The 57671-nt window shown below is 52.4% G+C and carries 57 protein-coding genes and 2 tRNA genes (2 of these 59 only partly in view); 33 read left to right on the forward strand and 26 right to left on the reverse strand.

Going from position 1 to position 57671, the window contains the following annotated elements:
• The 14 genes from rfbG to rfaH all read right to left on the reverse strand — a co-directional run.
• Positions 1-755, reverse strand: partial view of a CDP-glucose 4,6-dehydratase gene (rfbG, locus tag H7U06_RS07640; RefSeq protein ID WP_368492561.1) — the 5' portion only. The gene continues 334 nt to the left of window position 1, outside the view; the window shows 755 of its 1089 coding nt (coding positions 1-755); it begins with the start codon at positions 753-755; its stop codon lies beyond the left edge, outside the window.
• Positions 746-1522: a glucose-1-phosphate cytidylyltransferase gene (rfbF, locus tag H7U06_RS07645; RefSeq protein WP_175625567.1), complete on the reverse strand. Its 777-nt coding sequence runs from the start codon at positions 1520-1522 to the stop codon at positions 746-748. Before rfbF ends, rfbG begins: the two co-directional genes overlap by 10 nt.
• Positions 1519-2850: an ABC transporter ATP-binding protein gene (locus H7U06_RS07650; RefSeq protein WP_175625568.1), complete on the reverse strand. Its 1332-nt coding sequence runs from the start codon at positions 2848-2850 to the stop codon at positions 1519-1521. The genes rfbF and H7U06_RS07650 overlap by 4 nt, the downstream gene beginning before the upstream one ends.
• Before the next feature lies 1 nt (position 2851).
• The gene (locus H7U06_RS07655; RefSeq protein WP_175625569.1) at positions 2852-3679 is read right to left on the reverse strand and encodes an ABC transporter permease; all 828 of its coding nucleotides are present in this window, start codon (positions 3677-3679) and stop codon (positions 2852-2854) included.
• Entirely contained in the window at positions 3669-4706 is a 1038-nt protein-coding gene (locus H7U06_RS07660; RefSeq protein ID WP_175625570.1) for an NAD-dependent epimerase/dehydratase family protein, read from the reverse strand. The genes H7U06_RS07655 and H7U06_RS07660 overlap by 11 nt, the downstream gene beginning before the upstream one ends.
• 10 nt (positions 4707-4716) lie before the next feature.
• Positions 4717-5775, reverse strand: a complete 1059-nt coding sequence (locus H7U06_RS07665) for an NAD-dependent epimerase/dehydratase family protein (protein WP_175625571.1) — start codon at positions 5773-5775, stop codon at positions 4717-4719.
• A 19-nt stretch (positions 5776-5794) separates the two neighbouring features.
• Complete coding sequence (locus H7U06_RS07670) at positions 5795-6730, reverse strand: NAD-dependent epimerase/dehydratase family protein (protein ID WP_175625572.1); 936 nt, start codon at positions 6728-6730, stop codon at positions 5795-5797.
• 3 nt (positions 6731-6733) lie between these two features.
• Positions 6734-7675, reverse strand: coding sequence for an NAD-dependent epimerase/dehydratase family protein (locus H7U06_RS07675; RefSeq protein WP_175625573.1), 942 nt, complete (start codon positions 7673-7675; stop codon positions 6734-6736).
• Between the two features lie 34 nt (positions 7676-7709).
• The gene (wecB, locus tag H7U06_RS07680; protein WP_183082352.1) at positions 7710-8807 is read right to left on the reverse strand and encodes a non-hydrolyzing UDP-N-acetylglucosamine 2-epimerase; all 1098 of its coding nucleotides are present in this window, start codon (positions 8805-8807) and stop codon (positions 7710-7712) included.
• Positions 8804-9901: a DegT/DnrJ/EryC1/StrS aminotransferase family protein gene (locus H7U06_RS07685; protein ID WP_183082353.1), complete on the reverse strand. Its 1098-nt coding sequence runs from the start codon at positions 9899-9901 to the stop codon at positions 8804-8806. The genes wecB and H7U06_RS07685 overlap by 4 nt, the downstream gene beginning before the upstream one ends.
• Before the next feature lie 2 nt (positions 9902-9903).
• Positions 9904-10485 carry an acyltransferase gene (locus H7U06_RS07690; protein WP_175625575.1) on the reverse strand — a complete coding sequence of 194 codons (582 nt, stop codon included), beginning with the start codon at positions 10483-10485 and terminating at the stop codon, positions 9904-9906.
• Positions 10486-10487: 2 nt separating this feature from the next.
• Positions 10488-11543 (reverse strand): Gfo/Idh/MocA family protein, encoded by a 1056-nt coding sequence (locus tag H7U06_RS07695; protein ID WP_175625576.1) that lies wholly within the window; start codon positions 11541-11543, stop codon positions 10488-10490.
• 10 nt (positions 11544-11553) lie between these two features.
• The gene (locus tag H7U06_RS07700; protein WP_175625577.1) at positions 11554-12849 is read right to left on the reverse strand and encodes a nucleotide sugar dehydrogenase; all 1296 of its coding nucleotides are present in this window, start codon (positions 12847-12849) and stop codon (positions 11554-11556) included.
• 548 nt (positions 12850-13397) lie between these two features.
• On the reverse strand, positions 13398-13901 hold the full coding sequence (gene rfaH, locus H7U06_RS07705) for a transcription/translation regulatory transformer protein RfaH (RefSeq protein ID WP_254873170.1): 504 nt from the start codon (positions 13899-13901) through the stop codon (positions 13398-13400).
• Positions 13902-14316: 415 nt separating this feature from the next.
• Between rfaH and rfbB the strand changes: the two genes are divergently transcribed.
• The 4 genes from rfbB to rfbD are packed head-to-tail and all read left to right on the forward strand — an operon-like array spanning position 14317 to position 17643.
• On the forward strand, positions 14317-15315 hold the full coding sequence (gene rfbB / locus H7U06_RS07710) for a dTDP-glucose 4,6-dehydratase (protein ID WP_175625578.1): 999 nt from the start codon (positions 14317-14319) through the stop codon (positions 15313-15315).
• Positions 15312-16202, forward strand: a complete 891-nt coding sequence (gene rfbA, locus H7U06_RS07715; RefSeq protein ID WP_175625579.1) for a glucose-1-phosphate thymidylyltransferase RfbA — start codon at positions 15312-15314, stop codon at positions 16200-16202. The genes rfbB and rfbA overlap by 4 nt, the downstream gene beginning before the upstream one ends.
• Before the next feature lie 2 nt (positions 16203-16204).
• Entirely contained in the window at positions 16205-16750 is a 546-nt protein-coding gene (rfbC, locus tag H7U06_RS07720) for a dTDP-4-dehydrorhamnose 3,5-epimerase (RefSeq protein WP_175625580.1), read from the forward strand.
• Positions 16747-17643 carry a dTDP-4-dehydrorhamnose reductase gene (rfbD, locus tag H7U06_RS07725; protein WP_175625581.1) on the forward strand — a complete coding sequence of 299 codons (897 nt, stop codon included), beginning with the start codon at positions 16747-16749 and terminating at the stop codon, positions 17641-17643. Before rfbC ends, rfbD begins: the two co-directional genes overlap by 4 nt.
• Positions 17644-17725: 82 nt before the next feature.
• On the opposite strand, the gene H7U06_RS07730 is transcribed toward rfbD, so the two are convergent.
• Positions 17726-18763 carry an extracellular solute-binding protein gene (locus tag H7U06_RS07730; protein WP_175625582.1) on the reverse strand — a complete coding sequence of 346 codons (1038 nt, stop codon included), beginning with the start codon at positions 18761-18763 and terminating at the stop codon, positions 17726-17728.
• A 173-nt stretch (positions 18764-18936) separates the two neighbouring features.
• Here H7U06_RS07730 and H7U06_RS07735 point away from each other — a divergent pair, with 173 nt between their 5' ends.
• On the forward strand, positions 18937-19851 hold the full coding sequence (locus H7U06_RS07735) for a patatin-like phospholipase family protein (protein WP_175625583.1): 915 nt from the start codon (positions 18937-18939) through the stop codon (positions 19849-19851).
• A 37-nt stretch (positions 19852-19888) separates the two neighbouring features.
• Here H7U06_RS07735 and H7U06_RS07740 read toward each other — a convergent pair whose 3' ends face one another.
• A complete protein-coding gene (locus H7U06_RS07740) occupies positions 19889-20440 on the reverse strand; it encodes a C40 family peptidase (RefSeq protein ID WP_175625584.1) in 552 nt (183 codons plus the stop codon).
• A gap of 112 nt (positions 20441-20552) precedes the next feature.
• On the opposite strand from H7U06_RS07740, the gene H7U06_RS07745 reads away from it, so the two are divergent.
• On the forward strand, positions 20553-21725 hold the full coding sequence (locus H7U06_RS07745) for a response regulator (protein ID WP_175625585.1): 1173 nt from the start codon (positions 20553-20555) through the stop codon (positions 21723-21725).
• 37 nt (positions 21726-21762) lie between these two features.
• Here H7U06_RS07745 and H7U06_RS07750 read toward each other — a convergent pair whose 3' ends face one another.
• On the reverse strand, positions 21763-22113 hold the full coding sequence (locus H7U06_RS07750; protein ID WP_175625586.1) for a hypothetical protein: 351 nt from the start codon (positions 22111-22113) through the stop codon (positions 21763-21765).
• Between the two features lie 200 nt (positions 22114-22313).
• Between H7U06_RS07750 and H7U06_RS07755 the strand changes: the two genes are divergently transcribed.
• The 5 genes from H7U06_RS07755 (at position 22314) to H7U06_RS07775 (ending at position 28418) form a co-directional block, all read left to right on the forward strand.
• Positions 22314-22721: a heme-binding protein gene (locus H7U06_RS07755; protein ID WP_012080097.1), complete on the forward strand. Its 408-nt coding sequence runs from the start codon at positions 22314-22316 to the stop codon at positions 22719-22721.
• Between the two features lie 284 nt (positions 22722-23005).
• Positions 23006-24160: a glutamine-hydrolyzing carbamoyl-phosphate synthase small subunit gene (gene carA / locus H7U06_RS07760; protein WP_175625587.1), complete on the forward strand. Its 1155-nt coding sequence runs from the start codon at positions 23006-23008 to the stop codon at positions 24158-24160.
• Complete coding sequence (gene carB / locus H7U06_RS07765; protein WP_175625588.1) at positions 24153-27383, forward strand: carbamoyl-phosphate synthase large subunit; 3231 nt, start codon at positions 24153-24155, stop codon at positions 27381-27383. The genes carA and carB overlap by 8 nt, the downstream gene beginning before the upstream one ends.
• A gap of 100 nt (positions 27384-27483) precedes the next feature.
• Positions 27484-27957 carry a transcription elongation factor GreA gene (gene greA / locus H7U06_RS07770; RefSeq protein ID WP_175625589.1) on the forward strand — a complete coding sequence of 158 codons (474 nt, stop codon included), beginning with the start codon at positions 27484-27486 and terminating at the stop codon, positions 27955-27957.
• The gene (locus H7U06_RS07775) at positions 27957-28418 is read left to right on the forward strand and encodes a DUF4149 domain-containing protein (protein ID WP_175625590.1); all 462 of its coding nucleotides are present in this window, start codon (positions 27957-27959) and stop codon (positions 28416-28418) included. The genes greA and H7U06_RS07775 overlap by 1 nt, the downstream gene beginning before the upstream one ends.
• An 8-nt stretch (positions 28419-28426) precedes the next feature.
• Here the strand turns inward: H7U06_RS07775 and yhbY are convergent, their stop codons facing one another.
• Entirely contained in the window at positions 28427-28897 is a 471-nt protein-coding gene (gene yhbY, locus H7U06_RS07780; protein WP_124573783.1) for a ribosome assembly RNA-binding protein YhbY, read from the reverse strand.
• Positions 28898-28993: 96 nt separating this feature from the next.
• On the opposite strand from yhbY, the gene H7U06_RS07785 reads away from it, so the two are divergent.
• The 5 genes from H7U06_RS07785 to H7U06_RS07805 all read left to right on the forward strand — a co-directional run bounded on the left by H7U06_RS07785 (position 28994) and on the right by H7U06_RS07805 (position 34101).
• Entirely contained in the window at positions 28994-29638 is a 645-nt protein-coding gene (locus H7U06_RS07785) for an RlmE family RNA methyltransferase (RefSeq protein WP_175625591.1), read from the forward strand.
• Between the two features lie 138 nt (positions 29639-29776).
• Entirely contained in the window at positions 29777-31660 is a 1884-nt protein-coding gene (ftsH, locus tag H7U06_RS07790) for an ATP-dependent zinc metalloprotease FtsH (protein ID WP_124573785.1), read from the forward strand.
• 86 nt (positions 31661-31746) lie between these two features.
• Positions 31747-32583, forward strand: a complete 837-nt coding sequence (folP, locus tag H7U06_RS07795; protein WP_175625592.1) for a dihydropteroate synthase — start codon at positions 31747-31749, stop codon at positions 32581-32583.
• Between the two features lie 28 nt (positions 32584-32611).
• A complete protein-coding gene (gene glmM / locus H7U06_RS07800; protein ID WP_175625593.1) occupies positions 32612-33949 on the forward strand; it encodes a phosphoglucosamine mutase in 1338 nt (445 codons plus the stop codon).
• Positions 33950-34024: 75 nt separating this feature from the next.
• Positions 34025-34101 (forward strand) — tRNA-Pro (locus tag H7U06_RS07805).
• A 257-nt stretch (positions 34102-34358) separates the two neighbouring features.
• Here H7U06_RS07805 and H7U06_RS07810 read toward each other — a convergent pair.
• A complete protein-coding gene (locus H7U06_RS07810) occupies positions 34359-34766 on the reverse strand; it encodes a hypothetical protein (protein ID WP_175625594.1) in 408 nt (135 codons plus the stop codon).
• Positions 34767-34870: 104 nt separating this feature from the next.
• Between H7U06_RS07810 and H7U06_RS07815 the strand changes: the two genes are divergently transcribed.
• From H7U06_RS07815 to H7U06_RS07840, 6 genes are all read left to right on the forward strand, one after another.
• Positions 34871-35581 carry a hypothetical protein gene (locus H7U06_RS07815; RefSeq protein ID WP_175625595.1) on the forward strand — a complete coding sequence of 237 codons (711 nt, stop codon included), beginning with the start codon at positions 34871-34873 and terminating at the stop codon, positions 35579-35581.
• Between the two features lie 385 nt (positions 35582-35966).
• Complete coding sequence (locus H7U06_RS07820; RefSeq protein WP_175625596.1) at positions 35967-36176, forward strand: hypothetical protein; 210 nt, start codon at positions 35967-35969, stop codon at positions 36174-36176.
• A gap of 32 nt (positions 36177-36208) precedes the next feature.
• A complete protein-coding gene (locus tag H7U06_RS07825; protein ID WP_175625597.1) occupies positions 36209-36466 on the forward strand; it encodes a hypothetical protein in 258 nt (85 codons plus the stop codon).
• Between the two features lie 146 nt (positions 36467-36612).
• Positions 36613-36689 (forward strand) — tRNA-Arg (locus H7U06_RS07830).
• 157 nt (positions 36690-36846) lie between these two features.
• Positions 36847-37119 carry a hypothetical protein gene (locus H7U06_RS07835; protein ID WP_175625598.1) on the forward strand — a complete coding sequence of 91 codons (273 nt, stop codon included), beginning with the start codon at positions 36847-36849 and terminating at the stop codon, positions 37117-37119.
• A gap of 302 nt (positions 37120-37421) precedes the next feature.
• The gene (locus tag H7U06_RS07840) at positions 37422-38219 is read left to right on the forward strand and encodes a fumarylacetoacetate hydrolase family protein (RefSeq protein WP_175625599.1); all 798 of its coding nucleotides are present in this window, start codon (positions 37422-37424) and stop codon (positions 38217-38219) included.
• Positions 38220-38273: 54 nt separating this feature from the next.
• On the opposite strand, the gene H7U06_RS07845 is transcribed toward H7U06_RS07840, so the two are convergent.
• The 5 genes from H7U06_RS07845 to wrbA form a co-directional block, all read right to left on the reverse strand.
• Positions 38274-38492: a hypothetical protein gene (locus H7U06_RS07845; RefSeq protein ID WP_175625600.1), complete on the reverse strand. Its 219-nt coding sequence runs from the start codon at positions 38490-38492 to the stop codon at positions 38274-38276.
• A 364-nt stretch (positions 38493-38856) separates the two neighbouring features.
• Positions 38857-39294, reverse strand: coding sequence for a hypothetical protein (locus H7U06_RS07850; RefSeq protein WP_175625601.1), 438 nt, complete (start codon positions 39292-39294; stop codon positions 38857-38859).
• A gap of 34 nt (positions 39295-39328) precedes the next feature.
• Positions 39329-40735 (reverse strand): FAD-binding oxidoreductase, encoded by a 1407-nt coding sequence (locus tag H7U06_RS07855; RefSeq protein WP_175625602.1) that lies wholly within the window; start codon positions 40733-40735, stop codon positions 39329-39331.
• Positions 40735-41127: a DUF2069 domain-containing protein gene (locus tag H7U06_RS07860; protein WP_175625603.1), complete on the reverse strand. Its 393-nt coding sequence runs from the start codon at positions 41125-41127 to the stop codon at positions 40735-40737. Before H7U06_RS07860 ends, H7U06_RS07855 begins: the two co-directional genes overlap by 1 nt.
• A complete protein-coding gene (wrbA, locus tag H7U06_RS07865) occupies positions 41127-41735 on the reverse strand; it encodes an NAD(P)H:quinone oxidoreductase (RefSeq protein ID WP_175625604.1) in 609 nt (202 codons plus the stop codon). Before wrbA ends, H7U06_RS07860 begins: the two co-directional genes overlap by 1 nt.
• Before the next feature lie 108 nt (positions 41736-41843).
• Between wrbA and H7U06_RS07870 the strand changes: the two genes are divergently transcribed.
• The gene (locus H7U06_RS07870) at positions 41844-43151 is read left to right on the forward strand and encodes a YihY family inner membrane protein (RefSeq protein WP_175625605.1); all 1308 of its coding nucleotides are present in this window, start codon (positions 41844-41846) and stop codon (positions 43149-43151) included.
• On the opposite strand, the gene H7U06_RS07875 is transcribed toward H7U06_RS07870, so the two are convergent.
• Positions 43104-43421, reverse strand: coding sequence for a DUF962 domain-containing protein (locus tag H7U06_RS07875; protein WP_175625606.1), 318 nt, complete (start codon positions 43419-43421; stop codon positions 43104-43106). The two genes, H7U06_RS07870 and H7U06_RS07875, sit on opposite strands and share 48 nt — an antisense overlap.
• 206 nt (positions 43422-43627) lie before the next feature.
• On the opposite strand from H7U06_RS07875, the gene H7U06_RS07880 reads away from it, so the two are divergent.
• Both H7U06_RS07880 and H7U06_RS07885 read left to right on the forward strand, forming a co-directional pair.
• Positions 43628-44083, forward strand: coding sequence for a CBS domain-containing protein (locus H7U06_RS07880; protein ID WP_124573799.1), 456 nt, complete (start codon positions 43628-43630; stop codon positions 44081-44083).
• Positions 44084-44228: 145 nt separating this feature from the next.
• A complete protein-coding gene (locus tag H7U06_RS07885; RefSeq protein WP_175625607.1) occupies positions 44229-46115 on the forward strand; it encodes an MFS transporter in 1887 nt (628 codons plus the stop codon).
• Positions 46116-46166: 51 nt separating this feature from the next.
• Here H7U06_RS07885 and H7U06_RS07890 read toward each other — a convergent pair whose 3' ends face one another.
• Positions 46167-48401, reverse strand: coding sequence for a bifunctional diguanylate cyclase/phosphodiesterase (locus H7U06_RS07890; RefSeq protein WP_175625608.1), 2235 nt, complete (start codon positions 48399-48401; stop codon positions 46167-46169).
• A 156-nt stretch (positions 48402-48557) separates the two neighbouring features.
• Between H7U06_RS07890 and aroC the strand changes: the two genes are divergently transcribed.
• The 8 genes from aroC to H7U06_RS07930 form a co-directional block, all read left to right on the forward strand.
• Positions 48558-49655 carry a chorismate synthase gene (gene aroC, locus H7U06_RS07895; protein WP_175625609.1) on the forward strand — a complete coding sequence of 366 codons (1098 nt, stop codon included), beginning with the start codon at positions 48558-48560 and terminating at the stop codon, positions 49653-49655.
• A gap of 42 nt (positions 49656-49697) precedes the next feature.
• Positions 49698-50525 carry a M48 family metallopeptidase gene (locus H7U06_RS07900; protein ID WP_175625610.1) on the forward strand — a complete coding sequence of 276 codons (828 nt, stop codon included), beginning with the start codon at positions 49698-49700 and terminating at the stop codon, positions 50523-50525.
• Between the two features lie 171 nt (positions 50526-50696).
• On the forward strand, positions 50697-52103 hold the full coding sequence (leuC, locus tag H7U06_RS07905; protein WP_175625611.1) for a 3-isopropylmalate dehydratase large subunit: 1407 nt from the start codon (positions 50697-50699) through the stop codon (positions 52101-52103).
• A 16-nt stretch (positions 52104-52119) separates the two neighbouring features.
• Positions 52120-52242, forward strand: coding sequence for an entericidin A/B family lipoprotein (locus H7U06_RS07910; protein ID WP_124573805.1), 123 nt, complete (start codon positions 52120-52122; stop codon positions 52240-52242).
• A 105-nt stretch (positions 52243-52347) separates the two neighbouring features.
• A complete protein-coding gene (leuD, locus tag H7U06_RS07915; protein WP_175625612.1) occupies positions 52348-52995 on the forward strand; it encodes a 3-isopropylmalate dehydratase small subunit in 648 nt (215 codons plus the stop codon).
• Between the two features lie 30 nt (positions 52996-53025).
• The gene (gene leuB / locus H7U06_RS07920) at positions 53026-54096 is read left to right on the forward strand and encodes a 3-isopropylmalate dehydrogenase (RefSeq protein ID WP_012080022.1); all 1071 of its coding nucleotides are present in this window, start codon (positions 53026-53028) and stop codon (positions 54094-54096) included.
• An 86-nt stretch (positions 54097-54182) separates the two neighbouring features.
• The gene (gene asd / locus H7U06_RS07925) at positions 54183-55289 is read left to right on the forward strand and encodes an aspartate-semialdehyde dehydrogenase (RefSeq protein WP_175626081.1); all 1107 of its coding nucleotides are present in this window, start codon (positions 54183-54185) and stop codon (positions 55287-55289) included.
• Positions 55290-55487: 198 nt separating this feature from the next.
• A protein-coding gene (locus H7U06_RS07930) for a FimV/HubP family polar landmark protein (protein ID WP_175625613.1) crosses the window boundary here: on the forward strand, positions 55488-57671 show its 5' portion. The gene runs 651 nt beyond the window's last position; only the first 2184 of its 2835 coding nucleotides appear in the window; the start codon lies at positions 55488-55490; its stop codon lies beyond the right edge, outside the window.

The raw sequence follows: 57671 nt of genomic DNA on the forward strand, positions 1-57671 counted from the left end.
CAGAGTCGCTCAGCAAGGGTCATGTAGCCACCCAAAGGTTCAAGAACGAATTGCCACGGGCGTATGGCCATCGGATTCCGGATAAGCAATTCAGCTTTTTGTTCATGCGCCTTTAACAGGTCAGGGATCAGGCGATCAGTAGACCAGTCACCGCCACCGATAACATTACCAGCTCGCACGGTTGCCACGCCCACCCCGTGCTTGGAATAGTCGCTCGGTGCAAAATAGGAGGAGCGATATGAGGCAGTCACCAGCTCGGTGCATCCCTTGCTACTACTATATGGATCATGCCCACCCATAGGCTCATCTTCCCGATAGCCCCATACCCATTCGCGATTTTCATAGCATTTATCACTGGTGATGACCACGACGGCTTTTGCCGAAGGTGTTAGGCGAACAGCTTCCAACACGTTAACTGTGCCGATGATATTGGTTTGGAAGGTCTCTACCGGGTTCTGATAAGACTCTCGCACCAACGGCTGGGCCGCCATGTGAAAAACTATTTCAGGCTGCAACTTGGCAATGCAATTCGTAATCGCATTCAGATCGCGAATATCTGCTTCAATCGAGGTGTGCAGTTTTTCTGCCACTCGCGAGGTTACGAAGTTGCTAGGAGATGTTGGTGGCGCTAACGAGTAGCCACTGACATGTGCGCCCAGTTGGCTTAGCCATAAGGAAAGCCAACTGCCCTTAAAACCAGTGTGTCCGGTAATCAGGACACGTTTGCCTTGCCAGAAATTGCTGTTCATTGCCATGTCTTCCAAGGCGCCTGGCCATTGGCCCACAATTCTTCAAGATGATTTTTGTCGCGCAATGTGTCCATTGGTTGCCAGAATCCGTGATGCTTGAATGCTTTCAGCTGTCGTTCTGATGCCAGTCGTTCCAACGGTTGGCGTTCCCAGATAGTTTGGTCGCCATCGATGTAGTCGAGCACTTTGCGGGACAGGACGAAGAAGCCACCGTTAATTAGCTCACCATCTCCTTCTGGTTTTTCACGAAAGCGCACGATTTCATCATTTGACTGGATTTCGAGCGCGCCGAATCTGGCGGGCGGCGTAACGGCTGTGAGAGTGGCGAGTTTGCCATGCGACTTGTGAAAATCCAGCAGGTCTGTGAGATTGACGTCACCAACACCATCTCCGTAAGTCATGCAAAAGACCTCGTCATCTCCGAGGTGAGGAGCAGCTTTGCGCAGACGTCCCCCGGTCATGGTGGACTCGCCGGTATCGACTAAGGTTACCTTCCAGGGCTCAACGTTTCGGTTATGTACGGTGATCTCGTCTTTTGCCATGTTGAATGTTACGTCCGACATGTGCAAAGAGTAGTTGAAAAAATACTCCTTGATTTGATAGCCTTTGTAGCCGCAGCAAATCACGAAATCATTGATGCCGAATGAAGAGTAGATCTTCATGATGTGCCAGAGTATCGGTTTGCCACCAATTTCGATCATGGGCTTGGGACGAAGGTGAGACTCTTCGCTAATTCGTGTGCCGAAACCACCTGCAAGAATAACTAATTTCATTTGTTTGGCTCGCTTTGAGAATCAGTTGCTGTAACAAGTTGCCAGTCCAGTAGTGGCCGAACCACGCCTGGAAGTTGGTAAGAGTATTTGACATGAGCCCTGTGCGGATTCTCATGTACGTTGTCCATCACGACAAATCGTAGCGCATGGTGTTCGAAGAACTCGAGCGTATGGCCATTGGTGACGGTGTTGACCTGTACGCTGACAGAGTACGAACCGTCATTGAGGAAGTGAGCCGGGATATGGCAAACCGCCTCATAGGTCCCAGCTTGTCGTCCCGTGTCCTCTGGCCAGTTGTGAGGGAAGCTCAGAAAGACATATTCACCTTTCTCATCGAGGACATGAAAAAAGGGAACGATGGCTTCGGACAATTCCTCGGTTACCGTGTATTTGATATGTAGATACACATCTTCAAAGATAGACAACTTATTTGCGACGACCTGATCACCATTGGTAACCCAGGCGGATAGCAATTCGACTTTTTTCTTGCGCGTTTGCTCTGCACCTTGGGCAACCGCTTTCCTGGACTGCGTAAATGACGCGCCATGATAAAGGGGCAGTACATCCGCGGTCTCACCCTTGGTGACTAGCTTGCCCGAATCCAAAAGGACGCATTGGTTGCAAAGCGAAGATATCATTGGAAGATTGTGACTAACGAACAGTACCGTTCGTCCCTGTTTCGATACCTCATCCATACGGCCCAGGCATTTTTTCTGAAAGTCCATATCACCGACAGCTAAAACTTCGTCGACAATCAGAATGTCCGGTTCGAGATGGGACGCAACCGCAAACGCAAGTCGGACATACATGCCGCTGGAATAGCGCTTAACCGGCGTATCCAGAAATTTCTCTACCCCTGAGAAAGCGACGATTTCGTCGAACTTGCTACGAATTTCACCGTTGGACATTCCGAGGATGGTCCCGTTGAGAAAAATATTTTCTCGACCGGTCAATTCAGGATGGAAGCCGGTGCCGACTTCTAACAGACTGGCAACCCGGCCTGTAATGGTGGCGCGGCCGCAAGTGGGATCCGTAATGCGGCTAAGGATTTTCAGCAGCGTGCTTTTTCCTGCACCGTTGCGTCCTATGATCCCGACCACTTCTCCGCGTTTGATCTCCAGATTGATGTCTTGCAGAACCCAGATGTTCTCGCTTTCCTCAACCGGACCTGAGCTACTTTCAAGTCTGGATGGCTCCGTCCTGCCCAGCGCCCGACGCACCTGGGCCACAACTGCCTCCCGAAGGGTGGTCGGCTGGTGTTTTTGCAACTCATGGCGAATGTTGTATTGCTTGCCTAGGCCTTCAATGCGTATGACTGTGTCGTTCATCTCAAATAATGTCTGCGAATGTTCGTTCCGACTTGCGGAAATAATAGAGGCCGACGCACAGAAGTACGCCGGATGTTGCGACACTGCCAGCAAGGCTGGCCCAATGCATGGGACTTGCACCACCACTGATTGCCCATCGGAATCCGTCGACCACGGCTACCATGGGGTTAAGATAAAAAAGTAATCGCCATTTTTCCGGGACCATGCTGCTGCTGAAGCCTACGGGTGTAAGGTAGAGGCCCGCTTGTACGACGAATGGAATGACGAAACGAAAATCCCGATAGCGGACATTGAGAGTCGCCCACCAAAGCCCAAGGCCGATGCTGGCAAATAGAGCAAAAGCCGCAAACACGGGTATTAGAAGGATCGTCCAGGAGTATGCAACTCCATACATTGGCATCACTACCAATAACAAGGCGACGCAAATCAGGAACTCCAGTATGGCGTTCGAAAGTGAAGCAATAGGAATTGCCAGCCTTGGGAAAAATACTTTTCCAATCAGGTTCGCATTGCCGACCAAGCTATTGGTTACATCAGGCAGGGATGTAGAAAACAATACCCATGGGATCATGCCCGATAACACCAAAATGGAATAAGGCAAGCCGCCGTCACTAGGTAAGCGGGCAATTTTTTCGAATATAAAAGTAAAGACAAACATCGTTAGCAATGGGCGTAGCAATACCCAGGACACACCAAGCGCACTTTGTTTGTAGCGGACGGAGATGTCTCGTAACGCCAATATCCAGATCAGCTCCCTTGTTGCCCACAAGTCTCGCCAGTAGCGACCGTCGGAACGTCCCGCTTCAAGCACAATCGTATTATTTTGCATAGCCACTTCCATTGTGTTGCCTGACTTCGGGCGCAGAGCCAGGAGATAATTGTTCGCTCGCGAGCGCGGCCTTGTGAGTGCGGCGCCATGCGATCAGTTTGCGCAGTCCATCTCTTAGATCAACTTCCGAAGCAAAATCGATTTCCTCATGCGCTTTCTTGGGACACCCGATACGATTCCGAACAAGTGTGGCCTGGCTGGCAGGCGCATATTGAATTGGCAAGGTCGTACCGGTAATTTCCAACAGTATCTCAGCCAGCTCTTTAAGCGTGGTTCGTTTTCCTGTCCCCACGTTATAAAAGCTATCTGTTGCTTCCGATTTCATCGCACAAACGTTTGCTCTTCCGCAATCCTCTGCGGCCACAAAATCAAATGCTTCAGAGCCATCGCCCATGATCGTGGGTCCTTGACCGTTATCAATCGCATCAAGCATTTTCATTACAACAGCGATGTAGGCTCCTCGATAATCTTGTCGCGGACCATATACGTTCATATAACGTAGGCCCGCAAAATTGAGGCCATAGCGATGATGGAAAGATCGCAGCATCGCCTCGCCCGCAATCTTGGTAGCCCCGTAGAAATTCTTATTATTGAACGGGTGGTTCTCTGTCATGGGTTCTTCGACAGCATCACCATAGACAGAGGCTGACGATGAATATACGAGCCGCTTTACACCTTGAGCTACGCACGCCTCCATTACATTAAACGTGCCTCGAATGTTCACATCGAAGGCAGTTTGCGGATACTCGTGGCACTGAAGCAGCCAAAGGGCAGCCAGATGAAAAACGCCATCTGCGCCGCTTAGTGCGGCGTGCAAGACGTCGCTTTGCATGATGTCGCCACCCGCTTCGAAAATGCGTACACGCGGATCCTTGAGAGCCGCCGACAAGTTCTCTCTGCTGCCGCGAACAAAATTGTCATAGATGACAATTTCTCTGGCATTCTCTTTTAATAGGTGATCAACGGTGTGAGATCCGATCAAGCCGGCTCCACCTATGACCACCAATTTTTTCCCAGTTAAATCCATGCCGATTTCGTCATGATTTAGCCTGAGACATCATCTTGTCGTGCTTGGCAATACTGCGCTTGATCAATTCAGCATTCGCCTTGGTCCATTCCACGGTACGGCGAACCCCTTCACGGATATCAACTTGCGCGGAAAAGCCAAGTTGCTTCTCCGATTTTTCGGTAGATGCAAAGCGCTTACCGGATCTGTCCCAATCTCGTGCTGGCTTCAGATCAAGCGGTGTGGTGTTACCCGTGAATTCATTGATCAGCATTGCAAGATCGAGGATGGTTGTTTCTTTGCCTGTCGCAAGGTTATACACTTCGCCAGATTCGCCCTTGAGCGCGCACGCCATCAGTCCACGGGCCATGTCTTCAACAAAAAGGAAGTCCCGGCTTGCATTACCGCCATTGTCCAAAGGCAAGGCCTCACCATTAAGCGCACGCCAAATAAAGGTTGGTGTCACATTGCGCCATACTGTGTGAACGGTGCCTCGCCATTGACCGGCGCCAAGGATTTCTCTAGGACCATATGCGTTGGAGAAGCGCGCTTTTACGAACGGCAGTTGATAGCGCTGGAAATAATAATTTCCATACAGTTCGCCGATGATCTTGGAGATGGAGTAGGGACTGTCGTGGTAAAGCGTAACAGGCTGTTCTTCGGTGGTGGCGGTTGGCTGGTCGAAAGTTTTTTCCGCAACAGCACAAGCGGCAGCGGCATAAACAACCTTCTTCAGGTTTTTCATATCCTTCAGGCGGTCGAATAGCTTAAGGGATGTGTAAGTGTTGTTGTCGTGATCGGCAAACGGATCGGCAATTGAAGACTGATTGCCATGGAAGCAAGACAGGTGAAATACGTAGTCAAGATCTTGGGGAAGACCTGCCAGTATTTTATCGCTGGTAATTGAGCCGAATACGAACTTGACTCGCGAGTCGCCAGGGATATTGGCTACATCCGATGAAAGCAGGTTATCGACAATGATAATTTCACTCGGATCTTGCTCCAGAATCTGGTGGACCAGATTGCTGCCGATAAAACCGGCGCCGCCAACTACAAGAACCTTGCTTCCTTTAAAGCTGCTATTAGTCATTTACATATCTCCACATGCATCACTTGGATGTCGTAGGGGCCTTAAGATGCGAATACACATCTGTGATGCCGTATTGATCATACCAAGCCATCTGGCGTTTCACTGTTTCGACGAAGCCGATCTTAGGCTTCCAGCCAAAGGCTTTGAGCGTTTCGCTCGAGTCGAGCGCGACGACTGGGACGTCATCAGCTGCTGGTGGGGTGATTGGTACTTCCTGGCGGCCAAGGCCGAGGTAGTCCGTCACAATGTCGAAAATTTCCTTGATCGTATGGGCTTCGCCACTGGAAACGTTGAACACACCCGTTGGCGCGTTTTCGCGGATGGCCAAGTCCATAAACGCCAGAAAATCGGACATATCCAAGAAGTCACGCGCAGTATCCGAGCAGAAGCAGCTTTGCCCTGCCTTCAGTCGTTTATAAAACGTCGGGATTGGGCCGATAGCGAGGCGAGGGCCGGTAACGTTTGCGATCCGCAGCGACAACGTCGGAATTCCAGACAAGAGCATGTACTGTTCGCCTGCCGTTTTGGAAATCCCGTAGCTGGTAAATGGTGCGCTTGGATGGCTTGCAGGTATCGGTAGTTGGTTTGGTCGACCGTAGCTCAACGCCGTCTGGAAATTGATCAGACGTTTCACACCATGTGCCTTGGCAGCCTTGGCTATATACGCACTACCAATGACGTTGGTGCAAGCGTCTTCAACCCAGTCATCCGGATCCTTGTATGCCGCTGCGGAGTGCACGACCAACTCCGGTTTGAATTGTTGAAAGCAAGCTTCGACAAGTGCCGGATCGGTGATGCTTCCTTCCTTAACGGTCAGACCGGGAACTTCAGGCACAACCTCCCGTTTGCCGGTGGCAAAGTTGTCTATGACATATATTTCGTGCCCTTGTGGCAACCAATGCTCGATCAAGTTCGAACCCAGGCAACCGGCTCCGCCAGTAATGAGAATACGCATGGCTTACTTCTTGTCTTGTAGGCGCAGGTGGGTGTACTCACCAAGTGTGCCGTGCTGTTTATAGTAGTCGATGGCAGCTGACACGGTTTCTTGCATCGAGGTGAACTCAATGTCACCGAAGTCCGCGAAAGTGCGGCTCGGATCCAGCAAAATGGAAAACACGTCGTCTGGGCCAAGCGCTTTAACTTCGGCCTGTGGTTTTTCACCGGTGAAACCCATCGCATTCACGACGGCATTGTAGAGTTCCTGGATCGCCACATCTTTGCCGGAAGAGAAGTGATATGCACCGTGGCCGATGCCGTCGATCGCCTTCAATACTACGCGAGCAAGATCCTTGACGAACACAAAATCGCGGCGAGCTTCGGTAACGAAACATTGTTTGCCGTCTTTCAGGCGCTGATAGAAGATGGGCAGAGGTCCCGCGACGTTGCGAGGGCCAACCACGTTTGCCAGTCGGAAAGTCACGAAGTCGACGCCTGACAGTTCGAGGTAATACTCATTGGTCGTCTTGGAAATTGCGTAGCTGCTGCTGCCAGGATTACGTGGATGGTCCAGGCGAATCGGCGACTGGCTAGGCTTAAGCCCGTAGCACAGGGCAGTTTGGAAATAAACAAAGCGCTTGACGCCGAACTTCTTGGCAGCGTCCACAATGTTTGATCCACCAACGCAATTGGTTAGGGTGTCGTTGTACCAATCGTCAGGATCCTTGTAGGAAGCTGCGGTATGCACAACCGCATCTGGCTTGAAATCGCTCATAAGACGATCGACAAGTCCTTTGTCAGCAATTGTGTCGACGACAATTTTGAGATTCGGATGGTCCGCCAAATGTTCACGTCGACCTGTTGCCAGATTGTCGATTACAAGAACAGAGTCGCCGCGCTCTAACAGCATTTCAGCAACATGCGAACCAATTTGTCCAAGACCGCCAGTAACCACTACTTTCATGTTTTGTTCCTTAATAACAGTCGTTAATTTTTAATCAGCCGACATGTTGTCGAACTAATTGCGCCAATATATTCTCTGCAGCGTTGCCGTTTCCGTAGGGAGTCACAGTCTTTCTGCCATGCTCTCCTTGAATTGCCTTGCTTGCCGCTGATGCGATCAAGTCAGCGTCAGCACCGACCAGGCAATTCCATCCGGATTCGACCGTCTCCAGCCATTCCGTTTCTTCACGCATAGTGATGCAAGGGACCTGATAAAAGAAGGCTTCCTTTTGAACCCCGCCTGAATCTGTCAGGATTAGACGTGCAGCTTGTTCAAGTGCAATCATGTCCAGAAATGGAAGGGGATCGACAACAAGCAAGCGATTCAAACAGGAGGAGAGCTTACGCTCTTCGATTATTTTTCGTGTGCGAGGGTGTAGTGGTATCACTACCGGCATGCTTTCGGCAACTGTTGCCAAACCTGTCAAGATGGCCTCAAGACGAGTTGCATCATCCGTGTTCTCCGCACGATGGCAGGTCGCTAGCGCGAACTCTCCTTTAGCCAGCCCGAGTCGATGCAGTATGGTACTTTTTTGACGCGCTTTGTCGCGATAGTAAAGCGCCACATCATACATCGCATCACCTACGTTGTGCACACCGCGGGTAATCCCTTCGGAGGCCAAATTACGGACAGCAATATCCGTAGGGCAAAACAGCAGGCTTGATACTCGGTCAGAAAGAATGCGATTGACCTCTTCTGGCATGCGCATATTGAACGAGCGCAAACCAGCCTCTACATGAGCTACCGGGATATGCAGCTTGGCTGCGGCAAGTGCACCGGCAAGCGTCGAATTGGTGTCGCCGTATATCAGCAACCAATCCGGCTTTTCGTCGAGAAGCACTTTTTCTATCCCTGAAAGCATGCGCCCCGTCATAGCACCATGGCTGCCACCAGCGATCTCGAGATTGTATTCCGGGCAAGGAATGTCAAGTTCTTCAAAGAAGACTTGCGACATGTTTTCATCGTAATGCTGACCAGTATGTATGATGAATTCACTCAACTGACCGGAGTAGCTTTCTCTGGCGACACGCGATACCGCTGCTGCTTTAATGAATTGTGGACGTGCACCGACAATAGTCGCAATTTTGATCATTGCTTAATCCCGGCCAAAAGAGCCGCACAAATTTTGTCCTGGTCATCAATGGTGAGGTCTGGGCTCATCGGTAGACTCATTACCTCACCAGCAATTTTTTTGGATGCTGGGGTGTGTCCCGCCTTGCATAAGTCTCGATACGCAGGTTGTTCGTCGAGTGGAACAGGATAATGGACGGCCGTAGGGACACCGCATTCGTTCAGATATTTTTGCAGATTAGTGCGATCTTGAACACGCACGGTGTATTGACCAAAAATGCTGGTGCGATCCGAGCGTTGAACGATGGTCGTGACACCTGCTTCACCCAGAATTTTGTTATAGCGTTGGCCTATCAGCAGGCGTTGTTCTACTTCGTGGTCAAAGCGATCCAGTTTGGCCAGCACGATTGCGCATTGGAGCGTATCCATGCGCCCACCAACACCAATACGTGTGTGTACGTAGCGCTGACTTTGTCCGTGAACGCGAATTTCCTTGCAGGCTAAAGCAATGGCGTCGTCATTGGTAAAGATGGCTCCGCCATCACCGTAGCAACCCAAGGGTTTGCTCGGGAAAAAGCTGGTGCATCCTATTGTGGAGAGGTTGCAGCTTTTTTTGCCTTTGTATTCGGCACCGAAACTTTGTGCGGCGTCCTCGATGACGGGAATGTTGCCGTGGCGCGCTGCGATGGCGTTGATCTCATCCATGTCTGCTGCTTGGCCATACAGGCTGACAGGCATGATGGCTTTGGTTCGTGGGGTGATCGCGGCTTCGATCAGCTTGGCATCGATGTTGCCGGTATCTGGTTCAACGTCTACGAATACCGGTATGGCACCGAGTAACACAATGACCTCGGCGGTTGCCACGAACGTGAATGGCGTAGTGATGATTTCATCTCCGGCCTTGATGCCGAGAGCCATTAAGGAGATGAGCAGGGCTTCAGTACCAGAGGCTACAGTGATGCAATGTTTTGCACCTGTGTACGCGGCTAGCTTTTCTTCAAGTTCCTTGACTTCAGGCCCCATGATGTACTGGCCGTGTTCCAGCACCTGGTTGATCCGTCGCTGAATTTCAGGTTGGAGAGCCTTGTATTGTGTTTTCAGGTCGATAAAGGGAATCGTCATCCTTTTGCTTTCGTAAGAGTCTGGCCTTCCAACGTATAGGTGGAGCCATCGTGAGGGCAGAGATATTGCCCGTCGCCGGAAAGTGGTAATTCGATTTGTTCGCCGTATTCACTCATCCAGCCAATTTGCCGGGCAGGTACGCCCACCATCAAAGCGTAAGCAGGTACATCTTTGTTGACGACAGCGCCTGCGCCAACAAAGCCAAACTCACCAATCGTGACGCCACAAACGATCGTGCTGTTTGCGCCCAGGGTTGCGCCTCTCTTGACCAAGGTATCGCGGTATTCGCTTTTACGTTCGATTAAGGAGCGTGGGTTGTATACGTTGGTAAACACCATGCTGGGGCCGCAAAAGACGCCTTCTTCAAGGGTCACATTGTCGTAGACGCTGACATTGTTCTGGATTTTGCAGGAGTCACCGATCACGGTTTTGTTGCCGACAAAAACGTTTTGTCCCAGGGACACACCTTTACCAATTCGGGCACCGCCACACACATGGACAAAATGCCATACGCGGCTCCCGTCACCGATTTGTGCGCCCTCATCGACGATGGCGCTAGGATGAATGGTTACCGCCATGCTCAATACTCCAGTGGGAGCGACACAGTCTTGCCGTCACGCGCAGCGAGATAGGCGCCTATCAGCAGTTCCAGCGATTTGAGGCCTTCGCGTCCGTCTGTTTCCGGCTCAGCTACACCACGCATGACTTCTACTACATTGTTGTAGTAGAGCGGATGGCCAAAGCCATACACCGAAGTTGTCTGGTAGTTGGCATCTTTAATCTGGGCGTCATAGTCTTGTACATCTGCGAATTGCCACAGTTGTATATCGTTTACCGCAACACCGCCGACGCGTACGGTACCTTTTTCGCCGAGTATGGTGATGCTGCCTTCCAGATTTTGCGGATAGGTGAGCATGGTCACGCTCATGGATCCAAGTGCACCGCTACGCCATTTGACGTTCAGGACGCCGGTGTCTTCAGTTTCGATGTCTCGGGTCGTGCTCATCATCGCCTGAATTTTTTCTACCGGGCCGATTAGCCAATCCAGCAAGTCAACATAGTGGCTGGCCTGATTCATGAAAGCGCCGCCATCGAACTCCCAGGTGCCACGCCATTTTGCGGCGTCATAGTATTCCTGTGGACGGGTCCAGAAGACGTTGATGTTGACCATGTGTATGCGGCCAAAACGCTTTTGTTCGACTGCGCGTTTAAGGAGTTGCAGTGTCGAATTGCGACGATTTTGCTTCACAACGAAGAGGCGTACGCCTGCATCGTCGCAAGCCTTGACCATGCGCAAGCCATCTTCCCAGCGTGTCGCCATTGGTTTTTCAGTCATGACATGACGTCCCGATTTGGCAACCTCGACTGCTTGATCCGGGTGCAAGCCACTTGGAGTGGTCAGAATGACGATGTCAGCCGTAGTCGTTTTCAACATTTCGGTGAGGCTGAGATGGCCTTGGGCACCGGTCAGTTCTACTGCGTTCTTGAGCGCATCGCTGTTGACGTCGCATACATCGACGATTTCAATGTTCGATGCATGTTGTTTCATCGCATTGAAATGATTGGCCGCAATGCGGCCGCAGCCGACGAGTGCCATGCGGATCTTGCGATCTGTGATGGTAGGGTAATTTCTCATCGTGCTCTCCTTAGAACCTGAAAACTGTGAAGCCGGCTGCTGCGCTGGCATGGCGGTCAAATAATGCTTTGAGATCGCCGAGTACTGGCTTGTCGCCACGACAGAGGCTGCGTAATTCAGCGACGTTTTCGCGTCTGAATTCATTGTGGCCCACTGCGACAATCAAAGAATCGACCGGATGTTCGGCATCTATGGTGCCAAGACGAATGCCGTATTCATGGAATACTTCTTCGGCATCCGCCCAAGGGTCGCTCACGACAACATTGACGCCCCAGCTTTGGAGTTCCTGGACAAGATCGGCAATTTTGCTGTTGCGGATGTCAGGGCAGTTTTCCTTGAAGGTAATTCCCTGGACGCCGACGGTGCTGCGTGCGACGTCGATGCCGTTTTTCAGCATGAGTCGGATAGTGCTGCGTGCTGCGTAGCGGGCCATGTTGTCGTTGATGCGACGTCCGGCAAGAATGACTTGCGGGTGATAACCGACTTCCTCTGCCTTGTGCGTGAGGTAATACGGATCAACGCCGATACAGTGACCTCCAACCATGCCGGGGCGGAACGGCAGGAAGTTCCATTTGCTACCCGCAGCTTCCAGGACTTCGATAGTGTCTATGTCCAGGCGTTCGAAGATAACGGAGAGTTCGTTGACCAAGGCGATGTTCAGGTCACGTTGCGTATTCTCGATTACCTTGGCTGCTTCAGCGACCTTAAGACTGGTTGCCGGGAATGTTCCGGCCGTGATGATGCTTGAATAGAGGGCGTCGACTTCCTTGGCTATTTCCGGTGTCGAGCCGCTGGTGATCTTGCGAATTTTGGTCAAGGTATTGACCTTGTCGCCCGGATTGATACGTTCCGGGCTATAGCCGCAGAAGAAATCACTATTAAATTTAAGTCCGGAAGTCTTTTCCAGTACTGGTACGCATACCTCTTCTGTGCAGCCGGGGTAAACCGTCGATTCGTAAATTACGAGTGCGCCAGCCTTCATCGCTTTACCCACGGTCTCGCTGGCTTTGATCAGCGGCGTCAGGTCAGGGCGATTGGCCTTGTCAATTGGAGTCGGGACCGTGACGATGAAGATGTCACAGTCGCTAAGAGCTTCCAATTTATTGCTATAAGTAAGTTGTTTGGCTGTGACGAGTTCTTCGGGAGTCACTTCCAGTGTACTGTCTTTGCCGGAACGTAATTCGAGTATCCTGCCCTCATTGATATCAAAGCCCAGAACGGGTCTGGTTTTGCCGAATTCAACTGCTAATGGCAAGCCAACGTATCCTAAGCCAATGATGGCTATTTTTTTATCCTTTAAGGTCACAGTTATTCCCAGCTGTAAAGTCAATGATTGGTTAGACCCAAACTACCGAATGGCGCTACTTTGTTCACTACGCCAGTTTTACTGATTAAATCAGAGCGCCGCACGCACATCGTGCGGAAATAATTTGCTCTCAGGTATTCAGGAAAGTGGACGTTCAAGCACTTGGCTGTCATTTCAAGCACGGAGCGCATCAAAACATTCGGACTAACGGGTAAGCCCGTGTTCGGTACGAATTGCAGCGCTGCAACGTGAATCAAATTGAGAAAACCAAGGATGATACCACTGTCAACATTGCAAAAGACGCTTGCACAAGGCGTCGGCCTCGCAATGAGGGTGGGGTGAAAAGCAGGCTTCGATAGGGGGAGAATTTTGATTGATTCTTTAATTGTTTTTGTACTAAATCAAGCACGCTACCGCCGTGCCGTTTTACGATCGGCAAGCGCTGGTGGCATGGCTAGTGACACACTCAAATGACGCCTCTGAGTGTGTATCAATTTTGACACAATGGGTAAGCTTTGAAAACCCTTTTGTAAAGCAGCAATAAGGGCTTAATTGACTTTTCGCAAGCTGTTGGTGGTGGCCCGTAAGGTCACTGACTTGCTCAATAACTCAATGAGTACCATGGCGCGATGTTCGCCATCGGCCATCTGATAAACGCCTTCGAGTCCGGCAAAAGCACCTTCTGTCAGGCGCACGCGTTCGCCAGCCTTATACAAGCGCTTGGGTTCAATTCGGACTGAGTTCTCTTGTGCCTGGAGCAAATTAATCAGGCTTTCCGCGACCTTGGCGGGCTCCTTGCCAAAGCTTACCAAGCGGCTGACGCCGACGGTGGAGCGTATCGGGGCCCAGCTCTTGGCAGAATCGCCTTGTCCGAGCCGGATAAATAGGTAACGGGGAAATAATGCCTCATCTGCCACTTCCAACATGCCTTGCCGCAATCTTTCGGCTCGCAATGTCGGCAAATAGCACTCATAACCTTGCTGTTCAAGGTTTTGCAAAGCACGATTTTCTTGTCTTGGTTTTGTATGGATAAGATACCAGTCCATATTCATCCCAACCTCTCGCTCTATGTTTTATTTCTTTGAATGTCGCCGTATTATAAATTTTTTATAGGCGGTAACACGGCTTTATGCAGCTACTATACGTCGTGTGAAAGTCGGAGCGTCGCTTTTGTTTGCAATTATTACAATTTCGGCTGATAGAGTGAATATATATATGTGCAAATTTTTATCGAACTTCGATTAGAAATAGCCTATGACGCCGAGAGATTGTTTCTTTGATAATATGTTGCTCAAAGTCAATTCTGGCCATGATTATAGTGCAATCCCGTGTACCCAGAGTAGGGCTGGGCAATTCCAACATTAATTTAATGTCAACATTCTTGTTTCTCTGTACGACAACGATGTATTTGCATACACAAGTACACACTCAAATAGTCGCTCATCATTTATCTAGTGAGCGGCGATCATGATTCTCGTCACTGGTGGGGCTGGCTTTATAGGCTCTAATTTCGTGTTGGACTGGCTGGCACGCGGCAATGCTGCAGTATTGAATGTTGACAAGCTGACTTACGCTGGCAATCTGCACAATTTGGTGTCACTCAAAGGTGATATCCGCCATACATTTGTACTCGCCGATATCTGTGACGGTGAAAAAATGAGTGCTTTGCTGAATGCATACAAGCCGACAGCCATTGCGCATTTCGCCGCCGAAAGCCATGTGGACCGCTCTATCCAGGGGCCAGCGGAATTCATCCGTACGAATATCAACGGAACATTCAAGCTGTTGGAGGCCGCGCGCGCCTATTGGTCTGGCTTGGAAAATCAGGAGAAGGAACAGTTCCGTTTCCTGCACGTTTCGACTGATGAGGCCTATGGTTCGCTCGAGGCGGGCGATGCCCCATTTTCTGAAGCAACCGCCTACGCGCCCAACAGTCCATACTCAGCCTCCAAAGCGGCATCGGATCATTTGGTACGTGCTTATTTCCATACCTACGGCCTGCCGACACTGACAACGAATTGTTCCAACAATTACGGTCCTAATCATTTTCCGGAAAAGTTGATTCCGTTGATGATAGCGAATGCCCTGGCAGGAAAGGATTTGCCGATTTACGGTGACGGGCAGCAGATACGTGATTGGCTTTATGTCGGCGATCATTGTGCTGCACTGCGTCTGGTTCTTGCAGATGGCGTGCCTGGTGAAACATATAACATCGGTGCGCAAAATCAAAAAACCAATCTCGATGTGGTATTTACCTTATGCGATATATTGGATGAATTGAAGCCTATAGCTTCTGGCAAAAGCTATAGGCAACAGATCGTGTACGTGGCGGATCGTCCTGGTCATGATCGCCGTTATGCAATAGACGCAAGCAAAATCGAACGTGAGCTTGGCTGGAGACCGCTTGAGGCGTTTGATACCGGAATTCGTAAAACGGTGCAGTGGTATCTGGATACTCACCCATGAATCCGGGCAACCGCAAAGGGATTATCCTCGCAGGAGGTTCTGGTGCGCGCTTGTATCCGGCGACCGTGGCTATATCCAAACAGTTGTTGCCGGTCTACGATAAGCCGATGATTTACTATCCGCTGACGACCCTGATGTTGGCTGGCATACGTGACATTCTGCTGATTTCTACCCCGCAAGATATTCCACGTTTTCAACAGTTGCTCAACGATGGCAGCCAATGGGGTGTTAACTTGTCGTATGCAGTGCAGCCTTCGCCTGACGGTCTGGCGCAGGCTTTCATCATTGGTCGTGATTTTATCGGGAACGATCCTTCGGCCTTGATATTGGGAGACAACATCTACTACGGTCATGCTTTTGACCGGCAATTGATGCAGGCATCAGAACGTCTCCAGGGCTCAACCGTATTTGCTTATCATGTGCAGGATCCGGAGCGTTATGGCGTGGTTGAGTTTGATGCGCAACATCAAGCTGTCAGCATAGAAGAGAAGCCATTAGTACCCAAATCAAATTATGCAGTTACGGGCCTGTATTTCTACGACAATCAAGTGTGTGATATCGCTGCATCGATTCTGCCGTCCGGACGTGGAGAGCTGGAAATTACAGACGTAAATCGCGCTTATCTGGCGCGGGGTGAACTGAATGTTGAATTAATGGGGCGCGGTATGGCCTGGCTGGATACCGGCACGCACGAGTCTTTGCTGGAAGCCGGGCAATTTATTGCTACCATCGAGCATCGTCAGGGATTGAAAATCGCCTGTCCGGAAGAAACGGCTTTCCGCAAGGGGTACATAAATGCGAGCCAAATGGAGCGATTGGCTGAGCCGCTGAAAAATACAGCTTATGGCAAGTACTTGCTGCGTATTCTCGACGATAAAGTGCTGTAAGTATGAAAGCTATCGCCACATCAATCCCAGATGTTTTATTGATAGAGCCGACAGTTTTCGGTGACGAAAGAGGTTTTTTCTTTGAGAGTTTCAACGAAAAAAAATTTGCTGAGGTCACAGGTAAAACAGTCAGGTTTGTACAAGACAATCACTCCAAATCGGCGCACGGTGTACTGCGCGGTTTGCATTACCAGATACAGCAATCGCAAGGCAAACTGGTGCGCGTAGTATCAGGAACAGTCTTCGACGTAGCCGTAGACATCCGCAAAAGCTCTCCCACATTCGGGCAGTGGACAGGCGCAGTTCTCTCCGCAGAAAATAAACGTCAAATGTGGATCCCCGAGGGATTCGCGCACGGCTTCGTCGTCACCAGCGATATTGCAGAATTCCTTTACAAGACAACTGACTATTGGGCGCCCGAACACGAGCGCTGCATCGCCTGGAATGATCCCATCATAGCGATCGATTGGCCTATAAACGGCACACCCACGCTGTCAGAGAAGGATCAAAATGGAGTTGCGCTGGCAGAGGCCGAGGTGTTCGCTTGAAGATCCTGCTGACAGGGCGCAGCGGGCAGGTCGGTTACGAGCTGCAGCGCACCTTGCAAGGCTTGGGGCAGGTGATAGCACTTGATCGTTCGCATATGGATTTGTCCGACCTGAATCAGGTACGTACTGTCATCCGTGAAGTAAAGCCGCAGCTGATTGTGAATCCGGCGGCTTACACCGCGGTCGATCTGGCTGAGAGCGAACCTGAGCTGGCGATGCGTATCAATGCGCAAGCGCCCGAAGTGATGGCACAGGAAGCACGTAAGCTGGGCGCTGCGATGATTCACTATTCGACAGATTACGTGTTCGATGGCGAGCAAGCCGGCAGCTATACCGAAGGCGATATGCCTAATCCGCAGAGTGTTTACGGCCGTAGCAAGCTGGCAGGTGAGCAGGCGATACAGGCAGCGGGGATTACACATCTGATTTTGCGTACGAGTTGGGTGTATGGCGCGAGAGGCAAGAATTTCTTGCTGACCGTGCGTCGACTGGCGCAGGAGCGGGATGAGTTGCGCATAGTCGCTGATCAGTTTGGCGCGCCGACCTGGTGCCGGACGATAGCTGAGGCGACAGCGCATGCATTGATACAGATGCAGAGGTATTCAGGTACGCAGCCAGATGCCGAACTGGACCATGAAGTCTGGCAAAGTCGTGGCGGTTTGTACCACTTGACCGCGCAAGGGCGGACTAGTTGGCATGGTTTGACGCAAGCTATTCTGGAACATCCATCGGTTGCGAAGAAGTCGCGGCTGACAGCGATAGGTACGCAGGATTATCCGTTGCCAGCCAGGCGTCCGGCTAATTCATCCTTATCGTGTGAACGCTTTATGCAGACATTCTGCGGCTTGCCTGGCTGGGATGAAGCTTTGAAGCTTTGTCAGGACGGGATGTAAAACATCCATCTGGGACAATAAAAAACTGCCGGAAGATCGCGTACATTTGCGATGTTCCGGCAGTTTTTTTATGACCTTCAGTTTATTTGTAGCCTACGCGATCAAGTATCTTTTGGGCTGCGATTTGGTTTTTACCGATCGCGGCGATGGAGATGTTTTCCATCTTGTAAGCGCCCAGTGACTCCAGTGCTTCGTTCTTCACACGGACACTTTTAACCGCTGGCCATTCGTTATTGCCATCCGCGAAGTAGGTTTGTGCTTCGTCGCTGGCCAGGTACTCGAGGAATTTAACCGCTGCTTCGCGGTGCGGCGCATTCTTCGCTACGCCACCGCCTGCAATGTTGAAGTGGGTGCCGCTGGTTTTAGCGTTAGGCCAGATGAAGCCGACGTTTTTCATGGCAGCGACGTCTTCCGGTTTGGTCGAGCGCAGCATGCGTGCGTAGTAGTAGGAATTGGCAATCGCGACGCCGCACTCACCCGAAGCCACGCCTTTGATCTGATCGGTGTCGCCACCGCGTGGTGGGCGGGCAAAGTTCGCAACCATGCCTTTGGCCCATTGCTCGGTCGCTTTTTCACCATTGCGTTCTATCATCGAGCCGATCAGCGACAGGTTGTACGGATGGGAGCCGGAGCGGGTGCAGACCTTGCCTTTGTTTTTCGGATCAGCCAGTGATTCATAGGTCGCGACGTCGGCCGGATTGACAGCAGCTTTGTTGTAGACGATTACCCGAGCACGGGTCGAGAAACCAAACCACTCAGGACCCTGGCCATCATCCTTGCCGTGCAAATTGGCCGGGATGCGTTTGCTCAGGACCGCCGATTTGACCGGTTGGAAGAATCCTTCTATCTCTGCGCGCCAGATACGTGCTGCATCAACCATGACGATGACGTCAGCTGGGCTGTTCTTGCCTTCGTTTTTCAGACGCTCAAACAGCGCATTGTCATCAGCTTCGATACGATTGATTTTGATGCCGGTCTGTTTGGTGAAATTGGAGTACAGCAATTCATCCGTCTGATAATGGCGTGCCGAGTACAGGTTCAATACTTTATCCTGCGCTTGCGCGATCGAAACAGTGCCCATCAGGGAAATTGCGGCGAGTAGGGTACTTGCTAGTCTCATATGCATCCTTGTTTGTCGGTAGTTGGGATTTTCGCTGCAGGAAGTATAGTAGGATTTCGTTAAGAATGAAAATGATTCTCAATTGAAGTGAGCTTTTTCCTTGCTTACGTTACGTAACAACCATGCCGACGGAAAAAGGGTAATCTTCGTTCTTTGAAAAAAATTGGTCCGCGATGTTGAAAAGTTATTCCAGCAAAATTCTCCTGGCTGGCCTGCTGGTACTGCAGGCGGCATGTAGCTTCCTTCCTGGCAAATCCGAACCAGTGATACCGGTAGTGGTCACGCCTAAATCCGCTGCACCAGTCAAGATTGCACTGGTACTTGGCGGCGGCGCAGCGCGTGGGTTTGCCCATATCGGCGTTATCAAGGCGTTAGAGTCGCAAGGCATCGTGCCGGACATGGTGGTTGGCACCAGCGCGGGCAGTGTAGTCGGCGCGCTCTATGCCGCCGGTAACAATGGTTTCGCTTTGCAGCAGATGGCTCTGGCGATGGACGAGGCGGCGATTTCTGATTGGTCAGTCCCGTTTTTTGCCAAATCCAGTGGTGTCTTGAAAGGCGATGCGCTGCAAAACTATGTGAACAAGGCAGTCAAGAATGTACCGATAGAGAAGATGAAAATCCCGTTTGCCGCAGTGGCGACGGATTTGAATAGCGGTCAGCCCGTTTTATTTCAACGTGGCAATACAGGACTGGCGGTACGCGCCTCTTCAGCGGTGCCGGGCTTGTTCCAGCCTGTGAAGATAGGTGAGCGCATGTATGTGGATGGCGGCCTGGTGGCACCGGTACCGGTGCATTTTGCGAAGGAGATGGGCGCTGACTTCATTATCGCGGTGAATATCTCGGTGCAACCGGAAGTACAACTGGCGTCGAGTTCGCTGGATGTCTTGCTGCAGACCTTCGCTATCATGGGGCAAAGCCTGAATCGCTTTGAGCTGAAAGATGCCGACATCGTGGTCCGTCCCAACCTGGGCGATATGAAGGGGAATGACTTCAATGGCCGTAACCGCGCGGTACTGGCGGGTGAGCAGGCAGCAATGGCGCTGATGCCGGAGCTGAAGAAAAAGCTCGCCAGCAGACGCGAGCAATAATCCAGTCCATAAAAAAACGCACCCTCAGGTGCGTTTTTTATTTGATCGGTGGGAAGTCCTGTTCCGGTTCACTGATGCGTCTGCCGCCATTAAAGCGTTTCTTCCAGTACGCGATGTCCATGCTTTCTATACGGACCTGGCCACCGGCAGATGGGGAGTGGATGAATTTGCGGTCACCCAGGTAAATGCCGACGTGGGAAAAACCCTTGCGCAGCGTATTGTAAAAAACCAGGTCACCCGGCTGTAAATCGTCTTTGTCGACATGTTTGCCGACATGGCTGATTTCCACTGAGGTGCGGGGCAGGATCATGCCCCAGGTTTCTTTGAAAATATGACGTACCAGACCGCTACAGTCGAGACCGCTTTCTGGGGTATTGCCGCCGTATTTGTAATGGATGCCCAGCATGCCCATGGCCTGCATGGCCAGTTCTGATGCGTGGTTGGAGATGCTTTGCAACTTGCTGACTTGCGCATTTTGCTCTGGTGGCGGCGCTTCGGCGCTCCACGCAGAACCCGCCAACAGGCTGAACGCTAATACGGCTGAGCGTGCCAGTTGAGCTGTGCGTAAGGTGGGTTGCAAAAATGTCATCGGATGCGATTTCCTTCAATGGAACTGACGAAATGTATGTCAATCTGGAAGTGCTGTCAAAATTTATTCGCTGGCGTTATGCTGTTACTAACATCAAAAAGGTTAGATTTACATGTTGACAGATACACCCGCCGCCCTTTCCCTAAAACCTCGAATTCTGATTGCCGATGACTCACGCATAGTCCGTGCCACCCTGATCAAGCACATAGAAGGCATGTTTGAATTCCGCGAGGCGCTGGATGGTGAGCAGGCATGGGAGGCATTGCTGATCGATCCCAGCATCCGGGTAGTCATCTCTGATCTGACCATGCCCAAGCTGGATGGCTACGGTTTGCTCAAACGCATACGCGCATCCAAAATCGGCCGTATCCGCAATATGCCGGTGGTGGTGGTCTCTGGCAGCGATGAGCAAGCCGAGCGTGATCGCGCCAAAGCGGCAGGCGCGACGGATCTCATTACCAAGGGCATAGGCACCGCGCAATTGCTGTCGCGCCTGGATATCCTCTCCAAACTGGTCAGTACCCAGAACGAATTCGAGCGTGGACTGGAAGCGCTGGTTCACAGCAGCGATGTCGGCGATCATGTTGAATTACCTTCACCGCAGGAATGGGCGCAGCGGGCCGAAGAAATGCGCAGCAACGCGGCGCGCCAGAACCGGAATTTCGTCATCCTGAATGCATGCATAGGGCTGAAGCATCCTGAGCTGGATGGTTATCCAGCTTCGCCACCTTTTAGTGTGATCAATGCGATAGGTCAGCTTTTGCATCGTACGGTGCGACTAAGCGATTGTGTGGCGCGCACCGGCGAGAACGAATTCACAATTGCGACTGGCAGCATACATTTTGATTCGGCACGCAATTTCGCCGAGCGTGTCTGCCGCGCGATTGCCAATGCCAACCTGATCGGTGACGGGCAAATGGATTTGATTGCCAGCTGTGGCGTGGTATCGATAGCCGAGTGCGCTTCCGCTGCGGCTGAAGACATGCTGAATGACATGCGTCAATTGGCCGGTGAGCGTGCTTTGCTGGGTTTGCAAAAAGGCGTGACAGGTGTCATCGGCAACGAAGAAGAGCGCTTGTTGCAGCAAGGCGAGAGTTTATTGACGCAATCCCTGCTTGAGCAGCAGGAAAAAGCGGCGGATCTGGCTATCGATCTGGCGACTTTGCTACGCTGGATCAAGGAGGGCAAGGAAGAGCAGGCATTGCTCCACATCAATAAATTGTCCGTCGAGCTGCAGCCTTTGCTGAATTTGCTTTTATCGCGACAAAAGGCTGGCACGCCCTGACGGGCAAGATGTTGCAAGGAAATAAAATCGGTGCAGATCAGGCAACGCGTCGTAAATGCTCGCCACGTCGCTCGGTCAGCGTGGCCCGTATGCTTTTTGCGTGATACTGCATCAGCATGATTTTCAGGTGCTCGGGCAATTGCGGGTCATTCGCTATGGCGTGTAGTAGCTGCGATTGTACAAACATGGTTTGTCGCTTGATGACTTCGCAATCCACGTGATGGACGCCGTGGTTCATGCGAGCGACCAACTCAAGTACATTGCGCTTGAACTGATACAGGGTGGAATGGGCGAGGCTGGCTTCTGCTGAAACTTTGGCTTTCTTCTTCGAAGTTTCTTTAGCGGGAGTCGGGGTGGCAGTTTTTTTTGAAAAACGATTGAAGAACATAGCTCCTCCCTAAACTCAATGGACTCAGACCTAACATTGCCCAAACGGCTTAGTTTGCCGACAGTAAATGTTTCAGTCTTGAATCATAGTACGCCGGATCTGCCAAAATGATAGTTAAACAATGTAAACAAAATCAATGTTGTCGCAGTTCAGCACTACTGTGATGTCGTACAATTCATTCTTCTTTGACAGGAGGCACCATGCAAACCAAACAAGTACTGACGCTGGAAGACGTTAAAAAAATCGCTGCGGCGGCAGAAACCGAAGCAAACCTGCACAAATGGTGCGTTACGATCGCTATCGTCGATGATGGTGGTCATTTGCTGTGGTTGCAGCGTCTGGACGGTGCCGCACCAATTTCGTCGCACATTGCACCAGCCAAGGCCAAAACAGCCGCGCTCGGTCGCCGTGAATCGAAAGTCTACGAAGACATCATCAACAATGGTCGTTTCTCGTTTATCACAGCACCTACGCTGGAAGGCATGCTGGAAGGCGGCGTACCTATCGTCATCAATGGTCAGTGCCTGGGCGCGGTTGGCGTATCCGGCGTGAAATCGACGGAGGACGTACAAATCGCCAAGGCTGGCATCATCGCCATCGGCGGTTGAGCCGGGTAGTTTGGATTTAACACTCTGACATTCAAATAAAACACCTTCGGCACACCGGAAACTACCGGATTCGGTTGCCAGTCGAGGGTGCTTTGCGCTATAATTCGGCGGTTTAGCTAATTTTATTCCGCCGTAGCGCATACCCATTTCCCATCGTCTAAATACGACCTGTACGACGCCTTGTTCGAGTGTATCTCCAGCAAGCAGCGCGCAAAGTTGCGCGCGGGTTTCGACGGTCATTCTGGCGCAGCGCAGCGGCGGTAACACACATCAGGAGTTACCCCTTGCCGCCATTCTTTTCTGGCCCTACAGTTCCGGCCATCCTAGCGCTAGCGGACGGGTCGATTTTCAAAGGTTTTTCGATAGGTGCACCGGGTCATACGATCGGTGAAGTTGTATTCAACACCTCGATGACCGGTTATCAGGAAATCCTCACCGATCCAAGCTATAGCAATCAAATTGTTACATTGACCTATCCTCATATCGGTAATACCGGCGTCAATGCCGAGGATGTGGAGTCGACCCGAATTCATGCGGCTGGCCTGATCATCAAGGATTTGCCGATCCTGACTTCCAATTTCCGCTCTTCCCAGACACTGTCCGACTACCTCAAGTCGGAAAACGTGGTCGGCATCGCCGGTATCGATACCCGCAAGCTGACCCGTATCCTGCGCGAAAAAGGTGCGCAAAGCGGTGCCATCCTGGCAGGTGAGGATGCGACTGCAGAGAAAGCACTGGAATTGGCCAAGTCCTTCGGCGGCCTGGCTGGTCTCGATCTGGCGAAAGTCGTCTCGACCAAGCAATCCTACCCATGGACTGAAACTGAATGGAAACTGGGCAAGGGTTACGGTCAGCAGACCGCTCCCCAGTACCATGTCGTCGCTTTCGACTATGGCGTCAAATTCAACATCCTGCGCATGCTCGCAGAGCGCGGTTGCAAAGTAACGGTATTGCCTGCCCAGGCATCCGCTGCCGAAGCGTTGGCGCTGAATCCGGACGGCATCTTCCTGTCGAACGGTCCTGGCGATCCGGAGCCATGCGATTACGCGATTGCGGCTTCCAAAGAATTGATCGATCGTGGCATCCCGACTTTCGGTATCTGCCTGGGTCACCAAATCATGGCGCTGGCTTCCGGCGCTAAAACTCTCAAGATGAAATTCGGCCATCACGGCGCCAACCATCCGGTGCAGGATCTGGATAGCAAAAAAGTGCTGATCACATCGCAAAACCATGGTTTCGCAGTAGATGCAGCAACCTTGCCAGCTAATTGCCGCGTTACGCACGTCTCGCTGTTCGACGGCTCGCTGCAAGGTTTTGAACGTACTGACAAGCCAGCATTCTGCTTCCAGGGTCACCCGGAAGCATCGCCTGGCCCGCATGACATCGCCCCCTTGTTTGATCGCTTCGTGGCGATGATGGAGAAGAATAAAAATGCCTAAACGCAGCGACATTAAAAGCATCCTGATTATCGGCGCCGGCCCTATCGTTATCGGTCAGGCCTGCGAATTCGATTATTCCGGTGCACAAGCCTGTAAAGCACTGCGCGAAGAAGGTTATCGCGTCATTCTGGTCAACAGCAATCCTGCGACCATCATGACCGACCCGGAAATGGCTGATGTGACTTACATCGAGCCGATTACCTGGCAAGCAGTTGAACGCATCATCGATAAAGAACGTCCGGATGCGATCCTGCCGACGATGGGTGGCCAGACTGCGCTGAATTGCGCGCTGGACTTGCACCATAACGGCGTATTGACCAAGTACAAGTGCGAACTGATCGGCGCTTCGCCGGAAGCCATCGACAAGGCGGAAGACCGCTCGAAGTTTAAAGATGCAATGACCAAGATCGGTCTCGGCTCGGCGCGTTCGGGTGTGTCACACACACTGGAAGAGTCGTGGGCGGTACAGAAGGAACTCGGCTTCCCGGTCATCATTCGTCCATCGTTCACGATGGGTGGTAGTGGTGGCGGTATTGCTTACAACGCCGAAGAATTCGAAGCCATTTGCAAACGCGGTCTGGAAGCATCGCCGACCAGCGAATTGCTGATCGAAGAATCGCTGATCGGCTGGAAAGAATTTGAGATGGAAGTCGTGCGCGACAAGGCCGACAACTGCATCATCGTCTGCTCCATCGAAAACCTGGATCCTATGGGCGTGCACACCGGTGACTCGATCACGGTCGCACCAGCGCAAACGCTGACCGACAAGGAATACCAGATCATGCGTAATGCATCGATCGCGGTGCTGCGCGAAATCGGTGTGGATACCGGTGGTTCCAACGTACAGTTCTCGATCAATCCGGCTGATGGCCGCATGATCGTCATCGAGATGAATCCACGCGTATCGCGTTCGTCGGCACTGGCATCGAAAGCAACAGGTTTCCCGATTGCGAAAATCGCGGCCAAGCTGGCAGTCGGCTTCACGCTGGATGAATTGCGTAACGAAATTACCGGCGGCGCGACCCCGGCTTCGTTCGAACCATCGATCGATTACGTCGTCACCAAGATTCCACGTTTTGCATTCGAAAAATTCCCGCAAGCGGACAGCCACCTGACCACGCAAATGAAATCGGTTGGTGAAGTCATGGCGATCGGCCGTACCTTCCAGGAATCCTTCCAGAAAGCCTTGCGCGGCCTGGAAGTCGGCGTCGATGGCATGAATGAAAAAACCACCGACCGCGAAACCATCGAAGAAGAACTGGGCGAGCCAGGTCCGGAACGTATCTGGTACGTCGGCGATGCATTTGCCCAAGGTTTCACGCAGGACGAAGTGCATGCATTGACGCACATCGATCCGTGGTTCCTCGCACAAATCAAGGAAATCGTTGATATCGAACTGTGGCTGGAAACCCAGACCCTCAGCGCTATCGATAAAGACACGCTGTTCAAGCTGAAACAAAAAGGTTTCGCGGATCGCCGCCTGGCCAAATTGCTGAAAACGACCGACAAGGAAGTACGCGAGCAACGTCGTGCGCTGAATATTCGTCCTGTCTACAAACGCGTTGATACCTGCGCCGGTGAATTTGCTACCAACACCGCATACATGTATTCGACCTATGAAGAAGAGTGCGAATCGCAGCCAACCAACAAGAAAAAAATCATGGTGCTCGGCGGTGGTCCTAACCGTATCGGCCAGGGTATTGAATTCGATTACTGCTGCGTACACGCTGCACTCGCGATGCGCGAAGACGGCTACGAAACCATCATGGTCAACTGTAATCCGGAAACTGTTTCGACCGATTACGACACCTCGGATCGACTGTACTTCGAACCGCTGACCCTGGAAGACGTGCTGGAAATCGTCGACAAGGAAAAACCATACGGTGTGATCGTGCAGTACGGTGGTCAGACACCTTTGAAACTGGCGCTCGACCTGGAAGCCAACGGCGTGCCTATCGTCGGCACCTCGCCAGACATGATTGACGCCGCAGAAGATCGCGAACGTTTCCAAAAAATGCTGCACGACCTGAAACTGCGTCAGCCGCCTAACCGTACTGCGCGTACCGAAGAAGATGCATTGCGCCTGGCGCAGGAAATCGGTTATCCGCTGGTTGTGCGTCCGTCGTATGTATTGGGTGGCCGTGCAATGGAAATCGTGCATGAGCAACGCGACCTCGAACGCTATATGCGTGAAGCGGTCAAGGTATCGCATGATTCGCCAGTATTGCTCGATCGCTTCCTGAATGATGCGATTGAAGTCGACGTCGATTGCTTGTCCGATGGTCAGCGTACTTTCATCGGCGGCGTGATGGAGCATATCGAACAGGCAGGCGTGCACTCCGGTGACTCGGCTTGCTCGTTGCCGCCATATTCGCTGTCGCAAGCAACCATTGATGAATTGAAACGCCAGACTTCGCTGATGGCCAAAGGCTTGAACGTAGTGGGTCTGATGAACGTGCAGTTTGCGATCCAGCAGCAGGAAATCGACGGCAAGCAACAAGACGTCGTCTTCGTGCTGGAAGTGAATCCACGTGCTTCGCGTACCGTACCGTATGTTTCGAAAGCAACCGGTTTGCAACTGGCCAAGATTGCGGCACGCTGCATGGTTGGTCAGTCGCTGGACAGCCAGGGCATCATCAACGAAGTGGTACCGGAATACTTCAGCGTCAAAGAAGCCGTGTTCCCATTCGTCAAGTTCCCAGGCGTGGATACCATCCTTGGCCCTGAAATGAAATCGACCGGTGAAGTGATGGGCGTAGGCAAAACCTTTGGTGAAGCCTTTGTCAAATCGCAACTCGGTGCCAGCATCAAGCTGCCACGTTCGGGCAAAGTGTTCCTCAGCGTCAAGGCGAGCGACAAGCCACGAGCAGTGCAGGTTGCCAAGGATCTGGTTGAAATCGGTTTCTCGGTGGTGGCAACCAAAGGTACGGCTGCAGCTATCAGCGCGGCCGGTATCGAAGTGCAGTCAGTCAACAAAGTGGCAGAAGGACGTCCACATATTGTCGATATGATCAAAAACAATGAGATTGCACTTGTTATCAACACTGTGGAAGAGAAGCGTAGTGCCATCGTGGATTCCCGTACCATCCGTACATCCGCTCTGGCAGCACGCGTCACAACTTACACAACGATAGCTGGCGCAGAAGCAGCGGTGGAAGGCATGGCCCATCTGGACGAGTTGCACGTCTATGATTTACAAGGCCTGCATAAAACCTTACACTAAGCCCACAGCGTTAAAAATCTAACCACAGAGGTCACAGGCGGTGCCGGATTCCGGTGCCTTTTGCGACCTCTGTGGTTTTCCACTTTTGAAGATAGAAGCTATGAGCACACCAATTACCCCCTATGGCGCAAACCTCTTGAAAGAAGAGCTGCACCGTTTGAAAACAAAAGAACGCCCATGGGTCATTAATGCTATTGCTGAAGCACGTGCACAAGGTGACCTGTCGGAAAACGCCGACTACGATGCGGCGAAAGAGAAACAAAGCTTTATCGAAGGTCGTATCGCTGATCTCGAAGGCAAACTGGGTACTTCGCAAATCATCGACCCGACCACTCTGGAAGCAGAAGGCCGCGTGGTGTTTGCCTCGACCGTGGATCTGGAAGATCTGGAAAACGGCGAAAAAGTCACGTACCAGATCGTTGGTATCGATGAAGCTGATCTGAAGGAAAAGAAAGTATCGATTACGTCGCCTATCGCGCGTGCGATGATAGGTAAATACGCAGGCGATATTGTCGCGGTGGAAGCACCGGCTGGTCTGCGTGAATACGAAATCCTGCAAGTACGCTACATCTGATGTTCCTCACACGCGTACGATTGCTGATAGCAACCTTCTGGGTGGGAACCCTGTGGGCGGTGGGCTTTGTGGTCGCACCAACCCTGTTTTCCACACTGAGTGATCGTGCGCTGGCAGGCACCATAGCCGGTAGCCTGTTCAATATCGTCGCGTGGTTGTCGCTGTTTTGTGCAGCGGCACTGCTGGCGTTGTTGTTCCAGGCTGGTCGCGGTGCGCAAGCTCAGCCTGCGAAGATCAATTACTATCTGATCGCAGGCATGGTTGCATGTACGCTGATCGGTTACTTTGCATTGCAACCGCAAATGGCAGAGTTACGTCTGGTCTTGCATAGCGTAGCGGACAGCAATATTGCTGCACTGGCCGACGCGCGTAAGCAATTCGGCATCCTGCATGCTGTTTCAACCGGGTTTTATATAGTGCAGAGCCTGTTAGGCGCTGCACTGATACTCAAGCTGCGCTGAGTAGGGGATTATCGTCCGAGTGACGATTTCTTCGGGCTGGTTTGACGCGGTTTGGCGCGTTTGATCGAGCCACCCTGGGTGACACGCTCATTTCCCTTGACCATTACTTTAGTCACGGTCGGACGTTTGGTGCCGCTAGGACTTGGTTTGACGATGGTGACTTCACGCATGCCACGGCCGCGGGTTTCGCTCGGTGCTTTTACCGCTTCTTTTTTCGGGCGATAAACAACCAGCAATTTACCGATGTGCTGTACAGGCGCAGCATCGAGTTTTTCGCAGATGGTGTCGTAGATAGTGACACGTGCTTCGCGGTCATCGCCGAATACGCGTACTTTGATCAAACCATGGGAATTGAGGCTGGCGTCGATTTCCTTGAGTACGCCTGGCGTCAAGCCGGCTTCCCCGATAATGACGACAGGGCTGAGAGCATGCGCTTCAGCGCGTAAGGAACTGCGCTCGGCCGGTGTAAGTTTCAACATAAATTGTGATGGTGTTCGGGGGCAGGATTGCTTCGGCACGCAGCGCGAACCTGACAAACTTTGTCCCACAGTATTTAAAACTAGTATTCTACGCGAATGGCAAAGAAGAAATTAAACAAAAACTGGCTGCATGACCATATTAACGACCCGTATGTGAAGCTGGCGCAGAAAGAAGGCTATCGCGCCCGTGCGGTCTACAAGCTCAAAGAGATAGATGAAACCGAGAAGTTGATCAAGCCGGGGCAGGTGATTGTTGATCTGGGGGCAACACCGGGCAGCTGGTCGCAATACGTGCGCAATAAGCTATCGGGCAGCGTCGGCGGTGGTATTAACGGCACGATTATCGGTTTGGACATGTTGCCGATGGAGCCGATAGCCGACGTGCATTTTATACAAGGTGACTTCCGCGAACAGGAAGTGCTGGACCAGCTGGAGCAGGTACTGCAGGGCCGCAAGGCTGATCTTGTGATATCGGATATGGCACCCAATTTGTCAGGTATCGCCGTGGCTGATGCTGCGCGCATGATCGATCTGATCGATTTGGCAATTGATTTTGCGCAACATCACATGAAACCTTCAGGCTCCTTGCTCGTAAAGTGCTTTAATGGTTCCGGATATAGCTATATAGTGGAAAAATTCAGGGACGAATTCAAAACGGTCGTACAAAAGAAGCCCAAAGCCAGCCGCGACAAATCGTCTGAGATATTTTTACTTGGGAAAACCTTAAAAAATCCGCTTTAATGCGTAATTAACTCTGAATTGACCCTTGTTAATGCCGTTTTTAGCCTGATATTCGATACTGCAAGCCTTGAGTATTACGAGTAGAATCGAAATTACATTTTTAGTAAAAAAGACGCGTTCTGTGTCCAAGGAGTTTTAGTGAACAATATGTTTTCCAAGGCCGCCATATGGGTGGTCATCGGGATGGTGCTTTTCACCGTGTTCAAACAGTTCGACGGCCGCAGTGCGTCGGGCTCAGCCACGGCGATCGCCTACTCGGATTTCCTGGACGAAGTAAGAAGTAAGCGCATCAAGGAAGCGACGATCGAAGATCGCAGCATCGTTGCGACTACGACCGACGGCAAAAAAATTAAATCCGCGATTACCTATCTGGATCGCGGCCTGGTTGGCGATCTGGTCAATAACGGCGTGAAATTCGACGTTAAACAACCGGAAGAGCAATCTTTCCTTTCCCAAGTATTCATATCCTGGTTCCCGATGCTGTTGCTGATCGGCGTCTGGATTTTCTTCATGCGTCAAATGCAGGGCGGCGGCAAGGGCGGGGCATTCTCGTTCGGCAAGTCGAAGGCACGCATGCTGGATGACACTAACAACCCGGTCACTTTCGCTGACGTCGCAGGTTGCGATGAAGCGAAAGAAGAAGTCGGCGAGCTGGTCGACTTCCTGCGCGATCCTACCCGCTTCCAGAAACTGGGCGGTCGTATCCCGCGCGGCGTCTTGATGGTTGGTCCTCCAGGCACCGGTAAAACCTTGCTGGCGCGTGCGATTGCAGGCGAAGCAAAAGTACCGTTCTTCACGATTTCCGGTTCGGACTTTGTTGAAATGTTCGTCGGTGTCGGTGCATCCCGTGTACGCGACATGTTCGACAACGCGAAGAAACACGCACCTTGCATCATCTTCATCGATGAGATCGACGCAGTTGGTCGTCATCGTGGTGCCGGTATGGGTGGCGGTAACGATGAGCGCGAACAGACACTGAACCAAATGCTGGTTGAGATGGACGGCTTTGAGCCTAACGCAGGCGTGATCGTGATCGCAGCAACCAACCGCGCTGACGTACTCGATAAAGCTTTGCTGCGCCCAGGTCGTTTCGATCGTCAAGTGATCGTTGGCTTGCCTGACATCCGTGGTCGTGAGCAAATCTTGCTGGTCCACATGCGTAAAGTACCTATTGGTACCGATGTACAGGCAGATATCCTGGCACGTGGTACGCCTGGTTTCTCCGGTGCTGATCTGGCCAACCTGGTCAACGAAGCAGCCTTGTTTGCCGCACGCCGTAACAAGCGCCTGGTTGAGATGCAGGACTTCGAGGATGCCAAAGACAAGATCGTGATGGGCCCTGAGCGTAAGTCGGCTGTCATGCGTGAAGAAGAGCGTCGCAATACTGCTTACCATGAGTCCGGTCACGCAGTGGTTGCCAAACTCTTGCCTAAGGCTGATCCGGTACATAAAGTCACCATCATGCCGCGTGGTTTCGCGCTGGGTCTGACCTGGCAGTTACCTGAGCATGATCGCGTCAATATGTATAAGGACAAGATGCTGGAAGAGATCTCTATCCTGTTCGGTGGCCGTATTGCGGAAGAAGTGTTTATGCATCAAATGTCGACCGGTGCTTCGAACGACTTTGAGCGTGCGACCAAGCTGGCGCGTGCGATGGTGACGCGCTACGGTATGTCGGAAAGCCTGGGTACCATGGTCTACGAAGACACCGAGCAAGATGCCTACTTCGGACGCTCGTCTGCGAAGACAGTGTCGGAAGCGACACAGCAAAAGGTCGATACTGAAATCCGCACGATCCTGGACACCCAGTATGCGTTGTCGCGCAAACTGATCGAGGAGAATCGCGATAAGGTTGAATTGATGGCGAAAACCCTGCTGGATTGGGAAACCATCGATTCGGATCAAATCAACGACATCATGGAAGGACGTGAGCCACGTCCACCGAAAGCGGGCGTTCCTGTCAAACGCAGCCCACCGGATAATCCTACTGATGTCGCGCCGAATGCAACTGCACCGGCCTGATAGATCACTTCAGATCTGACGAACATGTTTTAATACAGGGGTGGGGAGCAATCCTCACCCCTTTCTATTTGTACCCAGACAAAACAATGCAAACTCACCTGCAATGCGGTCGTTACCGCCTTTCTGTCGACGCCGCAGCGCGCCCCCTGGTCATGGGTATCCTCAATATCACACCTGATTCATTCTCTGATGGCGGCAAGTACCATATGCTGGATACGGCCTTGTCGCACGCAGAAGAAATGATAGCTGCAGGCGTAGACATCATCGATATTGGCGGCGAATCCAGCCGTCCCGGCTCACTCGCGGTTTCCCTGAAAGATGAACTGGATCGTGTCATGCCATTGGTGTATGCGTTGCGCGATTGTGGCAAGCCCTTGTCGATAGACACCTATAAACCGGAAGTCATGCGCGAAACCATCGCGGCGGGAGCCGACATGATCAATGACATCAACGGTTTCCGTGCGCCCGGTGCCTTGCAGGTAGTAGCCGATGCGGATTGCGCCTTATGCGTCATGCATATGCAAAACGATCCGCAAAGTATGCAGCTGCAACCAGAATATGATGACGTCGTCGCTGAAGTCGGGGAATTTTTACGTGAGCGTATCGGTCAGATGGAACAAGCCGGTATTGCCCGCGAGCGCATATGCATAGATCCGGGCCTGGGTTTTGGAAAAACGCTTGCGCACAATATCGCATTGTTGAAAAATACCAGGCAAATGCAGGCATTCCTGCAAGCGCCGATGCTAATTGGTTTATCGCGTAAAACAATGATAGGTGCACTGACGGACCGACCAATCGAGCAACGCCTGGCCGGCAGCTTAGCCGGAGCGTTAGCAGCTGTTGCGCACGGCGCACGTATCGTACGTGTACATGATGTGGCAGAAACAGTAGATGCGTTGCGGGTTTGGCATGCAGTATCCTGATTAAACACAAAACTTAAAAAGAACAACAATGAAACGACAATATTTCGGCACCGATGGCGTACGCGGCAAAGTAGGTACTTCCCCAATCACCCCTGATTTCGTCATGCGCCTTGGCTATGCGGCCGGTACCGTGCTGACCAAGTCACGTACCAAGACCAGCCGCCCGGTAGTACTCATCGGCAAAGACACGCGTATCTCCGGTTACATGCTGGAAGCCGCACTGGAAGCAGGTTTTTCCGCTGCTGGCGTCGATGTGATGCTGGCCGGCCCTATGCCGACACCGGCGATTGCTTACCTGACTCGCGCCTTGCGTTTGTCCGCTGGTGTAGTGATTTCTGCTTCTCATAATCCATACGAAGATAACGGCATCAAATTCTTCTCTGCATCGGGTAACAAATTACCGGATGCGATAGAGCTGGAAATTGAAGCGGCACTGAACGAGCCTATGTCTTGTGTCGCCTCTGAAAAACTGGGGCGTGCGAAGCGTTTGGAAGATGCACGCGGACGTTACATCGAATTCTGCAAAAGCACTTTCCCCCATGAGCTGGATTTGCGTGGCACCAAGCTGGTCGTCGATTGCGCGCACGGGGCGGCTTACCATATTGCACCTGATGTGTTTCACGAGCTGGGCGCTGAAGTCATTGCGATAGGTAACCAGCCTAATGGTTTTAATATCAATGAAGGCTATGGTGCAACTGCGCCGGAAGCACTGGTCGAAGCAGTGCGTGCGAATCAGGCGCATCTTGGTATCGCCTTGGATGGTGATGCTGATCGTTTGCTGGTGGTGGATGCAGCAGGTCGCATTTATAACGGCGACGAGCTCTTATACATCATGGTCAAGGATCGCATGCGGGTGCGTCCGATTGAAGGTGCAGTCGGTACCTTGATGACAAATATGGCGCTCGAAGTTGCGTTCAAGGAAATGGGTATAGGATTTGCACGTGCAAACGTTGGTGATCGCTATGTACTGGAAACTTTGCGTGAACGTGGTTGGCAGGTTGGGGGTGAAGGTTCGGGACATATGTTGTGCCTGGATAAACATACTACCGGTGATGGCATTATTTCTGCGTTGCAAATTCTGTCGGCATTGAAGCGTAGCGGGCTGAGCCTGGCGCAGTTGACGCAAGACATTGAGATGTTCCCGCAAACCTTGATTAATGTGAAAGTCGCTCCCGGTTTTGACTGGAAGAAAAACAAGGAATTATTGGCAGAAAAAGAAGTAGTCGAAGCCGAGTTGGGCGACAAGGGCAGGGTGCTGATACGTGCCTCCGGCACCGAGCCTTTAATCCGTGTAATGGTGGAGGCCAAAGAAGCGGATGTCGCTGATAAAATGGCACGAAGGATCGCCGCTAAGCTGACTGAATAAATTTATAAAATTATTGAAGTAAAAGCATTTTAGATATTGACCGATTCCAGAACATTCAATATAATCTCTTTCTTTCGGAGTGTAGCGCAGCCCGGTAGCGCACCTGGTTTGGGACCAGGGGGTCCAAGGTTCGAATCCTTGTACTCCGACCAGAATTTAAGTTGTAAATCAAGGACTTAGAAGATTGCTCTTCTAAGTCCTTTTTCTTTGTGCGCGACTTTTGCGCGACTTCTATACCGTATATGCACTCCTCAGCAAATGCGCGTTTCATTTAGTGAAAATTTATTGAGAGAGTCAGTAACATGCGGATAGAGTTCGATTTTCTGCCGAAGGTTTTTTATTCTCTTTGATATTTTTTCTGCTATCTCAATTGAGTTTGAACGCATATCAGGATTCAATATATGCGAGCTTAAATTGGATCTGGAATATTGTAGTTATGGCGTAGCTGTTCAACTACCGGCCAAACAGTGCTCATGCATTCTGGGACATCAGGAGCGTTAACGTACTGAATATTCCAATTGCATCCATTACCATCCGGTTCATGCCATTGAATATTGGTAAAGGTCGCCCCTAAACATCCCGGACATCGGCGGGCGGTGATGTCAATTAAGTTCATTAGTTGTTCAATTGGGCGAATAAGTTTCGGATGAGTCATCTTGCATGCTAAATGTTCCTTTAGGTCATTGTTAGCTTCGTCCTCAGTATCAAATTCTACCGGCGACGAATTGAAGCCGGTGAGCACGCCGCCATCTTGGCTAACTGCAAACCAGTGCCAACGCCCTTCGGCGTTCTCTTCAACCCTAAAAGCTACGTGCATACTGCCTCCATAGGTATCAAAAATCCATCCTACCACGCACCTGTAATGTTTCCGAGTTGATGAGTTTTGTCGTGCTACGATCCCATAAAAAATAGGGGGACGAAATGAAAATTGATTGGAAAGATAAGACCAACTGGGTAGGGGCAGTCTTCGTAATTTTTTTCTTTCTTTTTCTTCTTAATAGAATTGGCAATTACTTTGACCTAGATAAATCTACTTGGGCTGGCTGGGTACAAGCAATAGGTTCGATTGTGGCCATTTTTGCGGCAATTTACATTTCTCAATACCAGCATCAAAGCGATAGGAAGAGAGATGTGATTGCGGAGAAAAATCAATTACTACGTTTGATGCAGTCATTGAAGGATGAGCTTGATGTTGTAAAAACCAGTTTTGCGCTAAGTGCTGGGGATAACATAAAGTCCACGCCTGATGGCGAGGGTGTGCCTTTTTACATGGAACTCTCTGATAGACCATTCATGGTGTATAGCTCTTATGTCACTCAGATCGGAATTATTCCTGATAGTGAATTGAGAAGAGACATTATTGCGACTTATACTCGGTTTAACATCTTTATTCTTACTTTGAAAATAAATAATGGAATGTTTAACAGAGTAGATGGCTGGTTGCGGGATGGCGCTTTGATGGAGAAATCTGAGAACCCTATCGTTCAAAAAGATTTTAGAGATTGGAAAGCGCACGGTAATGCGGTTCGCCAGGGTTATTCAGCTTGTGTGGACGCATGCGACGGATTGATCGAATATTTAAAAAAATCAATAACCGACTTACAGAACGAATTGAAAATTGATAAAGGCTAGAAGTTGCGCGACTTTTGCGCGACTTCTTAAATGCTCTCCTAGGCACGTCTCTGCAGGACTCGCGCAACGGGCGTTTGCAAGTCTTTGTTTTTAAAAGATTCTAGATAATTCTGGCTGGTTTGGGACCAGGGGGTCCAAGGTTCGAATCCTTGTACTCCGACCAGAATTTAAAGGACTAGCCTAATCGCTAGTCCTTTTTTTCGTCTATTATCTTTCTACTGTTCAGTGGAATGTCTGCAGCAATTCTTCCCGCATCTGGTTCTGCGTTTCAACGCTAGTTCTTACGTTTTTTGCACAATATTCCGATCAGGGGATCTTATGGTTCTCTTGTTGTTCCAACGTGCATGAACGTATTTCATCAGCCTAACCGTAAAGGATGCATCTCATGCTTAATCTGATCGCCAGCTGTCATCGTCGCAGCACATCTTCATTGCATATTCCTCTGTCGGCACATACCGCACCAGTACCGGAGCCGATAGAAGATCCGTTGCCGGGTGAACATCCTGTGCCGCAGGAAGATCCGGTACCTTCTCCGAATCCCGAGATTGATGACCCTAAGCCCACACGCAAGGCAAGCGCTAATAGCTGTCACTAATCACACGCTGTATTCAACCCCAGGGAGTGCATATGGAAAAGCAGCAGAACTGGAGTACCGAGTTGTACCAAGGATTAGAAGTGCATGTCACCGCGTTGCGCAAAGAAGATCCGCCCCAGCTATGGGATTACACGGTGCGCATATGCGAGCCCGGGCTGGATGCTTCGGCTGAAAGTGAACTGGCGGCAGAGTCAGGTGATGATGAGGATTACGAAACGGCAGATGAAGCGTTGGCTGCAGGCTTCTCGCGTGGTTACGTATTGGTCGACCGCATCCGCAAAGACGGTTAAGCGTAGTTGCTGGAACTTGCTGGTGCCAGAGCCTTACCGGGAGCCGTCATTGAAAGAGTGGCGTAAAAAAGGCATAATGCAGCACCTTTAGATGAGCGCAGGTTCAGGCTCCTTCTTTCAGCATCGCGGTTCAATCCCGCCACATTCTGCCCATAGCTCAGTTGGATAGAGCATCAGCCTTCTAAGCTGAGGGTCGCAGGTTCGATTCCTGCTGGGCAGGCCACTACCTACATTTCCCTCTGTAAATTTGCATAGCGTCCATGCCGGTAACTGCACGGGTAAGATTATGCTGAATGCATGGTATTAAGTGCGGTAGCTAACTGAAGCGTAATGCAATTGGTGATAGGATATTTACCATCCTTGACTACCGGGAGCGCATCATGAATCGCATCGATCAAGCCATCAATGATTTGGCGCGCGCTTTTTGCCAGCTTAAACAGCATGACGAGGCGCTTTATGCCAAGGCTTTGCAATCTCTCGTCGCACTGGCGCTTTCCGAAGAAAAAATCGAGAGAGTCTCCAGCATAGAACGCGATATGCAATACGTCGGCCAAATCCTGTCCAACACCCGGCGAGTACGAGCCACGGGCGGTGATGCCGTACTGGAGTTTCCATGCCGCAGGAAAGGTGACCGCCGCGTTTCCTCGCGCTGAAGGCCTTGTGCTATAGCCATACGCATAGTTAATCAAATTCCAGCCCTGTGCTTGCAAGAGCACAGGGTTTTTTACGTCCGCAAGTCCTGCTTTGACAGCTGTTACCTGAGGCACAGTTTTCTGTTTGCTTGCACACGTTAACCGAGTGTGTACGTCACATGATTTATTAATCCGATCACGTATCTTTCTCATATCAACTTGTATATATTTGGTATATGGAGAGCTTGGATGACGGGCCTGCCTGGACGTTCAGCTATGACTTGCCATATCTCGATATAACCCCAGTGGATTGAGGAGACAATATGACTAAAATGAGTAGACGTGGAATGCTGCAGGCAGCTGGTTTGATGACGGTCGGTGCGGTAACAGGTTGTGCTGCTCCACGCAGTTCAGGCGGCAAGGATGGCAATGCAATATTCTCAGTCGCACAGCCAACTATCCCCATTGTTGGTAGCAATGATCAATTTCCGGTGCGTCGTATTTACTGCATAGGGCGTAATTACGCAGCACATGCGCGTGAGATGGGTTCAGATCCTACACGTGAACCGCCATTCTTTTTTCAGAAGCCTAGCGATGCGATTCAGTACGTTGCACCAGGCAAGGTTGTCGATCATCCGTATCCGACACTGACCAAGAATTACCACTATGAAATCGAGCTGGTCGCCGCGATTAATAAGGGCGGGAAAAACATTTCAGTCGAAAATGCAGTACAACACGTCTTTGGTTATGCAGTCGGGCTGGATATGACGCGTCGTGATTTGCAGGCTGCAATGAAGAAGGAAGAGAAGCCATGGGAAATCGGCAAGAGCTTCGATATGTCTGCACCTATAGGGCCTTTGCATCCGGTCGCCAGCATAGGCAATTTCACCGAAGGCAAGATCTGGCTGAAGGTGAATGGACAAGTGAAGCAGAGCGCAGATCTGAAGCAAATGATTTGGTCAGTTGCCGAGCAAATCAGTAATTTGTCGAAAGCGTTTGAGCTGATGCCGGGAGATATTATTTATTCGGGTACACCGGAAAATGTCGGCCCGGTGGTGCGCGGCGACATCATGGAAGGTCATATTGATCGACTGCCTAACATCACGCTGAAAGTCGTGTAAGCGAGGTGCCGGGCCTGTGCGCCCGGCACTTTTTAAAGTTCGCAGGCGGAATAGTTAGATGCGGCTGTAGGTGTCCGACGTACCCTTGATTTTGAAGGTGCCGTCTTTTTGCGGTTCCGCGATATTGTCTGTGTCTTTGATGCGATAACCAACGAAGTCGCGTGGCAGTTTGGTACTGCCGAAATCCAGGTAGGTCCTGCCTTTTCCTACGTTTTGCATAGTAAGAACTTTGCCGGATGTGTTTTTAACTTTGAACTCTTCAATGCTTTTCATGCAGCCTCCTGGTGGGTGGGTTGAGCAGCGGTGTGTTGATGGACTTTCATACTGACAAGCCGACCGGAAAAGTGTTAACCGATGTTATACCATGTGTCACTGCATGCCGCATACCATGCAGTATTTACATGGATTGCGGGGCATGGGAGGGAGCCTGCAGGAGGGGAAGCATGCGGACTGCTACCCCGGATATTGGTGCTGGTATATTTCCCGACCGCCAGCGCCGGTAGTAGCGACCATTGCTTAAATGGCCCTAAGGCATGCCACTCTTGGTGAGCAAGGCCGTATCGTAACAAGGCTATGTGACCGCAGTTTGACATGGATCAAATTCATTACGATCAGTCATTTTTCCCGAGCTGGTAATTTAAGGCCCGCACTCCAGCTGCTGTTTCTCCGCCGCGCGTTGCGCCTTGCGCTGTGCGCGCGCCATGCGTTTTACATTGGCGCTGGCCGCGTCTTCCTTCGCCCAGCGCGTGCGTTGTTCCAAGGTAGCGCAGCGCTTCTTTTTACGTTCCTGTTCCTTGGCTATTTTTTGCCGTTCTTTGGCTGCGCTGGCTTCTTCCTTGCTGCGTTGTGTTTCCAGCGCTTGCAGCCTGCGTTTGTCCTGCACCAGTTTTTCCTGTGCTGCGTGTGTATCGCTTGGTGCGGGTGGGATGATGATGCGTCCGGACCTGCTGTTGCTTGATGTGTCAGCGCAGGGCAGGTCGCTATAGCTGATGTTGCCGCCAGACTCGCATTTGTAAATCGCAAATGCGGGCAGCGCAACAAGCAGGAGGACGAAGGACAATAGCAAGGACGACATGGCAAGCTCGTGGGTCTAAATCGACCTCGTCACTTTAGAGCAGCTTGCCAGGGTTCATCAAATTTAAAGGATCGAGTGCCCGTTTGATGGAGCGCATTAATTGCATCTCCACATCGGACTTGTAACGCAGGATTTCGGTACGCTTCAATGCGCCTATGCCGTGTTCGGCGGAGATGGAGCCGCCATGTTGATGCACGCTATCGTGCACGACGCGATTTACAGCCGTTTGCTTTTTCAGAAAACTCTGATCCGTTTCCTGTTCCGGATGCGCAACGTTGTAATGCAGATTGCCGTCGCCGAGATGGCCGAAGGTCACCATGCGTGCGCCGGGAAATGAATGCTGCAGCAATGCATCCGTGGTACGGATAAAGTCGCCGATGTGCGAGATGGGTATCGACACATCATGTTTGATGTTCTTGCCTTCTGCAGCCTGTGCCAGCGGAATATGCTCACGGAAATCCCAGATCGCTTGCGATTGTGCAATTGAGCGCGCAACAATCGCATCCTGTATCAGGTCTTGCTGCAAGGCCGCACTGATTACATGTTCCAGCATGGCTTGTGCATGTTCTTCGGATTCGTTGTCGGATAATTCCAGCAACACGTATTGCGCATGCTCTTCGGCAAAGGGTAAGCGCATAGAAGGGAAGTGTTGATTGACCAGCTTGATACAGAAGCCGGACATCAACTCAAAACCAGTCAGTGAAGACACGCAGTAGCTTTGCGTCAGCGACAGCAGTCGCAATGCATCATCCGGTGTACGCAGGGCTGCGAGTGCGGTGAGTTGTGCTTTTGGTTGGGGGAAGAGTTTCAGCACCGCTGCAGTGATCAGGCCCAAGGTGCCTTCGGCACCGATGTACAAATCGCGCAAGTCGTAACCGGTATTATCTTTGCGCAAGCCGCGCAGACCATTCCAGATATCACCTTGCGGTGTCACGACTTCGAGGCCGAGGCAGAGTTCACGTGTGTTGCCGTAGCGCAGCACAGCTGTACCACCGGCATTGGTCGAAAGATTGCCGCCTATCGTGCAACTGCCTTCCGCTGCCAGGGATAGCGGGAACAGTCGCCCGGCATCACTGGCTGCAGTCTGGATGTTTTTCAATATGCAACCGGCTTCGACGGTGATGGTGTTGTTGACCGGGTCTGTGTGGCGGATGCTGTTGAGACGCGTCAGCGACAAAACCACGGCCTTGCCGCTGTCGTCAGGGATGCCACCCAGCACCAGGCCGGTATTACCGCCTTGCGGCACCATCGGGACTTTGTGTTCATTGCAGAGGCGTACCAGTGCGGCGAGTTCCTGCGTATCCGCAGGTTTGAGTACCGCACACGCCTTGCCGGTGTAGCGTCGACGCCAGTCAGTCAGGTAGGGTGCGGTATCTTCCGCGGAGGTCAATACGTGCGTCGCGCCTATTACGCTGCGGCAGGCATTGAGGAAGGTGTCCATTACTTGGCGGCTTTCTGCAGCGCCTGTTTGGTTAAGGCCTTCGCTGCTTTTTTGTAAGGCCGCAGGTAGAGGATGGTGCAGCTAAAGAAAACCAGTACCAGGCCGACTTCGATCCAGCCCAGGATGGCGGACAGACCAGTGTCGCTCATGCCGCGGACTATGCCTTCGGCGAAGAACAGCAGGATCAGCATCGATGCCCATTGCATCGTGTAGAGATTGCGTTTCCAGACCCCGTGCAACGGAATCAGCAGCGGGATGACCTTGAGTACCAGCCAGGAGCCATTCGGGCGTATTGGTGCCAACACCATTTCCCAGGCTATGCACAGCACGATCAGGGCAAGCAGACTGCCGAGTGCGCCCATATGCAGGATTTTTTGCCCTTGGGTTTGCATCAGGTGCTCCGTAATTTGACAGCTGTTTGCGCCAGGCGCTGACCGAGCGCTATTGCCAGTGCACGTGTATCGGCTGAAATCGGCTGGTTGCCAGCGACGCCGGACCAGTGCGACGCACCATAGGGTGTGCCGCCACTGCTGGTAGTCATTAATTCTGGTTGGGTATAAGGGATGCCGAGTACCAGCATGCCGTGATGCAGCAAGGGCAGCATCATCGACAGCAGCGTCGATTCCTGTCCACCATGCAAGCTGCCGGTCGAGGTAAAGACACAGGCTGGTTTGCCATTCAGCGCGCCGGACAGCCATTGCGCGCTGGTGCCATCCCAGAAATACTTCATCGCGGACGCCATATTGCCGAAGCGGGTAGGGGAGCCCAGGGCCAGGGCCACGCATTCTTCCAGATCCTGCAATTCGACATACGGCGCGCCTTCCGCCGGTACTTCCGGTTCGGTGGCTTCAGTGACGGTGGAGACGGCAGGCACCGTGCGCAGGCGTGCTTCGCAGCCGGGTACGCTGTCTATACCCTGGCCGATCAGCTCCGCCAGTTTGCGGGTCGAACCATGGCGCGAGTAGTACAAAACGAGAATAGGGAGCTGGGCAATGTTCATGCTTGGTATTATAGGGCGCTTTATAAGCATCTTAAATGCTGGATGGATCTGTGCTGGCGCAATTCTGCGCCTACGCGGTTCGGCTAAGCATACACTTACACCTACTGCATGAAACCAGCTATTCCCCTTTTTTTTCGCCAACTTACGTGGCCCCAGGTACGCGATCTCTTTCGGTTTGCGGCGCGCCGCCTGACGGAGGAACGCTTGCCGCAAGTGGCAGGCAGCCTGACGTTTACCACCGTACTGGCGCTGGTGCCCATCCTGACCATTGCATTGGCGATTTTCACCACCTTCCCGCTGTTTAATACCTTCCGTACTTCGCTGGAAGCCTACTTTGTACATAACCTGATGCCGAAAGGCATCGCCAATACCATCCTTGGTTATCTGACCCAGTTTTCCAGCAAAGCGACGCGTCTGTCGGCATTCGGCGCCGTGGCACTGATCGTGACCGCGGTTGCGATGATGCTGATGATAGACCGGGTCTTCAACCAGATCTGGCGTGTCAAAACCAAGCGACCCATCGTGCAGCGCATCCTGGTGTATTGGGCCATTGTGACTTTGGGACCTTTGCTGATAGGTGCGTCGATGACGCTGACATCCTATTTGTTCACCGCGACCGATGGTGTGGTGCGCGGCGTGCCGTTTGTCGGTGCGGTGTTTTATACCTCCATCTCTATCTTGCTGAGTATGGTGGCGTTTACTTCGCTCTACATCGTGGTACCGAACCGTCTGGTTGAGTGGCGCGATGCCATGTATGGCGGCTTGCTGGCGGCGATTGCATTTGAAATCGTCAAGCGCCTGTTTGCTGCCTTTGTCATCAAAGTGCCGACCTATACGGTGGTGTACGGCGCGGTCGCGGCTTTCCCTATTTTCCTGGTCTGGGTTTACCTGGGCTGGATGATTACACTGGCCGGGGCGGTGGTTACGGCCGCCTTGCCTATCGTGAAGTATGAGCGTTGGTGGCATGTGCCACAGCCCGGCAGTGCCTTCGTTGATGCGATGGCTTTGCTGGCCGTGCTGTACGAAGCGCGCGCCTCTGCTGATTCGGCCGTGGTGGATACCAAGCTGCTGCGCGATCGTACCCGTCTCGGTTTTGACGAGTCCGAAACCTTGCTGGAAAAAATGCTGGATGCAGGCTGGGTCGCACGTCTCAAGTCAGAGGGGCCGAAGCGCATGCAGTGGGGCAAACGGATTACCGATGGACTGGATCGCTGGGTCTTGCTGGCGAATCCGGAATACCTGACATTGGCCGACGTTTACCGCGTATTCGTGTTTGACGCCAGCGGCAACGAAACGCTGGCGAAAAAAGTGGAATGCGCAGTCGAGCAGGGCCTGTATCAGTCGCTGGCCAACTACTTCCGGGAAAACTCAGAAGGAAATTTGCCCGGTCAGCATTTGCCAGTACATCAGCCATGATCCTATGAAGGAATACAGTGGTTGCCTGAACGAACTGGGGTGGTTTTTCTCAAAACCGAGATGACCTATCCATGCCAGGCCGTAAAACGACAGGATGGCGGCTAATAGCCACCAGGCATTCCCGGTCAGCACCAATGCGGTGAGGAAGATAATGGCCAGCGTTGAGCCGAGGAAATGGAGCTGGCGTGATCTGCGGTCGGAATGCCCTGTCAGATAAGCGGCATAAAACTCCGAAAACGTCAGATAGGTCTTTTGTGTGATGACACTCATGACGGCCTCCTGTGGCTGCTACAGTGTCAGGGTAGTCCTCGCCCGGTGACTATGCAAGCCTTATTGACGGAGAGCATGTAAGGGCAAGCTTGTCTCATTAGTGCCATCCGTTTATTTGGGTGCCAGAGAGTATTGTGGATTTTTTCCAGAGCTTGAGCTACATTGGAAGTGTCCGAAGTACAACCATAACTCTTGAGGACGGTGCCATGAAAGTATCCGAAATACTTAAAGTAAAAGGAAACATTCTTTTCACGGTAACACCAGATAGTCCGATGCTGGACGCAGTTAATGCGATGGCGGAAAAAGACATCGGTTCTCTGGTTGTGATGGAGGCGGGCAATCTGATTGGTATGCTGACTTTTCGCGAGGTCATGGCGACTATCCATGCGAATGGCGGGGCGGTAGGTGGCGATACCGTGCGGCGCTATATGGATAAACATCCGATCACGATCACTTCCGATGCCGAGATCAACGAGGTGCGACGGCTGATGCTGGAAAAGCATGCGCGTTATGTGCCGGTGCTGGATGGAAAAATTCTGGTTGGCGTCATCTCTTTCTACGACGTGGCAAAAGCCGTGCTCGAGGCGCAAAGCTTTGAAAACAAAATGCTGAAGTCGTATATACAGGACTGGCCAGCTGTCGCGAACGAACAAGACGGCTGAGCTGCAGTAGTCAAGTAAAAGCCGCCCGCATATCCGTTTGGGTATGCGAGCGGCTTTTTGTCATTTATATCCCTTACAATCGCCAGATATCTGAACGCGCGCGTCGGTCGTGCGCTCGCATCCACGAACCGTTATATGGACACCCATGAGTAAGCCCAGTCAATTCAAGTTGATGACACAACGCCGTTTCGCGCCATTTTTCTGGGCCCAGTTTTTCGGTGCGTTTAACGATAATGTGTTCAAGACTGCCTTGCTGACGGTGCTGACTTTTGAAGCGTTGAGCTGGACCACGATGGATAGGGGGTTCCTGAATAACCTGATCCCGGGTTTGTTTATCCTGCCTTTCGTTTTGTTTTCGGCAATCGCCGGCCAACTGGCCGACAAGTTTGAGAAATCCGGGCTCGTGCGTTATATCAAATTGCTGGAGATCGCCATCATGCTGATGGCGGCGATAGGCTGGATGCGCCACGATTTATGGTTGCTCATCGCCGCCGTTGCAGGGATGGGTTTGCACTCGGCCTTGTTTGGACCGGTGAAGTACGCCTATCTGCCGCAGAAGTTGGCACCCGACGAACTGGTCGGTGGCAACGGCCTGGTTGAAATGGGAACCTTTGTCGGCATTCTGCTGGGTGAAGTATTGGGTGCGGTACTGGTATTGCACAAGCCGTGGGGTATAGAGCTGGTGGCGGGCGGCACGATTGCGATTGCCTGTGCCGGATGGCTGGCCAGTCGCGCGATTCCGCTATCGCCTGCACCTGCGCCTGAGCTGAAAATTAACTGGAATCTGGCGACTGAAACAGTACGCAATATTCGGTATTCCAAACAAAATCGCCCGGTCTTTTTATCGATGCTGGCGAACTCCTGGTTCTGGTTTTATGGTGCGATCCTGCTAGCGCAATTCCCGCTGTATGCGAAAGATTATCTGCATGGCGACCACAGTATTTTCGTCTTGTTGCTGACGATATTTTCGCTCGGTATCGGCACTGGCTCCTTGTTGTGCGAACGCTTATCCGGTCATAAGGTCGAGATTGGTTTGGTACCGTTTGGCGCGATCGGTTTGTCGGTATTCGGCTTTGATCTCTTCCTTGCCAGCATCAGTTATACCAACACTACGCTGGTTGATATTTCGGGTTTCCTGCAGCAACACGGCAGCCTGCGCATACTCGCGGATTGCCTGTTGATAGGCGTGTTCGGCGGTTTGTACATCGTGCCTTTGTTTGCCTTGATACAGACGCGTTGCGATCCGGAGCATATGTCGCGCACCATCGCCGGGATGAATATCCTGAATGCGGTGTTCATGGTGGTCGCTGCACTGGTGGCCATGGTCTTGCTGAATATGGGATTAAGCATTCCGCAATTGTTTATGGTGACCGCCATCCTGAATGCGATCGTGGCGCTGTATATCTTTACCGTAGTACCTGAATTCCTGCTGCGCTTTCTGGCATGGCTGATGCTGCACACCACGCACCGGGTACGCACATTCAACGCAGAGCGTATTCCGGCTGAGGGCGGCGCTATCCTGGTGTGTAATCACGTCAGCTATATGGATGCGATCGTGATTTTGGCGACCAGTCCGCGTCCTTTGCGCTTTGTGATGGATCACCGGATTTTTAAAATTCCTTTGCTGTCTGCCTTGTTCAAGGCAGTACGCGCGATTCCGATTGCACCAGCCAGCGAAGATGCTGAAATCATGGAAGCAGCTTACGGCAGTATTGCGCGTGCGCTGGAGCGTGGTGAGCTGGTATGTATTTTCCCCGAAGGAAAGTTGACGCGTGATGGCGAGTTGAATGAATTCAAAGGCGGCATCATGAAAATACTGGAGCGCACACCGGTACCGGTGATACCGATGGCTTTGCGCGGCTTGTGGGGTAGCTTGTGGACACGTAGCGCTGACAATCCTTTCCAACGCTCTTTCCGCAGTGGGCCATTCTCCAAACTCGAGTTGGTGGTGGGCCAGCCTATGGCCGTGAATGAGGTGACGCCTGAGGTGTTGCGTGAGTGCGTCGCACAGTTGCGTGGTGCGCGTAAATGACAGGGTAGGGGATAAAAAATAAGGCAGGTAAATACCTGCCTTATTTTATTTTTACGGTTTCTGTGTGACCAGCCAGCTATGCAAGGCATCTGCATTCATGGGTCTGGCGAACAGGTAACCCTGACCCAGCGGACAACCGAGTTCAGTCAGGATGGCGGCCTGGCGTTCATCTTCCACACCTTCTGCAATCACATCCAGCTCCAGGTTGCGACCGAGCTGGATAATCATTTCGGCGATACTGCTGCCGCGTGACGAGTCGGTGATTTCAGTGACAAAAGCCCTGTCGATTTTGAGTCGATCCACACTGAGTTTTTGCAGGTGACTGAGCGAGGAGAAGCCAGTGCCGAAATCATCAATCGCAATGCTGACGCCAGTGGCCGTAATCTGATCCAGCAGTTTGATCAGGGCATCTGGTTCGTCCATCGCCATCGACTCGGTGATTTCGAGTTCTATGCAATGTGGTGGTGCCTGGGTGTCATGCAAGGCGTTGCGCAGCATGCTGAGGAAATGCGGATGGCGGAATTGTACTTGCGAGACATTCACTGAAATCATGAAGTCGGTAAAGCCCAGCCTGTGTATGCGTACCAGCTCCTGGCAAGCCTGACGCAAGACCCATTCACCAAGTTCTATGATCAAGCCCGAGTATTCGGCGATCGGGATGAAGCGGTTCGGTGAAATCATGGAACCGTCTGCGGTAGTCCAGCGCAACAGCGCTTCGGCACCTACCGGTTGTCGTGTCAGCATATCGATTTGCGGTTGATACACGACCGATAACTGCTTTTCTTCAAATGCGGTACGCAAGGCGTGCATCATATTCACGCGCTCGCGTATATCGATACCCATATTGCGCGAGAAATACAGATGACCGGTACGTTGCTGAAATTTTGCGCGCTTGAGTGCAATGTGTGCATTCTTCAAGGCTTCGACGCCGCGGCCATCATGCTCGGACAGGCGCACCAGACCTACCGTGGCCGATAGTTGTACGTCTTGTCCGTCTATACTGAACGGACGTTCGAATTGTGCGAGTATGGCTGCCGGATTAACTTGTATATCGTCACCGAGGACGCCAAAAGTATCGCCACCAACGCGCGCTACGATCAGGTGGTCACCCAGACGCGATTGCAGGCGGGTGGCGACCGACAAGAGCAGCAGGTCGCCGAATTGATGACCCAGTGTGTCGTTGGTTTCCGCAAAGTGATCAATGTCGATGAGCGCCAGCGTGCTAGGCAAGTCCTTGCTGGAGGACAGGCTGTCGTCGATGATTTCCTTGAGGCGGGTACGATTCGGCAGTTTGGTCAGGGAATCGTAGAAAGCGAAATTATGCAGGCGGGTGACCAACGTGATATTCGAGAGGCCGACCGAGATATTGCTGCAGAAAACTTCCAGCAAACGCAGCTCAATTTCGGTGAGCGGGCGGCCAGTGCGGAAGAATGCGGCGAAATTGCTCGAGGCATTGCCGGTGAAGTGCAGCGCGCTGAATTCACGTCCGTAAATATTCCGCCGCTCTTTCAATGCACGCGTCAGCGTGCGGTCTATGCTGGCGTCTTCTATCGACGATAGCGGATGATTGATGAGGTCACCAAAACGACCGGCCGCCGCCACCACAAACAATGCGTTTTCCTGATTGTGTAATTGCTCTTGCACGCAGAACAAACCGTCGGGTGGCACGTCGAGCAGGCGCGCGATCTGAGTCACTACGCCGGTGGCAAATTCTTCCAGGCTTTGCAAGGCCATCAATTCGGTACTGGCGCGCAGGATCATGTCCAGGCCGCTGCTGCTTGAATTGATCGTGCAGATTTGTTCGTACGAGCGGATCGCTGCGGTCACGACTGTGAACAGCTTGATCTGGGTCAGTTCGGATTTGGATTTGTAATCGTTGATGTCGAACTGCTGGATGGCATCAATCCCTGGTGTGTAGCCAGGCTGGTCGGTGCGCAGGATGATGCGTACTTCCGCACGATGCAGGACATCGCGGATGTAATGCACCAGTTGCAGGCCTTCGTCCTGCTGATCGACATCCAGCAGAATGACCGCGATCTGCGCTTCCTGCGCCAGTATTTCCTGCGCTTGCTGTGCGGTATAAGCGTGCAAAAATGCCAGCGGCCGGTTTTGTATTTCGACGTTGTTGAGCGCGAACGCCGTCGCGGTGTGGACATCGGCGTCAGCGCCGATGATCATCACCTGCCATACATCCTTATTTGCACCTGATTTATAGTCGCCGGACACACGCACCGTTTTATCCAGAAATACAAGGTCATCCTCGCTATGGCTGACCGACTTGCTCATGGTGCCTTCTCCGAGATTGGTTGTTCTAATTTTGAAACCTGCTTTTGAAACGGTATATTGCACATCGATTTGTCCTGAGGCAATGCTTTTTCTAGAACTAATTGTTTTCTGACCACTGGTAGAATGACTACTTTATTTCGCTTATAACCAACTATCATGTCCGGCAATACTTTTGGAACGCTCTTTACTGTCACTACTTTCGGCGAATCTCATGGTCCGGCTATCGGCTGTGTAATCGACGGTTGTCCACCTGGCATGGTGTTGTCAGAAGTTGACATTCAGCCTGAACTGGACCGTCGCAAACCGGGCACTTCGCGCCATGTGACGCAGCGCCAGGAGTCAGATACGGTCGAAATCCTGTCGGGTGTATACCAAGGGAAAACGACGGGTACGCCGATTGCGCTGCTGATCCGTAATGAAGACCAGCGCAGCAAAGACTACGGCAATATCACCGAAACTTTCCGTCCGGGCCATGCGGATTACACGTATTGGCATAAATACGGTATCCGTGATCCACGCGGCGGCGGCCGTTCGTCGGCGCGCCTGACTGCGCCTGTAGTCGGAGCCGGTGCGATTGCGAAGAAATGGTTGTTTGAAAAGTACGGCACCACCTTTAAAGGCTGCATGAGCCAATTGGGCGATATCGAGATTCCATTCGAAGACTGGAGCCACGTGCCGGAAAATCCATTTTTCGCCGCCAATGCGAGCATCTTGCCGCAGTTGGAAGCCTATATGGACGACTTGCGTAAAAACGGCGATTCCTGTGGCGCGCGCATCGATGTGGTGGCGCAAAACGTGCCTATCGGATTGGGTGAGCCGATTTACGACAAGCTGGATGCTGAAATCGCCTTTGCACTGATGGGCATCAATGCCGTCAAAGGTGTGGAGATAGGGGCGGGCTTCAAATCGGTTGCGCAAAAAGGCACCGTGCATGGCGATGAACTGACGCCCGAAGGCTTCGCCACCAATAACGCTGGCGGCATCCTCGGCGGAATTTCCACCGGGCAGGACATCACGGCATCGATTGCGATCAAACCGACCTCGAGCATCCGTACTGCGCGTCATTCCATCGACAAGGCAGGAAATCCGGTACTGGTGGAAACACTCGGTCGCCATGATCCTTGCGTCGGTATCCGCGCAACACCGATCGCCGAATCGATGCTGGCGCTGGTGCTGATGGATCATGCCTTGCGTCATCGTGCGCAATGTGGCGATGTGGTGGTTACGCCGCCACCGATTCCAGGCAGCCGTTAATTACTGCGCGCTTAGCGTGCAATCATTCTTGATGGAGGGAAAATGAAACCAGTCCAGCGGCATTCTTTTCTGTCGTCACTAGTGATGACCTCTGCCATTTTGTTGCTATCCGCTTGTGAAACGGTGCAAACCACGCAGGGCGGGGCGGTGGGCGTGGATCGCCAGCAGCGCATGATGATTTCAGCGCAGGAGCTGGATCAGGCGGCGAATAAGCAGTACGCCGAACTGATCGCCGAGGAAAAGAAAAAAGGCAATCTGAACCGCAACGCCGCACAGGTAGAGCGCGTCAGGGCTATCTCCAATCGCCTGATTGCGCAAACCGGTGTGTTTCGCCAGGACGCGCGACGCTGGCAATGGGAAGTCAATGTCCTGAGTTCCGAAGAAGTGAATGCCTGGTGTATGCCCGGCGGCAAAATTGCGGTGTACACCGGTCTGATCGATAAGCTGCAGGTGAGCGACGATGAGCTGGCGGCCGTGATTGGACACGAAATTGCACACGCCTTGCGCGAACATGCACGTGAACGTGCGTCGGAGCAACGGGTGGCGGGCAGCTTTATCTCTATCGGTTCGGCTTTGCTGGGTGTCGGCGGACTGGGACAGCAAGGTGCCGAATTTGCCTATATGGGGCTGATAGGCTTGCCTAACTCACGCAGCCATGAAACCGAAGCTGACCGTATCGGCGTCGAACTGGCAGCGCGTGCCGGTTACGATCCGCGTGCGGCAGTCACCTTGTGGCAAAAAATGGGCAAGGTTTCCAGCAATTCGACCCCGGCCTTCCTGTCTACCCACCCCTCCAGTTCGGCCCGTATCAGCGATTTGACCGTATATTCCGAGCGCGTCATGCCGCTTTACCAACAGGCCCGAAAATAAGTAGCAAGACGGCAAGATATTGTTTTTCGGGCCGTCAACCTCATCTTTTTAGTCAACTAGCCGGCTTTCCAGCGGCCGTGTGGCGCGGCTTCCTATAAAGAAATCGCGTAAATATGGCATAATCGAGAGCTACCTTATCGGTCCTCGCGGACTTACTTTTACACACGAAACATGGCCCAAACGCTCTACGATAAACTTTGGCAATCGCACGTCGTCGAAACCGGCGACGATGGCACGACTGTGCTCTACATAGATCGCCATTTGCTGCATGAAGTTACCAGCCCTCAGGCTTTTGAAGGTTTGAAGCTGGCTGGTCGTCGCCCATGGCGCGTCTCTGCCAACCTGATGGTGGCGGATCACAACGTGCCGACTACCGACCGTGCCAACGGTATTGCCGATCCTACTTCGCGTCTGCAAGTAGAAACACTGGACGGCAATGCGCACGAATACGGCCTGACCTACTTCAGCATGCGCGACAAGCGTCAGGGCATCGTGCACGTGATCGGACCTGAGCAAGGCGCAACGCTGCCGGGCATGACTGTCGTCTGCGGTGACTCCCATACTTCGACGCATGGCGCTTTTGGCTGCCTCGCGCACGGTATCGGTACCTCGGAAGTGGAACACGTGCTGGCGACGCAAACGTTGCTGGCACAAAAATCAAAAGCCATGCTGGTACAGGTCGACGGCGTATTGCCGGATGGCGTGACAGCTAAAGATATCGTGCTGGCCGTGATCGGCAAGATCGGTACCGCAGGCGGTACCGGCTATGCCATCGAATTTGCTGGTTCGACCATCCGTTCGCTGTCGATGGAAGGTCGCATGACCATCTGCAATATGGCGATCGAAGCGGGCGCACGCGCCGGTATGGTCGCAGTCGATGAAACCACCATCAATTACGTCAAAGGTCGTCCTTTGTCGCCGGTCGGCCCGCACTGGGATCGCGCAGTCGAATACTGGCGCACCTTGCACTCCGATGCGGGTGCCAAGTTCGACCTGGTTGTGACCTTGAATGCAGCCGAAATCAAACCGCAAGTCAGCTGGGGCACTTCGCCTGAGATGGTGGTGGCAGTTGACGGTCGTGTACCTGATCCGGATAAAGAAAAAGATCCGACCAAACGTGACGGCATGGAAAAAGCGCTGGTCTACATGGCGCTGAAACCAAATACTCCGATTACCGATATCCGTATCGACAAGGTATTCATCGGTTCCTGCACCAACTCGCGCATCGAAGATTTGCGTGCAGCGGCAGCAGTCGTGCGCGGCAAGTATCGCGCCTCGAATGTCAAGCTGGCGATGGTGGTGCCGGGTTCCGGTCTGGTCAAGGAACAGGCAGAGCGTGAAGGCCTGGACAAGATTTTCAAGGCGGCAGGTTTTGAATGGCGTGAACCAGGTTGCTCGATGTGCCTGGCGATGAATGCAGATCGCCTGGAACCGGGTGAACGTTGTGCCTCGACTTCCAACCGTAACTTTGAAGGTCGCCAGGGTGCGGGTGGTCGTACGCACTTGGTCAGCCCTGCAATGGCAGCGGCAGCCGGGATCGAAGGTCACTTCGTTGATGTACGTGCTTTGAAACACTAAGAGCGCGGAGGACAGTATGAAGAAAACGATTTCATTTCTCCTGCTGATCGCCGCTGTCTCGTCGCTGGCTGCCTGCAATACCGTGCATGGCTTTGGTCGCGACGTAGAGCGTCTCGGTGAAAAAGTACAGGGCAAGTAATCCTGGTTAAAACGCGTCGGATAACGGTGTTTGCACCGGTCTGATAAACATGAGAAATCGGCGCTGCAGCAAGTTAAATGCAGCACGTACTAATAGTTGGATAGCATGGATAAATTTACTATTCTCGATGGCCTGGTTGCACCGCTGGATCGTGCAAACGTCGATACCGACGCCATTATTCCAAAACAGTTTCTGAAGTCGATTAAACGGACCGGCTTCGGTCCTAACCTGTTCGATGAATGGCGCTATCTGGATCAGGGCGAGCCTGGACAGGATAATTCGCGTCGCCCTTTGAATCCTGATTTCGTACTGAACCAGCCGCGTTACCAGGGCGCTTCGATTTTGCTGGCCCGTAAAAACTTCGGTTGCGGCTCCTCGCGTGAACACGCGCCATGGGCTTTGAGCCAGTATGGTTTCCGCGCGATCGTATCGCCTAGCTTTGCTGATATCTTCTTCAATAACTGCTACAAAAACGGTTTGCTGCCAGTCACCCTGACTGAAGCGCAAGTTGATCACCTGTTCAATGAAGTCAAGGCTTTCCCTGGCTTTCATCTGGTAATCGATCTGGAAAAACAGATCATAGGCACCAGCAACGGCAGCGTGACCTATCCGTTTGAAATCGACGCTTTCCGTAAATATTGCCTGCTCAACGGTTTCGACGATATCGGCCTGACCTTGCAAAAGGCGGACAAGATACGCGCGTTCGAAGAACGTCACCTGGCGGCGCAACCGTGGTTGTCGAATACGATCTAATCTTTTTTTAATCCTTCTCGAAGTTATCAAATGAAAATTGCAATTCTGCCGGGCGACGGCATCGGTCCGGAAATCATGAATCAGGCAGTCAAGGTAATGAATGCCTTGGGTGAAAAGTTTGAAACCGAAACAGTACCGGTCGGCGGCGCAGCGTATGCCGCGCAAGGCCATCCTTTGCCTGAATCGACACTGAAAGTTGCAAAAGAAGCGGACGCCATCCTGTTCGGCGCGGTTGGCGATTTCAAATACGACACACTGGAACGCTCGCTGCGTCCGGAACAAGCGATCCTGGGCCTGCGCAAGCACCTGGGTTTGTTCGCTAACTTCCGTCCTGCGATCCTGTATCCGGAACTGGCAGGTGCCTCGTCGTTGAAACCGGAAATCGTATCCGGCCTCGACATCATGATCGTGCGTGAATTGACCGGCGACATCTACTTCGGCCAGCCGCGCGGCGTACGTGCAGCGCCGGATGGTCCGTTCAAAGGCGAACGCGAAGGTTTCGACACCATGCGTTACACCGAACCTGAAATTCGTCGTATTGCACACGTTGCTTTCCAGGCTGCGCAAAAACGCGGCAAGCGTCTGACCAGCGTCGACAAAGCCAACGTACTGGAAACCTTCCAGTTCTGGCGTGACATCGTCACCGACGTGCACAAGGAATATCAGGACGTCAAACTCGACCACATGTATGTCGATAACGCAGCGATGCAATTGGTGCGCGCACCGAAAGAATTCGACGTCGTTGTTACCGGCAATATGTTCGGCGACATCCTGTCTGACGCAGCAGCAATGCTGACCGGCTCGATCGGCATGTTGCCTTCGGCTTCACTGGATGCCAACAACAAAGGCCTGTACGAACCATCGCACGGCTCGGCACCGGACATCGCAGGCAAGGACATCGCCAACCCATTGGCGCAAATCCTGTCGCTGGCAATGATGTTGCGTTACTCGCTGGGTAAAACAGAACAGGCTGACCGTATTGAAACGGCTGTTAAATCCGTCTTGAAACAAGGCTTGCGTACTGTCGATATTTTCGAAGCAGGCACAACCAAGGTCAGCACCACACAGATGGGCGATGCTGTCGTTAAAGCATTGGCTTGATGTAAATAAGAGCGGTAGCAGTCACTAAACCGCATACCAATTGATAAATAGGGCGGCTGTCAGCGCCCTGAGCGAAGGAAATGATGATGAAAGTTGTTGGCTTAGTCGGATGGCGTGGGATGGTCGGATCGGTCTTGATGCAGCGCATGCAGGAAGAGGGCGATTTCGACCATATCGAAGCTGTATTCTTCTCTACCTCGAACAAGGGTGGTAAAGCGCCTGCGATCGCGAAGAAGGAAACCACACTGCAAGACGCTAACGACATAGACGCATTGAAGAAGTGCGACATCATTATTACCTGCCAGGGCGGCGACTACACCACCGAGATCTTCCCGAAACTGCGCGCAGCAGGCTGGGATGGTTATTGGATCGACGCAGCATCGACCCTGCGCATGAAAGATGACGCGGTCATCGTGCTGGATCCGGTCAACCAAAATGTGATCAAGGATGCCCTGGGCCGTGGCGTGAAAAACTACATCGGCGGCAACTGCACCAACTCCATCCTGTTGATGGGTGTAGGCGGTTTGTTCAAGGAAGGTCTGGTCGAGTGGGTCAGCTCCATGACTTACCAGGCCGCATCGGGCGGCGGTGCCAACCACATGCGTGAGCTGCTGAGCGGCATGGGCGTGGTGCACGGTGCGGTTGCCAGCGAACTGGCGACTCCATCGTCGGCTATCCTCGATATCGATCGCAAAGTCGCGGAATCTATACGTAACGATGTACCGACCGAATTCTTTGGCGCACCGCTGGCTGGCGGTTTGATCCCATGGATCGACGCACAGCTGGAAAACGGTCAGTCTAAGGAAGAGTGGAAGGGCCAGGCTGAGGTCAACAAAATCCTCGGCAATACCCAGATCATTCCAGTCGACGGTTTGTGCGTCCGTATCGGTGCCATGCGTTGCCACAGCCTGGCGTTGACCATCAAGCTCAAACGTGACCTGCCGTTGGCGGAAATCGAAAACATCATCCGTTCGGCCAATCCATGGGTCAAATGGGTGCCGAACGAACGCGCTGTGACGGTGAAAGAACTGACCCCAGCTGCTATCACCGGTGGTCTGGAGATCGGTGTCGGCCGTGTACGCAAACTGAACCAGGGCCCTGAATACATCTCGGCTTTTGTTATCGGCGATCAGTTGCTGTGGGGCGCGGCTGAACCGCTGCGCCGTATGCTGCGCATCATATTGGGCAAGTAAAACCTAATTATCGTTGTCAGATCGCAACATAAACCCGCCAATTCGCCTTGTTAAATAGGTGCTTGGCGGGTTTTAAATTAGTTGCGAAGATGGTTGCGCTTGCGCCTGTAAGTCCATGATGCTATGGTGAAAGTTCTTGAAAAAACGATATGCAAGCGTTGTTTGTGGTCCCCGACGAACGCCAACGGAATACTCTCCATGCCACTCAAAATGCAGTCAAATCCTGGTTCTACTCTTTCCTCACTGAAACTTAAGACGCTGAGTGCAGCGGTCATTTCCGCGCTCGTGTTATCCAATGCTTATGCAGCGGGTCTGGGGAAACTGACTGTTATGTCGTCGCTGGGGCAACCCCTGCGTGCGGAGATCGAGTTAACTTCGGTCGCGCCTGACGAACTGGCTTCGCTGCAGCCCAAGCTGGCTTCTGCCGAAGCGTTCCGTCAGGCCAATATAGACTTCAATCCAAGCCTGTTTTCGCTGCGTTTTGCTGTAGAACAACGTGGTGGGCAACCTATCGTACGGATAACCTCGACCCAGCCTATCAATGAGCCTTTCGTCGATATGTTGCTGGAACTAGGTGGCAATAAAGGCCGCCTGGTACGTGAATACACCTTCTTGCTGGACCCGCCGGAAATGCGTTCTGCGCAAGCGGCACAAGTAGCTCCTATCGCGATCACACCGCCACCAGCTGCGCGGCCGGTGGAAAACCGTCCGGAAGTTGCAGCGGCCGCCCCGGTAGCGCGTCCTGCACCTGAGCCGGTTGCGCCTATGCGTGAAGCTCCCGCTGCAGCACCTAAACCAGTCCGTGCCGCACCTGCACCTGCTGCTGCACCGACGCCCGTACCGAGAGCTGCGGCAGCGCCGATCAATGAGTACGAGGTCAAGAAAGGCGACACCCTCGCCAAGATCGCAAATCAATACCGTTCGAGTGGCGTATCGCTGGATCAGATGCTGGTTGCTTTATACCGCGCCAATCCGGAAGCCTTCATCGACAAGAATATGAATCGCCTGCGTGCCGGACAAATCCTGTCGGTACCTGAGGCGGACAGCACGCAAGCCATCGGGCAATCCGAAGCACGTGGCGTCGTGATCGCACAAGCGGCGGATTTCAATGCTTACCGTAGCAAACTGGCAGGTCAGGTCGCCAATGCAGCGGCGAAAAAATCCGACGATGCCAAGCAGGCTGATGGCGGCAAAATCACAGCCAAAGTGCAGGATGAATCCGGTGCCGGAGCTGAGTCTAAAGACAAGCTGAAACTGTCCAAGTCTGGCGCAGCAAGTGGCTCTGACAAACTGGCGAACCAGGCAGGTGCGGAAGAGTTGATCGCGAAGGACAAGGCGATTGCCGATGCCAACGCACGCGTCAAGGAACTGGAAAAGAACGTCAACGAATTGCAAAAAATCCTTGAAATCAAAAACAAGGATTTGGCAGCTCAGCAGAAACAGGCTGAAACCGCTGCCGCCGCAGCTGTAGCCGCCTCTGCTACGCCTGCAGCGCCAGCTACACCAGCCCCGGCTGCTGCACCAGAGCCAACACCAGCACCAGCGGCTGAAGCTCCGGTAGCGACGCCGCCAGCAGCAGAAGAGAAACCGGCTGAAGCTGCTCCTGCCGCTGAGCCAGCACCAGCACCAGTTAAACCGAAGAAGCCAGTCGTGGTTGCTCCTCCGCCGCCACAACCTAGCTTCTTTGAAGACCTGACCGAAAACGCGATGTTCTTGCCGGGCGCCGCTGCCTTGCTGGCTTTGCTGGCTGGTTTGGGTATCTATAGCTCGCGTCGTCGCAAGCAACAGCCTAAATCGTTTGAAGACAGCATCATTACGGATTCCAGCCTGAAGTCGAATTCGCTGTTTGGCTCTACCGGTGGTCAAAGCGTAGATACGAATAACAGTGTGTTCAACTCCAACTTCGTTCCATCGGCCAGCCAGCTGGATACGAATGAAGTCGATCCGATTGCAGAAGCCGATGTTTACATCGCGTATGGTCGTGACGCGCAGGCCGAAGAAATCCTGAAAGAAGCGTTGCGCAATCAGCCGGATCGTCATGCGGTACGCGTCAAATTGCTGGAAATTTACTCGACACGCAATGATGTGCGTTCGTTTGAAATCCTCGCGACCGAGCTCTACAGCATGACCAAAGGTGAGGGCGATGACTGGGCGCAGGCAGCGACCATGGGCCTGATCCTGGATCCTAGCAATCCGCTGTATGCACACGGTGCAGTGCCGGAAGATGTCGCAGCAAAAGCTTCGGCGATGACGGCACCGACACAACCGCTGGATGATCTTGAGGGCTTGAAGGGGATAGCGCCGGTTGCTGCTGGCGCTGCAGCGCTGGGTACAGCAGCTTACTTCGCCAGCAATAATTCTGAAGCTGAAGCCGAAGCCGAA

The sequence above is a fragment of the Herminiimonas sp. Marseille-P9896 genome (assembly GCF_903993245.1).
GTDB lineage: Bacteria > Pseudomonadota > Gammaproteobacteria > Burkholderiales > Burkholderiaceae_D > Oxalicibacterium > Oxalicibacterium contaminans.

Bases quoted from the DNA above. Each gene is read 5' to 3' on its own strand.
- H7U06_RS07785 (WP_175625591.1), top strand. From the start codon at position 28,994: ATGGCAAAGAAGAAATTAAACAAAAACTGGCTGCATGACCATATTAAC.
- aroC (WP_175625609.1), top strand. From the start codon at position 48,558: ATGTCCGGCAATACTTTTGGAACGCTCTTTACTGTCACTACTTTCGGC.
- leuB (WP_012080022.1), top strand. From the start codon at position 53,026: ATGAAAATTGCAATTCTGCCGGGCGACGGCATCGGTCCGGAAATCATG.
- H7U06_RS07870 (WP_175625605.1), top strand. From the start codon at position 41,844: ATGAAACCAGCTATTCCCCTTTTTTTTCGCCAACTTACGTGGCCCCAG.
- H7U06_RS07755 (WP_012080097.1), top strand. From the start codon at position 22,314: ATGCAAACCAAACAAGTACTGACGCTGGAAGACGTTAAAAAAATCGCT.
- H7U06_RS07655 (WP_175625569.1), bottom strand. From the start codon at position 3,679: ATGCAAAATAATACGATTGTGCTTGAAGCGGGACGTTCCGACGGTCGC.
- greA (WP_175625589.1), top strand. From the start codon at position 27,484: ATGAGCACACCAATTACCCCCTATGGCGCAAACCTCTTGAAAGAAGAG.
- H7U06_RS07675 (WP_175625573.1), bottom strand. From the start codon at position 7,675: ATGAAAGTAGTGGTTACTGGCGGTCTTGGACAAATTGGTTCGCATGTT.
- H7U06_RS07880 (WP_124573799.1), top strand. From the start codon at position 43,628: ATGAAAGTATCCGAAATACTTAAAGTAAAAGGAAACATTCTTTTCACG.
- H7U06_RS07850 (WP_175625601.1), bottom strand. From the start codon at position 39,294: ATGTCGTCCTTGCTATTGTCCTTCGTCCTCCTGCTTGTTGCGCTGCCC.
- H7U06_RS07890 (WP_175625608.1), bottom strand. From the start codon at position 48,401: ATGAGCAAGTCGGTCAGCCATAGCGAGGATGACCTTGTATTTCTGGAT.
- H7U06_RS07750 (WP_175625586.1), bottom strand. From the start codon at position 22,113: ATGTTCTTCAATCGTTTTTCAAAAAAAACTGCCACCCCGACTCCCGCT.
- glmM (WP_175625593.1), top strand. From the start codon at position 32,612: ATGAAACGACAATATTTCGGCACCGATGGCGTACGCGGCAAAGTAGGT.
- wrbA (WP_175625604.1), bottom strand. From the start codon at position 41,735: ATGAACATTGCCCAGCTCCCTATTCTCGTTTTGTACTACTCGCGCCAT.
- H7U06_RS07885 (WP_175625607.1), top strand. From the start codon at position 44,229: ATGAGTAAGCCCAGTCAATTCAAGTTGATGACACAACGCCGTTTCGCG.
- rfbA (WP_175625579.1), top strand. From the start codon at position 15,312: ATGAATCCGGGCAACCGCAAAGGGATTATCCTCGCAGGAGGTTCTGGT.
- asd (WP_175626081.1), top strand. From the start codon at position 54,183: ATGAAAGTTGTTGGCTTAGTCGGATGGCGTGGGATGGTCGGATCGGTC.
- H7U06_RS07745 (WP_175625585.1), top strand. From the start codon at position 20,553: ATGTTGACAGATACACCCGCCGCCCTTTCCCTAAAACCTCGAATTCTG.
- H7U06_RS07735 (WP_175625583.1), top strand. From the start codon at position 18,937: ATGTTGAAAAGTTATTCCAGCAAAATTCTCCTGGCTGGCCTGCTGGTA.
- H7U06_RS07665 (WP_175625571.1), bottom strand. From the start codon at position 5,775: ATGACTAATAGCAGCTTTAAAGGAAGCAAGGTTCTTGTAGTTGGCGGC.
- wecB (WP_183082352.1), bottom strand. From the start codon at position 8,807: ATGATCAAAATTGCGACTATTGTCGGTGCACGTCCACAATTCATTAAA.
- H7U06_RS07875 (WP_175625606.1), bottom strand. From the start codon at position 43,421: ATGAGTGTCATCACACAAAAGACCTATCTGACGTTTTCGGAGTTTTAT.
- rfbC (WP_175625580.1), top strand. From the start codon at position 16,205: ATGAAAGCTATCGCCACATCAATCCCAGATGTTTTATTGATAGAGCCG.
- carB (WP_175625588.1), top strand. From the start codon at position 24,153: ATGCCTAAACGCAGCGACATTAAAAGCATCCTGATTATCGGCGCCGGC.
- H7U06_RS07740 (WP_175625584.1), bottom strand. From the start codon at position 20,440: ATGACATTTTTGCAACCCACCTTACGCACAGCTCAACTGGCACGCTCA.
- rfbB (WP_175625578.1), top strand. From the start codon at position 14,317: ATGATTCTCGTCACTGGTGGGGCTGGCTTTATAGGCTCTAATTTCGTG.
- H7U06_RS07660 (WP_175625570.1), bottom strand. From the start codon at position 4,706: ATGGATTTAACTGGGAAAAAATTGGTGGTCATAGGTGGAGCCGGCTTG.
- rfbF (WP_175625567.1), bottom strand. From the start codon at position 1,522: ATGAAATTAGTTATTCTTGCAGGTGGTTTCGGCACACGAATTAGCGAA.
- H7U06_RS07695 (WP_175625576.1), bottom strand. From the start codon at position 11,543: ATGAGAAATTACCCTACCATCACAGATCGCAAGATCCGCATGGCACTC.
- H7U06_RS07815 (WP_175625595.1), top strand. From the start codon at position 34,871: ATGAAAATTGATTGGAAAGATAAGACCAACTGGGTAGGGGCAGTCTTC.
- leuD (WP_175625612.1), top strand. From the start codon at position 52,348: ATGGATAAATTTACTATTCTCGATGGCCTGGTTGCACCGCTGGATCGT.
- H7U06_RS07855 (WP_175625602.1), bottom strand. From the start codon at position 40,735: ATGGACACCTTCCTCAATGCCTGCCGCAGCGTAATAGGCGCGACGCAC.
- H7U06_RS07825 (WP_175625597.1), top strand. From the start codon at position 36,209: ATGGAAAAGCAGCAGAACTGGAGTACCGAGTTGTACCAAGGATTAGAA.
- folP (WP_175625592.1), top strand. From the start codon at position 31,747: ATGCAAACTCACCTGCAATGCGGTCGTTACCGCCTTTCTGTCGACGCC.
- H7U06_RS07730 (WP_175625582.1), bottom strand. From the start codon at position 18,763: ATGAGACTAGCAAGTACCCTACTCGCCGCAATTTCCCTGATGGGCACT.
- rfaH (WP_254873170.1), bottom strand. From the start codon at position 13,901: ATGAATATGGACTGGTATCTTATCCATACAAAACCAAGACAAGAAAAT.
- H7U06_RS07775 (WP_175625590.1), top strand. From the start codon at position 27,957: ATGTTCCTCACACGCGTACGATTGCTGATAGCAACCTTCTGGGTGGGA.
- H7U06_RS07650 (WP_175625568.1), bottom strand. From the start codon at position 2,850: ATGAACGACACAGTCATACGCATTGAAGGCCTAGGCAAGCAATACAAC.
- H7U06_RS07900 (WP_175625610.1), top strand. From the start codon at position 49,698: ATGAAACCAGTCCAGCGGCATTCTTTTCTGTCGTCACTAGTGATGACC.
- H7U06_RS07860 (WP_175625603.1), bottom strand. From the start codon at position 41,127: ATGCAAACCCAAGGGCAAAAAATCCTGCATATGGGCGCACTCGGCAGT.
- H7U06_RS07845 (WP_175625600.1), bottom strand. From the start codon at position 38,492: ATGAAAAGCATTGAAGAGTTCAAAGTTAAAAACACATCCGGCAAAGTT.
- leuC (WP_175625611.1), top strand. From the start codon at position 50,697: ATGGCCCAAACGCTCTACGATAAACTTTGGCAATCGCACGTCGTCGAA.
- H7U06_RS07670 (WP_175625572.1), bottom strand. From the start codon at position 6,730: ATGCGTATTCTCATTACTGGCGGAGCCGGTTGCCTGGGTTCGAACTTG.
- H7U06_RS07690 (WP_175625575.1), bottom strand. From the start codon at position 10,485: ATGGCGGTAACCATTCATCCTAGCGCCATCGTCGATGAGGGCGCACAA.
- H7U06_RS07810 (WP_175625594.1), bottom strand. From the start codon at position 34,766: ATGCACGTAGCTTTTAGGGTTGAAGAGAACGCCGAAGGGCGTTGGCAC.
- H7U06_RS07820 (WP_175625596.1), top strand. From the start codon at position 35,967: ATGCTTAATCTGATCGCCAGCTGTCATCGTCGCAGCACATCTTCATTG.
- H7U06_RS07840 (WP_175625599.1), top strand. From the start codon at position 37,422: ATGACTAAAATGAGTAGACGTGGAATGCTGCAGGCAGCTGGTTTGATG.
- yhbY (WP_124573783.1), bottom strand. From the start codon at position 28,897: ATGTTGAAACTTACACCGGCCGAGCGCAGTTCCTTACGCGCTGAAGCG.
- H7U06_RS07910 (WP_124573805.1), top strand. From the start codon at position 52,120: ATGAAGAAAACGATTTCATTTCTCCTGCTGATCGCCGCTGTCTCGTCG.
- H7U06_RS07835 (WP_175625598.1), top strand. From the start codon at position 36,847: ATGAATCGCATCGATCAAGCCATCAATGATTTGGCGCGCGCTTTTTGC.